This window comes from Xenorhabdus sp. SGI240 (assembly GCF_040081915.1).
In the GTDB taxonomy this organism is placed as follows: Bacteria; Pseudomonadota; Gammaproteobacteria; order Enterobacterales; family Enterobacteriaceae; genus Xenorhabdus; species Xenorhabdus bakwenae.
Genome location: NZ_JBEBMB010000028.1, coordinates 1 through 57,671, shown reverse-complemented (window position 1 = coordinate 57,671; position 57,671 = coordinate 1). Strand labels below are relative to the sequence as shown.

Here is a 57,671-nt window from a genome sequence, read left to right as displayed (position 1 = left end):
TAAAAAAGAAAAAATATTGATTAGACGAAGTATTCCGTTTTCTTTATATTTGTTGGTTGGATACCAGATATACTGTATACCATCAATTTTTTCTTCTTTAATTGTATTTTTTACATTAGGTTGCTTTGAGCGTACATGAGAGAATGAAGATGCTAATATAGCTGTTTTATGTCCATTTTTTAACCATTCCTTTGCTAAATAGTACGGCCTAAATTCCATTCCATAATAAGGATTTCCAGCATAATGGTTAATGTATAATATGTTCATAATATATTTATATCTCTCTGATTTTTTGCTGAATTACCAGTAAAAACACTTAGTTAATGTGAGTATCTTGTTAGTGCAGCACCAATACCTATAAGTGAATTGTCACCGACATTTTTCTTTTGGATGATTGAGATATTTAATTCAATCCATGAATTTTTTCCAATACTAGTTTATCCACTGATTTCTGGTCACGTATTCAACCCGTTGATAGTGGTGTATAATTCCCCTTTTTTCGGAGAAATTAAATGGCGATGGTTGAAGTAAAATGTCGATTTTGTCAACAAACAGCATTCGTCAAAAAACACGGTAAAGGCGATGCGGGACATCAACGCTATCGTTGTTTATCCCGCAAATGAACCTTTCAACTTGAGTACGCCTATCGAGCATGCACAGCAGGAATTAAAGAACAAGTCGTTGAACTTGCTATGAACAACTTTGGTATCCGTGATACTGCCCGTGCATTACATATCAGTATCAATGTTGTCATACGAGTTTTAAAAAACTCAAACCGCGAGGTGTAACAGCACTTCCATTGGAACATGTCAATGTTCAGCTCATTTGCGAAGTTGACGAAATGTGGTCATTTGTCGGGAATAAAAAGTACCAACGCTGGCTATGGTACGCCTGGGACCTCGGCTAAAGCGTATCATCGCTCACACGTTTGGAAGGCGGAACAAGAAAACGCTGAAAAAGCTTCTGAAAAAATTATCGCAATTCAATGTTGATTTTTGGTGTACAGATAAGTTTAAAGCTTACAATATTTTGCTTAAAAATGAACACCTCGTCGGGAAAAGTTTCACGCAACGCATCGAACGTGAAAATCTTACACTTCGTAACAGAATTAAACGATTGAACCGTAAAACACTCGGCTACTCAAAATCCTCTGAAATGCATGACAAAATCATCGGGACTTTTATTGAAAGAGAATATTATCTTTAAGATAAATCAACGGATTGAATACGTGACCAAAAGTTTTTAGAGGCTTCCTATAGTTATAGTATTTTTTTATGGGGAGTACCTTTATAGATAAAAATGAGGATAAATATAGGTAAGTAGAATATTAAACTAAATGGTAAAAATTTAAGGTGTAATGCCAAGCTTGTTGAGAATAGTAAAAAAATAATGATGTATCTTATATATGTTGATACTAATAAAATACTATTAAGCAAAGCAGCTAAAAAAATAAATAAAAATACTATGGATAAAAAGTAACCTTCTGATATATTGATAGTTAAAATATAAAGAATGATATTTAATGAAGCTAAAATAATGAAAATTTTTTTTGTATTTTTTAAATATTTTTCATAGCCTTTTATTGCTAAGTTTCGGCGTAATGCTATACCAAAAACTGCTGCTATTGGGTCATATAGTATAGAAAAGTATTTAATTGTCTTTTCTGGAAATTCATTAGACATGTAAAAGCCATTTGAAAGTATTTTAAAAATCATATTTTTAAATAAAAATAATGCTAATAAATAGTCAACTCCAGATAAAACATTAAAACTCATCCAATTAAATTTTGTTTTTTTTATTTGAAATGCTAATGCTATAGATTTTATATTAAAAATTATGATTAGCATAGTTGTCAATAACTCCCTAAAAATTATATTTAGGAGAAATTGTATATCTGTTATATGACCTGTAAAAAATAAGATTGCACATATAATTGAGCTACTTGTTGAAGATAAATTTTCCTTTAAAATAAAACTGTCTATATCTATTATTTCACCATAAACAGTTAATATAAGGCGAATTGGAAATAGCGAAAGACTAATTGATAGAATAAGTAAATTTATATTTGCATCAAAGTTAATTAAAGAATAAATGAATCCTAATGCAACAAAAATGAAAGACCATAATAAATATGAATATATGTCTTTTTTGTTTTTTATTATAGAAACTTTTAAAGGAAATAAAAGCATTCCATAAAAAAATTCAATCAATATTAAATATTGAAATTGTAAATTAATTAATTTTTCAGGCATCCAAAGAGCAAGTGCAGAACTGTAGACAGATACACTTATTGCTTTTGCAATAAAAAAGCTCCCATAAGTATATAAGAACTTTTTCATGGAATTAAGTTTTCACGAATAAAAGAGGTTATTTCTTCGTCTAAGAATGGTATATCCGGCATGTGTTTATTTTCGTATTCAGTTATATTCAAAATTTTCATTAAGTCTTCGTTTGTTTCATAAAAATCATCAACATACATTTTCCATTCTGTTTGCATTGCATAATTAGGATTTGATACGATATTTAATTTAAAATATAAATATTCCCATAATTTAACTGGTGCACATAATTTTGTATTTAAAGGTTCATTTTCATATTGTAGTAGACCAATATCTGCCTGATCATAAAAATAGTTTATTTGTTTTCTAGGTAATGGCCCTAAAAAAGATACGTTGCGCATGGAGTTGAAATGTTCATTGCTACAGTATTTATTATGACCAATCAAAATTAAATGATGGTTTTTTGATGTTGCTAGCTGTGAAGATATTTTTTCTAGGTTTCGACCTTTTTGTATGGAACCGGCATAAATAATTATTTTTTTATTATTCGATTTTAACATTTTAATAAGATTGATATGTTTCTCATTCGGAGTTTCTATCGAGAGTGAATTTGATTCTGGGTAATTATAAATAACTATAGATTTATATTTTATATAGCTTCTATTTCTATTTTTTAGATAAAAATTTAATCTATTTTGTGATGGAAATATTATTTTAAAAGCTTTTTTTTGTGTATGCCGATGCGCAAATGAGAAAGTTAAATTTCTTATTTTGTTTTTTAAATTGTTATTTGGCAATTGATATTCATACATTTCTAAAGAATAAAAAATTATCTTTTTATGGTTGATTTTTAATTTATATACACAATATAAAAAAGTTATAGGGTCATCTACAATTATCCAGCTAGCATTTTTATAATTATCATGAGATATATAAAAATGAAGAAACCAAGGATTTAATTTTCTTATTTGAATGTCTTGTTCATTATTGATTTTCTTTATAGCTGTAGTAAGAGCGACTAAAACAGGATGGGTGAATGGATTATTGCGAGTAATAAAACTAATCATGAGGTAATAGGTCTCAATTAATTAACAAAATTTTTAAGTAATATTTTGGCTATATTTTTACATGCTTCACCGTTCCCATATGGATTGTGAGATTTACTCATATTTAGATATAAACTATCATTATTTAATAGTTCAGTTACAGTGTTATAGATTTCATTTATTGACGTACCTACTAATTTAACAGTTCCTGCTGCTATTGCTTCTGGTCTTTCGGTAGAATTTCTCATTACTAAAACAGGTTTTCCTAATGATGGTGCTTCTTCTTGTATACCACCAGAATCCGTTAAGATAATATGCGATCTATTCATCAAATATACAAATGAATCATATGTCTGTGGTGATATTAAATAAATATTTTTTTGTCCAAAAAGGATTTTTTCTACAACATCTTTCACATTAGGATTTAGATGTACAGGATATATAAAACATATATCTTTATTCTTGTGTGCAAGTAATTTAATTGCATGGCAAATGTTTTGAAAACCTTGTCCAAAGTTTTCTCTCCGGTGCCCTGTAATTAAAATGGTTTTTTTGTATTTGTTCATGAAGCCAAATTCATAATCAAATTTGGTTTGTAAGACGGTATTTTCTGATATTATATTTTTCATCTCTAAAAGAGAATCAATTACTGTATTACCAGTAATAAAAATTGTATCAGAATTAATGTTTTCTGATATTAAATTATCTCTGGCTGTTACTGTTGGTGTAAAATGCAGACAAGCCAATGAAGAAACAAGTTTTCTATTTGCTTCCTCAGGCCATGGTGAGTTTATATTACCAGTTCTTAAACCAGCTTCGATATGTCCTACTTTGACTTTGTGATAAAATGCACTTAAGCTGGCTGCAAATGTTGTAGTTGTATCACCATGTACAAGTACCAAGTCGGGTTTTTCTTCGACAATGACAGATTTTAATTTGGTTAAAATATTACATGTTACCGATGTTAAATCCTGACTTGATTCCATAACGTTTAAATCTATATCAGGTACTATATTAAATAAATTTAAAACTTGATCTAACATATCACGGTGTTGCCCTGTTACACAAACTCGTACATTAAAGCTTGAATGTTTTTTTAATTCGTGAATGAGAGAAGCCATTTTTATTGCTTCAGGGCGAGTACCAAATACTAGTAAAATTTTCATAATTTATTATTTTTTCCTTCAATGATTTTTTTTAATTCGTCGACATCTTTGTAGGGTTGAGTATCACCGATAAAATAATTTTTATAAGGTAAATATAAATTTATAATATTATTATTTGCAGATAAACCATGTTTATAACTTATAACTACATATATTAAAATAAAAAAAACACTAAAAATTCTTAAATTTTTAGTTAATTTGTTAAGTATCATTATAATCATAATCGGTTCACAGATTCCAAACATCAATAAATATCTAGATGCTGTAAGTTGACTTATCATGAATATGGAATAAATAGAAAATGAAAATATTGAAATAATCCAGCATGTGTATGCATATGATTTTTTTTCTGTTATTTCTTTCTTATATAAGATATTAAATACAATTAATAAAAATATTTTCTTTATTAGTTGATATGAAATAAATATAGTTCCAAATCGTGTATAGTTGATTATTTTAGAAAGATAATGGCTTTGCGCTGCAAATTCTAGGAAGATTGGATTTTCTCTGTTAAAGATTAATATAAATCCAATAGATACTGACATGAATAGAAAAAGAAAGATGTTTCTTTTCATCAAAAATGGCAATATTATAGCTGCAATGAGGGAATTATGAAATAAAAAACCAATCCCTATGAAGCAGTAATATTTAAAAAAATTCCTATTATTTAAATATACAGTCGCTAAAAAGAAAAAAGAACAGGCTATTGCGAATCTTATTGAACCTAACTCTTGATATACTATAAAAGAGGAAAAGTATATTAAAAAATAATATCCATAGTTAATATCATAAAGATTTTTTCTCTTTATTTTATATAACGTATAGAACTTAATTAATATTGCTATAGATGATGCAGCAAAAAATACTGAAAATGGTTCAAATAGACAATATTTGAAAGCTACCATCATCCAATAGAATGCCACTTCAAAAACTGGATTTGGGTTTTCTAAGTTTATGTTATTAAATATTTTTACATATGAATTATAATCTCCTCTAGATATAGCACCGGATATTGTGATTATTAAAATAATTAATAAAATAAATCGAATAAGTAACTTATTTGTACGATTCTTCTGAAGTTGTTCTACTATTCCCAAGCAGAAAACACTTAAAAGTATTAAATAATATGGTAACATTACTTTTACTTCATTTTTAATGAGTATATTAAATGTTATATTTTTTATTTAAGATAACTAATTAATTTATCTGCAACATTTAATATTTGTTTTTCTGTTAAGTATGGATGCATAGGTAAACTAATAACTTCTTGTACGATTTGATCTCCAACAGGAAGAATTACATTACTAGCAACTGCAGGTTGTTTATTCAAAGGTAGGGGGTAATGAACCGCTGTAGGGATACCTTTTTCCTTTAATTTTGTTTGCAATTCATCGCGATCTTTAACACGAATAGTATATTGGGCATACGCAGATATATTATGCGATTCTATATAAGGAGTTGTCATAATCCCAATTTCGTTTAAAGCATTATCGTAGTTTTTGGCAACAACCTGTCGCAGTTCCATCTCTTCATCAAATATTTTGAGTTTTGGTAACAGAATAGCGGCTTGTAATGTATCTAAACGACTATTAACACCAACTCTTATATGATGATATCTTCTGTCTTGTCCATGACGAGCAATTTGACGAACAATTTTTGCTAATTCTTCATCGCTTGTAAAAATAGCACCACCATCACCGTAGCATCCTAGTGGTTTACTTGGAAAAAAGCTTGTACATGCAATGGTTGTTAAGTTACAAGAACGCTTACCTTTATATGTTGCTCCAAAACTTTGGGCTGCATCTTCTATAACGGTAATATTATGTTTTTCTGCTATTGCATTGATTTCGTCAAAATCAGCACATTGACCATATAAAGAAACAGGAATAATCGCTTTAGTTCTTGGAGTTATAGCTGCTTCTAATAGTGCAGGATCTAAATTATAAGTTGTTGGCTTTACATCAACATATACAGGAATACCGCCTAAAAGCGCAACTGTTTCAGCGGTGGCAATATAAGTAAACCCAGGAGTGATGACTTCATCACCGGGTTTGATGCCAATAGCCATTAAGGCAATTTGTAGAGCATCAGTTCCATTTGCACATGTGATACAATATTTTGCTCCAGTATATTCAACGAGTTTTTCTTCTAATTCTGAGACTTCTGGGCCTAGAATATATTTTCCATGCGCTAATACTTTTTGGATATTTTCGTTTATTTTATCTTTTATTTTCAGTTGTTGTGCTGCTAGATCTGTGAATTGCATTATATATTCTTCCTGTATTATTTGATTCTTTTTACACTGTTATCATCTAATTGATAGATATGCCCTGTATAAGGACATGTTGTAGTGGCTTTTCCATGCAATGGTAGATCTAACTGTTCACCAAATTCACTCATCCAACCTATTTGTTTTGCCGGGACTCCTACCATCAATGCATAATTAGGAACATCTTTATTGACAACAGCTCCTGCACCAATAAAAGCATAAGAACCAATTGTTGTTCCACAAACTATCGTACAGTTGGCTCCTAAGGTTGCCCCTTTTTTTACTAAAGTATTTTTATATTCATTCTTTCTTTCGATGAAAGAACGGGGATTATAGACATTAGTAAAAACCATACTTGGACCACAAAAAACACCATCTTCTAAATTAACATTATCATAGATAGAAACATTATTTTGTATTTTACAGTGATTTCCAATAATTACTTTGTTTCCGATAAATACATTTTGTCCCAAAGAACAACTTTCTCCGATTTTAGCTCCAGAACAAACATGTGTAAAATGCCAGACACGGCTGTTTTTGCCAATTCTGGCGCCATCATCAATAATTGCACTTGAATGGATCATGACATTTTCTATAGTTGACATAATAAATTGTCTTAATTAGTACACTAGAGGCAAAGATACTGTTTTGTTATCTCTGGCAGCAAGATAAGCAGCGATTAGTAATTCAAGAGATTTTAATCCTTCCCGCCCGTCAGTTATTGGTTCTGCTTCTCCTCTCATTACATCGATAACATTTTTATAATATAATGGATGTCCAAAACCGTATACCGAAGTTGTTTCGTAATTGGCATTTTTTACTTGTTGGTCGTAATCTTTTTCGTCAGCAAAATTCCACTCTTGAATTTCGTTAACGGCTAGACCTCCAACTCTAACACTTCCTTTTTCCCCTAATATAGTTATAGAGCCTTCTAGGTTTTTAGGATAAGTACACATAGTAACAGCCACTGAGCCTAATGCACCGTTTCGCCACCTAATATTTAGTACACCAGTATCTTCAGCTTCAATGTCTAAGTGTGTAGACATCATTGCTTGAATATCTTTGACTGGACCAATGAGCCATTCTAATAAATCAACATAATGGCTAGCCTGGTTCATGAATGCACCACCATCAAATTCCCATGTACCACGCCATGCTGCTTGATCGTAGTAATCTTGAGGGCGTGTCCAAAATACATTGAGATGAACCATATTGATTTGACCAAAACGCTTTTCTTCTACCGCACGTTTTAGCAGTTGAAGAGTTACATTTAAGCGATTTTGTTTGACTACAAACAAGCGCTTGCCAGCTTTATCGGCAGCTTTAACCATTTTCTCTCCATCAGAAAAACGAGTTGCCATGGGTTTTTCAGTAATCACATGGAAACCTTTCTCTAGGCAAGCAACGGCTTGTTCAGGATGGAGTCCCGAAGGTGTTGTTAGGATGATAATATCCGCTGAAATGTTATCTAGCATATTATGTAGATTATCAAATCCCTTAGCCCCTGTTTTTTCTATGGCTGTATTAAGAGCAACAGGATCTGTATCACAAACAGCAACTAATTCAGCATTATTTTTATGTACTTCTAAAGAGTTAAAATGATTTTTAGAGATTCTTCCACATCCAACTAATGCAAATTTTATTTTTCTATCTGTAATAGTATCAAACATATTTAATCCCAAATTAAGCTTTTGTTACATTATTATGTTCAGGAGAATATTTCCCACGAGTATCAACAATTAATTTTGCATTATTAATTATTAGGTTATAGTCAAACTTATCGTGGTCTGTTGCTAAGATAATACAATCGAATTCTTTTAAATTATTTTCAGTTATAGCTTGACTTGTTAAATCAAAGTGATGTTCACGCATTTTAGGAAAAGCAGGAACGTGTGGATCTGAATACTCTACTAATGCACCTAAGTCCCTTAATCTTTCCATTATATGGACTGATGGGCTTTCCCTCATATCATCAACATTTTTCTTATATGCAATTCCTAATACAAGTACACGACTTCCATTAATGGATTTGTTAGCTTTGTTCAGGGCTAAGACTGTTTTAGTGACAACATAATCTGGCATTGATGAATTAACTTCACCGGAAAGCTCAATAAAACGAGTATTGATACCGTACTCTCTGGCTTTCCATGTTAAATAGAAGGGATCGATAGGGATACAATGACCACCTAACCCTGGCCCTGGATAGTAAGGTACAAAGCCAAATGGTTTTGTTGCAGCCGCTCTGATGACTTCATGTATATCAATGCCCATTTTGTCTGCAACTAGTTTCATTTCATTGACGAGGCCTATATTAACGGCTCTATGTATATTCTCAAGCAGCTTAGTCATTTCAGCCGCTTTTGTGGAGCTAACGGGAACAACTCGGTCAATAGCAGGTTGATAAACGGCAATACCCGCTCTTAGGCAGTTTTCTGTGTGTCCACCAATGACTTTTGGGATTGTTCTAGTTTCGAAATCTGGATTACCCGGATCTTCGCGTTCTGGTGAATAGACGAGGAATATATCTTCACCAACTTTTAAACCATTTTCCTCTACTCTTGGTAATAGTTCTTCTTCAGTTGTTCCCGGATAAGTTGTACTTTCTAAAGAAAGTACCTGACCTTGCCTTAGGAATGGTTTCACCATATCTGTTGTATTTATGACGAAACTCATATCAGGCTCTCTGTATTTATTTAATGGTGTTGGTACACAGAGAATAATTGCATCGCATTCGGAAATTCTTGAAAAGTCTGTTGTTGCTTCAAAACCGGTTTCAATGGCCTTTTGAATTTTAGAAGAAGAAATATGCTCAATATAGCTTAGACCTTGGCTTAACTTATCCGTTTTGTTTTTATCTATATCAAAACCGATAACTTTAAAACCAATATCATTGTATCGCAGCATTAAAGGTAGTCCGACATACCCTAACCCAACAATAGCTATATTTGCATTTTTATTATTAAACTTGTTAATTAATTGATTCAGAAATGACATGTTATAGGCCTTTGATATACCATATAAAATTAAGCTAAAAAAATGTTCTTAGATTAAGAGCATTTTTTTAGTTCATATGAGAACTAATTTGAAAGAGATAACAGGAAAGTGGAGTGATGATTGAATTTTTGAACAAGATTAAAACTGCATCAAAGCTACCGCACTAGGTTACGGCTCCCAGAGTGCCTGTCATATGTAACAATTTGACTTATCCAATTAATATAAAAGGAATTTTCTGCTTAACAAAAATTAACATATCAACAATTTGTGTTAAGCAGCGACGAGATTAGTCCCTCGCCGCATTGAGGTCAAGTATAATAGCTTTTTTCTTTAACGGTTACATCTTGTAATTAGCTAAATTTCAAGGCGAAAGCCGCCTATCTTCCATGCAATGGCAGCCAAATCATCAACCGTAGTCCCCCCAATGGGCTATCTTCTGCTTTCACCCAGCCGCGATGCTGGCTGACTGCTGTTTCAACTATCGCCAACCCTAATCCGGTTCCACCGGACTCTCTATCCCGTGCTTCATCCGTTCGATAAAACGGGCGGAAGATATGTTCGCGGTCTTCTGGGCTGACTCCTGGCCCATCATCATCAACACTAATCGTCACGCCTTGGTTATCTGCCGTAAATGCAACGGCGATATGGTTGCTGGAGTAACGCAGTGCATTGCGGACGATGTTTTCCAGTGCGCTGCCGAGTGCGGCCGGGTTGCAGTAAATTATCCAGTTTCCGGGAGGTGATACGATATCCAGCGTCTTGCTCATCTGCTCGGCTTCAAATTTCGCATTTTCCAGGATGTCAGACCATATATCGTGGGCTTTGATATTCTCGCGCAGTAACTCGTTCTTATGTTGATTGCGGGAAAGTACTAGCAGGTCATTAATCATGCCATCTAAACGTTGGGTCTCTGTTTCGATACGCCCCAGCTCTTTGCTTTCACCGTGACGGCGGCGTAGTAAAGCCGTCGCTAATTGTAAGCGGGTAAGTGGCGTACGTAGTTCATGGGAGATATCGGAAATCAGCCGCTGTTGGGCGGTGACCATCCTTTCCAGTGCACTGATCATCTGGTTGAAACTACTGCCGGTCGCTAAAAACTCTTGTGGGCCGGATTCCAGCTCAGGGTGTTGCCGTAAGTTGCCTCTCGCAACGTCATCGGCGGCGTTTTTGAGTTTACGAGCGGGTTTTGCCAGGCTCCATGACAGCCACAAGAGTAATGGTGCGCTGATTAACATGGTGGCCGCAGGTAGTAAAAATGGTCGGTCAAACATCAAATTAATAAAATCTGATTGTGGGCTGCCTGCTGGTCTAATGATGTAAAGGTGGTAATGGTCTTCTCCATCACGGACAGAAAAAGGGCCGAGTATTTCCGAACGGCCATATTTTTTCTTTTTAGGGTGATCTGCATTATCGGATTGGCCGATAAAGTTGCGGATCACTTGTTGTTGGTGGGTCGGGGTATTGATGTCACTGATAAGCCCTTCACTGGAGACGAGGATCAGGCGCTGGCCTGGTGGAGTCCACAAGGCAATAGCGCGATCCAGACGTAGCCACCAGAATAGGTCATTCCCAGAGTCGTGTATTAATTCTTCTTCTACTTGTTTTGCCAGTTTTGTTCCCAATTGATATTCACTGTCCAAAAGAGGCGTTAACTGCCGTGAGTCCAGTTTGGGCGCCATTAAGGCGATCATCAGGACAAGTGCAAGCGTGAACCAAAAAATTGCGAATATACGGGCCGTCAAGCTATTGATCATTTTGAGGAAACCATTAAGTATCCACGGCCGCGTAATGTCTTAAACCATGGTAGTCCATCTGTTCTGTTTGGTAATTTACGGCGTAGATTCGAAATATGCATATCAATAGCCCGATCAAAAGGTGTTAAGCGTTTTCCCAATACTTCCTGGCTTAAATGTTCACGGGAAACAACTTGTCCCAAATGTTGTGCGAGTAAATAAAGCAGGGTGAATTCCGTGCCAGTGAGATCTAAAATCGTACCACCAAAACTGGCTTCCTGGCGTCCGGGGTTAAGTTGCAGTTTATCGATCTCCAGTATCGGTGTTCCAACGTCAGCTTGTTGTTCACTCCAGTTGGAACGGCGCAAAATGGCACGTATACGGGCGACCAGTTCACGATCGTTAAACGGTTTGGGGAGATAGTCATCCGCTCCCAGTTCTAATCCCAAAACGCGGTCTAAATCGCTGCCACGAGCCGTTAACATGATAACGGGGGTTTGATGGTATTGCCGTAGCTCTTTCAGCGTCTCAATGCCGTTCTTGCGCGGCATCATGATGTCCAGCAACAATAGGTCAATTGAAGAATCGATGTATTGTAAAGCCTGTTCGCCATCGTAGGCGATGACAACATTGAATCCTTCCATTTCGAGCAATTCTTTTAATAGCGATGTCAGCTCGCGGTCATCATCAACTAATAAGATTTTATGCATTAATTCTTCCTCCAAGAGCAAAATACGATAACAAACTTCGCTATTCCATGACTTTACGTTCTTTTACACGCTCTGACGCTAGTTTGCAGCCGTAGGGTTATAGTTATCCGCACTGAATCGAATGCTGCTGTTCGAGAAAGCGAGGAAATTTAATGCGTAACATAGCAATATTGGCTTTAGCGTCAATGGTTGTCGTCGGAACAACGGAAGCTTTAGCTAAAACTGCTGATACGGATCATATTCCTGAGGTTAGTTCCTACACTCCGCACCCATATTGTATGTCATATGGTTATAAGAGGAACTTTAATCATCACCGGGATGGTCAATATAACTATAGTTATATCTTCGGTGGAATAGCGTTAACTGAACAGCAACGTGAACAGATGTGGAATTTAGTCAAACAGCAGCATCAGTATGAGCAGCCGCTGATTGATATGCGAACTGAGCATCGTAAGTTGAATGCGCTTTTGACAGCAGAGGATTTTGATGAAGCTGAGGTTCGTTCGCAGCTTGAAAAAATAGCCGAAAAGAATGTTGCTCTGAATGTAGAAATTGCGCGTGTTAGTAATCAGGTTTATCAACTGTTAACACCCGAGCAGAAAGAGCTGCTAAAAGATCGTCTAAAAAAACGAATACGAATGTGACGCTCGAAAAGTGAACTGACTTTTTGTTACGCCGTAGCAGCAATAACGATTTTCCTTGCCATAGACACCATCCCTGTCTTTCAGCCCCCTTGAGGGGCTTTTTTTTGTCATAAATTACAGTTTACTTGCATAAACTGGCCTTTTTTTATCTAATCCGATGAATGATTTCTACTGACTGTTTTCTCATGAAAAAATTTGTTTTTGTTGCACCTGAATTTCATTCTATTCCCCCAAACTATGCCGCCGCAGTAGAGTGGTGGATTTATAACGTAGCCAAAATCAGTCAGGCTGATAATTTAATTATTTGTAAAGGGGAAAGAACAGAGGAAATAGTAGAGAAAATCAGTGAATATGCCACCATTCACAGAATACACACGAGTGCAATCTATAAACGCTTTTTTAGAAAGTGGTCTCGCTTAGATCCTTACCCTTATGCCAAAAGGGTGATAGATATTGTTATGCGTTATCACAGTCCAGATGATGAGAGGCCGATTCTGATCATTCAAAATTCTATTGCACTTTATAATTCTTTGAAGCAGTTTTACCCAGAAAAACTGATGGTACTTCATCTGCATAACAAACATAAAGTGGTTGATTTAGGGTCTGAAACAAAGCTCATTACGCCTAGTCATTTTTTAGCTGATTTTTTTCGTTCAGAAGCGAAGATTGAGAATATCAAAGTAGTTCCGAATGGTATTGATAAGGAATTTTATAAACAGGGAGTTAGCTGGAAAAGAGACCGTTTTGGACTAAGAAGTGACGAAACCGTCATCTTGTATGCTGGCCGATTAGATAAGGGTAAAGGTGTTATTGAACTCATGGATGCAGTCAATTTGCTGCACAAAAAAGATCAAAATATCAAGCTGCTTTTGATTGGTGATCATGCAACGGTTAAAAAAGGCGAACGCGAAGCTTATCGGAAAAAAGTGTTGGATAAAGCCGCAAAAATGGCTGATAGCTGTATTCTTGCAGGGAGTATACCGCCGGCAGAGATGCACCAAGTATATCCACTGGCTGATTTAACGGTGGTTCCCTCATTGGGAGAAGAAGCCTTTTGTATGGTCGCCCTGGAGTCAATGGCATGTGGTGTATCCGTTTTGGTCAGCCCCAGAGGAGGAATAAAAGAGTTTGTGATCCCCGAAAGTACGGGATTTTTACTGGAAGAACCCTTGTCTCCAGAAAGCATTGCCAAAGATATTTTGGATACGTTGTTGCAAGATAATTTAAACATGGTTGCTGAACATGCCAAAGAAACAGTAATAAGCCAATACGATTGGCGTAATGTCAGTGTGTCTTTATCAAAAGCGTTAGCTGAGTGGTTTTAACTATTTTAGCGTCATTTTGGGCTATCCAAAAAATTGAATAGCCCTCAGGGCAGTTAAGCTTTATTCCATCTTTTTGAGCACAATGCGGCCAGTAAGCCAAGGTAAATCCCCAAAATGTTCAAATGAACACTTTCAAAGTTCCCTCTGACAATAAAATATCCAAAGAAAGAGATAAGCAAGATTAGCCCAGCTTGCTTATTGCAGCTGGTGCTTGTGTTCCACTCTTGAGCCGATTGTTTCAGATAAAAGAAGATTAAAAATAAAAAGGCGCCTATCCCCAATAGGCCGGCAGAAAACCAAATTGTCAGGAAAATATTATGAGGCCCAAGGGAAGTTTGATATGTCCAATCAGGGTAATTTTTAGCGCTCTCATTATAAAGCTGGTCATAGATCTTGTTGCCAGCACCATAGCCTTTGATAGGATTTTCCAGAATTAAGGTAAGTGCTGAACCTTGTGTGCCATTGCTATATCGGTGACTGCTATCAGTTTGCTCCAGCTTGTAAGTCAAAGCAGAACCCTTACCAAGGTAATCAGATTTGATAGCCAATATGGCGGCGCAGATAAAAACAATGCTGGCAATGAACGTTTTCCAATTTTTATTCATGATTATCATCATGAAAAACATCACAAAAACGGCTAGCCATGCCCCTCTGGAAAGCGTTCCCAGTAACACAAAGAGTACGGATAAGATAAGTAACGTTGTCAGTACCAAGCGAACATAATTTTGGGGTTTTTGAAAATGCCAAAGAGCCACTAGTGCGGGAAAGAAGAAGACAATGCCATCCGACACACTGCGGTGGTTATAGTTGGTGAATGGCATGATATTGTTCTGATAATCCAGATAAAACAGGTACATTTCTTTCAGCGTAATGAATGACAACCCAAGCAGAAATGAACCCATAATCATTTTCTGGATTTTAAGTGTATCCGTATGACTTAATGCTAATGTAATGATGATACCGGAGAGAACGACATCTCTGAAAAAAGGTGTTTTTATTTCACTGAAACTGAGTCTGGGATCAGGTGAAATAACAATCGAATAGAGATAAGCCAAAGTTAATATTCCCAAAGCCAGTACGATATTGTTCTTCAACGCAGAGAGGCAGCCTTTGGGGTTTTTAATAAGAAAATAGAGTGCGGTTAATGCTATCAATGCAAAAAAGAGGTTTTTATAACGCGTGATGCCTGTTACATAAACAAGTGCGATGTAACCACCGACGAAAAAAGTACCCCAAGACAAGTGATTTTTGATAGTTTCTTTAAACATAGCCTTACCAGAATGGAAAATGGATTTCTGGCTGGTATTTTGTACCATTTTCACCAGACAGGCACGAATAAAAACACGATGTTACCTGTTGTTATTTTGACCAGTCTTGATTGTGTTACGTCCGATTATTCCGTTGTTTAAAAAATCTTATCACTGTCACTTCATATAAAAGGGATCAAAATACCCAATATGGATATTACAGGAGTTAGTGCTATGACAGATATCGATCATGATCTGATGCTATTGCTGGGAGGGATATTTGGGATATTAGTTATCGCCAGTGTGATTGGTGGTATTTTGGCCTTGTGGTATTCGGGGGGAAAAAGCAATGCCACTATCGATAACCTGAATGCCCGGATTCGTGGCTGGTGGATGATGTGTATCATCTGTGTCCTGGCTATTGTAATTGGGCCAATAGGTTCGATTATTTTGTTTGCAGTGATGTCATTTTTTGCCTTGCGTGAATTTATTACCCTAATGCCGACTCGCCGCAGTGATCATAAGGCGCTGTTTTGGTGTTTCTTTGTTTTTATCCCCGTGCAGTATGTTTTGGTTGGTATGCAATGGTATGGGTTATTTTCGGTTTTTATTCCCGTGTATGTCTGCCTGTTTTTGCCTGCCCGAACAGCTTTGGTTGGGGATACCACCCATTTTCTGGAACGAACCGCCAAAATCCAGTGGGGGATGTTGGTGACGGTATTTGCCATCAGCCATGCGCCCGCGTTGTTGATGCTGGATATCCCGGAATATGAGAATCAAAATATCAACTTATTGTTGTTCCTGATGATCGTGGTACAAATGTCCGATGTTTTGCAGTACGTATTCGGGAAATTATTGGGCAAACGCCCGATTGTACCGAAACTCAGTCCCAATAAGACGGTTGAGGGATTTGTTGGCGGAATTTTAGTGTCTGTACTGTTGGGAATGTCGTTGTTCTGGGTAACGCCTTTTTCCCCTTGGGAGGCGGGACTGATGTCGTTGGCAATCACCCTGCTGGGATTTATGGGGGGATTATGTATGTCGGCGATTAAACGAGACAGTGGAGTGAAGGATTTTGGTGGAATAATTGCAGGTCACGGTGGAGTGTTGGATAGAATCGACTCACTTTGCTTTGCCGCCCCTATATTTTTCTATCTGACGCGCTATTTTTATACCTAAGACAGAATAACCGAAAGGTGGTAGTCATGAGTATAAATTATGGGCGATGGGTCAGTTCCGCTGCGTTGGCGGCAACGGTACTGGCGAGTGTATTGTTGATCGTGAAAATTTTTGCCTGGTGGTTGACGGGATCGGTGAGTTTATTGGCGGCGCTGGTGGATTCATTGGTTGATCTGGCTGCGTCTTTGACGAATTTTTTTGTTGTGCGCTATTCACTTCAACCTGCTGATGACGAACACACTTTTGGGCATGGTAAGGCTGAATCACTGGCGGCTTTGGCGCAAAGTATGTTTATTTCCGGTTCGGCAATTTTTTTGTTTTTGACGGGCTTCCAGCATCTGTATTCCCCCCAGCCACTGGAACATGCGGCGATGGGCATATGGGTCATTGTCATTGCTCTGATTTCCACGTTATGTTTAGTCACTTTCCAGAAATGGGTGATCAGTAAAACGCAAAGTCAGGCGATCCGTGCGGATATGTTGCATTATAAGTCCGATCTATTGATGAATGGGGCAATTTTGCTGGCGTTGCTTTTGAGCCTGTATGGTTTTAAACGTGCGGATGCAATCTTTGCCTTGGGTATTGGAGTCACTATCCTCTATAGTGCGTTACGGATGGGCTATGATGCTGTACAGTCTTTACTTGATCGCGCCTTGCCAGATGAAGAGCGACAGGAGATTATTGATATCATCCAAAATTATCCAGGTATAGCGGGTGGGCATGATCTGCGAACCCGTCAATCTGGCCCGACGCGTTTCATCCAGTTCCATCTGGAGATAGCTGATAATTTGCCACTAGTGCAAGCGCATGCTTTGGCCGAAGGGATTGAAAATAAATTGCGGAGTAGATTTCCCGGTGCCGATATTATTATTCACCAAGATCCTTGCTCTGTCGTGTCTGAAGAGCATAAAAACCGCTGGGATTGAAGGGGAATTTATTCATAATCAAAAGAACATCAAAAAACAGGCATAATCTTGATGCAGACTGGGTGTTTTTCCGTATTATAGTTAGAGTTGAATCAATTCAGCTAATGCAGTGACAATCAGGTTTTTCAAATATTATATCTACAAGTCAGAGGTCATCATGATCAACAAGATTAAAAGAATCGGAGTCTTAACGAGTGGCGGTGATGCGCCTGGCATGAACGCCGCTATTCGTGGTGTTGTTCGTGCCGCTTTAACCGAAGGGTTGGAAGTTTATGGCATTTATGATGGCTATCTGGGGTTGTATGAAAACCGCATGAAGAAGCTTGATCGCTTTAGTGTTTCCGACATGATTAACCGTGGTGGTACGTTCTTGGGTTCAGCCCGCTTCCCAGAGTTTAGGGATGATAAGGTGCGGGAAATTGCTATTGAAAACATGCACAAAAATGGGATTGATGCGTTGGTGGTGATTGGGGGAGACGGCTCTTATTTAGGCGCGAAAAAGCTGACCGAAGCGGGTTTCCCTTGTATCGGTTTGCCTGGAACCATTGACAACGATGTTGCGGGCACAGATTACACCATTGGTTATTTCACCGCGCTGGAAACGGTGGTTGAAGCGATTGACCGCTTGCGCGATACGTCAACTTCCCATAAACGAATTTCGATTGTTGAAGTGATGGGGCGTTATTGTGGTGATTTGACCTTATCAGCGGCAATCGCGGGGGGATGTGAATTTATTGTTCTGCCTGAAAATGAAGTCCCATTTGATCGTGAGGAATTGCTGGCTGAAATTCAGGCTGGGATTGAAAAAGGCAAGCGTCACGCGATTGTTGCTATCACTGAGCATGTCTGTGATGTCGCTGAACTGGCGAAATATATTGAGACAGAAACCCACCATGAAACCCGTGCGACGGTATTAGGGCATATCCAGCGTGGCGGTGCGCCTGTTGCTTATGACCGCATTCTGGCTTCCCGTATGGGGGCGTATTCTGTTCAACTCCTGCTGGAAGGACACGGCGGTCGTTGTGTTGGTATCCAGAACGAGAAACTTGTTCATCACGATATTATTGATGCGGTGCAAAATATGCAGCGTGTCTTTAAGAAAGAGTGGCTGGAAACCGCGAAGAAGCTCTACTAATCCTTTCCTACCTGTAAGATCCTCTTTTGGAGACAGCCATATGATTTGGCTGTCTTGTTCCTCATATTCTTCTTATGCATAAGCAGGAATTTAAAATTATTTCTGCGTTATAACGCTTTCTGTCAGTTTTTATGGAGAAATCATAATAACTTAGAGGAAATATTATCGTGGATGCAAGGGGTATAAATAGAGGCTCCAAATGGGCAATGATAAAAGAGTATGTGGCATCGGCGTTAGTCTTGGGGGCGTTGGCGATGACACTGATGACTAACAGTGCATGGGCAAAAGAGCGGCAATTATTGAACGTCTCGTATGATCCAACGCGTGAATTTTACCAGCAATATGATGAGGCATTCCGCGAATACTGGCATAACAAAACGGGGGATGATGTAAAAATCCGTCAATCACATGGCGGCTCCGGTAAGCAGGCAACTTCCGTTATTAATGGTCTTCAGGCGGATGTTGTGACGCTGGCCTTGGCTTATGATGTCAATGCCATTGCAGAGCATGGACGCATTGATAAGAATTGGATTCAGCGTCTACCGGATAATTCAGCACCTTATACATCAACCATTGTCTTTTTAGTGAGAAAAGGAAATCCTAAACAGATTAAGGATTGGTCGGATTTGATTCGCCCGGATGTTGCAGTGGTTACGCCGAATCCAAAAACCTCCGGTGGAGCACGTTGGAATTATCTGGCTGCCTGGGGATATGGCCTGGCGCATAACAATCAGGATCAGACTAAAGCCAAAGAATTCGTGAAAGCACTTTATAAAAATGTTGAAGTGCTGGATTCCGGCGCACGCGGTGCAACGAATACGTTTGTGGAGCGCGGCATTGGCGATGTATTGATTGCCTGGGAAAATGAAGCCTTATTGGCAATTAATGCGTTGGACAAAGGTAAGTTTGAAATTGTGACGCCCAGCATTTCTATTCTGGCAGAGCCAACGGTTTCCGTTGTCGATAAGGTGGTTGATAAACGAGGAACACGCGAACTGGCAACCGAATATCTGAAATATCTTTATTCTCCGGTTGGGCAGGAGATTGCCGCCAGGAACTATTATCGTCCTCGTGATAAAGCAATCGCAGAAAAATACCGCGCGCTTTTTCCTGATTTGACGCTTTTTACGATTGATGAGGTCTTTGGTGGCTGGGATAACGCCCAGAAAGCGCATTTTGCCACAGGCGGAACTTTTGACGACATTATCCGACGTTAATTATTGAGCCGATTGGGGATGAATTGAATAGTCAGAATTAAGTGAGAAACAACCGCCACAAGTAGAGCTTTGTGGCGGTTAACTTATTAAAAAATTAAGCTTTTTTCGCTTCTGCGGCGGCTTTCACGATAACCGCAAACGCATCGGCTTTCAGTGATGCACCACCGACCAAAGCGCCGTCGATATCCGGCTGGGTGAACAGCTCTGCTGCATTGCTGGCGTTAACCGAGCCACCATATTGAATAATGACCTGTTCAGCGATAGCGGCATCTTGTTTTGCAATATGGTCGCGGATAAATTTATGCACGGCTTGAGCCTGGGCAGGCGTTGCAGATTTGCCGGTGCCGATTGCCCAAACTGGCTCATAAGCAATAACCGTCTCTTTGAATGCTTCGGCACCCAGCGTGTTCAGAACGGCATCGATTTGGCGTGCGCAGACGGATTCAGTCTGACCGGCTTCATTCTCTTGCTCAGTTTCGCCAATGCACAGAACAGGTATCAGGCCTTGCTCTTTCAGAATAGCGAATTTCTTCGCGATGAATTCGTCGCTCTCTTTGTGGTAAGTACGGCGCTCAGAATGACCGATAATGATATATTTGGCCCCGACGTCTTTTAGCATTTCTGCGGATGTTTCGCCAGTGAAGGCACCAGAAAGATTGACACCAACATTTTGCGCGCCCAGGGCGATACGGCTACCCGCCAGGGCATTTTTTGCCAGAGAAACATAAACTGTTGGTGGTGCAATAGCGACGCCACAGCCGTCAACGTTGCTCAGTTCTTTACGCAGGCCTGCAATCAGGTCGTTAACCATGTGGGTACTGCCATTTAATTTCCAGTTACCCATAACTAATGGATGTCGCATATTTTTCCCTCCAACCAGAAAATAATCAAATTGCGAAATGAATGAATACTCGTTCTTTGGATGACATTATGGTGATGTCATTCCCCTGTAAGCGGAATCCCGACAGTATAAAGATCATCAACGCGAATAGCTCTGCGCTGTGTCACTAATTTTCATTTGCTGCTGTGTCAGATAACGATAGCTTAATCGGTTCAATTGCGAAGGTCATTATATTTTCGCGGCTGTTTACGATGATATAGCGCATTGCTCCCATTTTTTGACTGAAAGCCGGGCGGTTTTCTGCTGCCCGCAACAGCCTTTCCAATTGGAACCGAGATTGTTCAGCGGAAAGCGTCGGTTCGAATTGGCTGATCAGGGCCGTGATATATTGCTTTGCCAGTATATGGTTTCGTTCATTTTGTTGTTCACTTTGTGATGGCAGCAAGGTAAGTTGCAGGCTTTTAATCTTTTCGCTGCCTCGTTCCAGTACCGCGGAAGAGTAAATATTGTCATTGATTTTACTGGCGGCGCGGATAAAAGGCTGAGAAATATCTTTGCTTGCAATCACTCGATATTCGTACAAGGGAATGTCGGGGTGTCTTTTGTTATATTTTTCCCGAAAGGCAGGGATGGTTTCTTCGAAAGTCGGGGAATCCGGCAGCAGGTAGACTAACGGTGAGTTTATTTCTGGTGTGACAGAAAGCTTATCGGCAGAGGCTGATAATGGCAAACCGATGCCAAAAACGATTAATATGGCCATCAGAAATTTATTCATGCCTGTTTTCATCTTATTACTCACTGAGTTAAATCCTGGAAAAACAGCATCCACAATTGGAAAAGAGTACATGACATTACAACAATGGGGATTTTCATTCAAAGGCCGAATTGGACGACGAGAGTTTTGGATCGGTATCGGAATTTGTTTCGCCTTGATCTTTATACTCCTGACACTGCATGGAATGAATGTTCTCCCCATGAATTATGCAGCGGTTGGGGTTGCTTTGCTATGGTATCCGACCACGGCGATTTTTTCGAAACGCCTGCATGACCGGAATAAACGTGGTGGCTGGGTGTTGTTAATTGCACTGGCCTGGGTATTGCTGTCGCTGGACTGGAGTGCAATGGCACCAATATGGCAGTGGGGAATTGGTCGTTTTGTCCCGACACTGATTTTTGTCATGATGATATTAGATTGTGGTGTATTCCGTGGTACGGAAGGCACCAATCGTTTTGGTGAGATGGCAGAAACGGTTGATTATATTTCTGCCAAGGAAAACTGATTACCAGTATTGCTCGCTGGTGATATGGCCGGGTTTACGGCGCAGATGTTTTGCCATATTACGCTGCTCTTTTAATAGTTGTTGGGTATCCCTGACCATCTGGGGATTCCCGCACAGCATGACATGGCTGTTTTCTGCCTGAATGGGTAAGCCGACAGCCGATTCCAATTCGCCATTTTCAATTAATGCCGGAATTCTGCCCATGCATGAATCAGGCCATTTTTCCCGGCTGACGATGGTCTGTATTCGCAGTTTACCCTGAAATTTTTTCTCTAATTCCTGCATCATAGGTAAATAACTTAAATCCGTTCCCCATCTGGCGGCATGAACCAAAACGATATTTTCGAATCGTTCCAGATCCGTTCCTTGCTGGAGAATGGAAAGATAAGGCCCAATGGCGGTTCCGGTGGAAAGCATCCAGAGAGTTTGGCAGTCGGGGATTTCATCAAGAACAAAAAAACCCGCCGCTTGCTCTGTTACCAGCAATTCATCACCGGTTTTTAGTGCAGCTAATTGGGAGCTGAGTTTTCCTTCAGGCACGGATACCAAATAAAATTCCAGATTATTGTCATCGGGAGCGTTGACGTAAGAGTAAGCCCGCTGGATGCGCTCTCCTTCAACTTCCAGTGCGAGTTTTGCAAATTGCCCGGCGGTGAATTTTTCTATTGGTGCATGAACGTTGATGCTGAAAAGCGAATCTGTCCAGTTGGTTATGTCAGTAACTTTTCCTGTAACCCAATTTGCCATTACGATTAACCTCTCTACACGAATTGATGATTTTTTGTAACGATTCTACGTGATTACTTGAGATAGCATTATCGATTACGTGTTACAGTTCGATTAACTGGATTTTTGCCAATTTTATGGTTTGATATGTACATTTTTATTGACATATCCAGATAATATATCTGTAATTTTTTCTTCGTGTAAAATTGTATACTGCAAAGAAAAAATATAGATTTACCAAGAGGATCATATCTAATGAAGTCAATTCATCAGGTTCTTTATTAAGAGCTTGGGGGTTCACTACGGCTGTTTGCAATGAGTGATTGCTTTATGGGTTATTGTTTTCAATGGGTGATTGAATAAAGCGCGATGAGAAAAATAGAACACTTTAATTTATTGTTGATGTTAATTGCCCTGGCCGCTGTAGGGCAGATGACGCAAACAATCTACGTGCCAGTTATTGCTGATATGGCAAGTGATCTTAATAAGCCTGCGGGAGAAGTTCAGCAGGTAATGGCGGCATACCTGTTTTCTTACGGGTTTTCACAACTTTTTTATGGGCCACTATCTGACAAAGTGGGACGCCGTCCTGTGATTTTGGTGGGCATGTCGATTTATTTGGTGGCGACAATATGTGCTTTTTTTGCTCCAAACTTGTTGGTACTGGTGATTGCGAGTGCATTACAGGGATTGGGCACCGGGGTCGCCGGTGTGATGGTGCGTACCATGCCGCGAGATTTATATACTGGACTGACGTTGCGTTATGCCAATAGCTTGCTGAATATGGCTATATTGGTTAGCCCTCTGGTCGCTCCCATGATTGGTGGGATGGTTGCCTACTATTTTGGTTGGCGCTCCTGCTACTTGTTTCTATTGATGCTAGGGGCTGTTGTTACCTTCTTACTGGTCCGGCATTTACCGGAGACGCGTCCCACAGGGACTGCACATAGTACGATGCTGGTCTCTTTCCACCAATTACTCTCGCAGGGTTCTTTTGTCTCTTACCTGATCATGTTGGTGGGAGGGTTGGCAGGGATTGCCGTTTTTGAAGCCAGTAGCGGTGTGTTGATGGGCGCTGTTTTGGGATTGGATAGCCTAACAGTCAGTATTTTGTTTATTCTGCCAATTCCGGCGGCGTTTTTTGGGGCATGGTATGCGGGGCGTGAAGGGAAAACATTTTATCGGCTGATGTGGCGCTCTGTGAGCTGTTGCTTGCTGGCGGGGATCTTGATGTGGTTGCCCGGTTGGTTTGGCATCATGAATATCTGGACTTTGTTGATACCGGCCGCATTATTCTTTTTTGGTGCAGGTATGTTGTTCCCACTGGCGACGACGGGAGCGATGGAACCCTTCCCTTATCTGGCAGGAGCCGCAGGTGCTTTGGTCGGGGGATTGCAAAATGTAGGTTCAGGTATGGCAACGTGGCTGTCGGCGATGCTACCGCAAAATAGCCAATTTAGTGTTGGGATGTTGATGTTTTCCATGTCATTGCTGATCCTATTTTGTTGGCTGCCCGTTTCCCAGCAGTTCCAGAGTCAGAAACATACGATTTTGTAAAATGGATAAACCACGGTGTTTTAAAAGGCCCTGGCAAAGTACATAAAATGTCAGAATGCCGGGGCCTTTAATTGGCTATATTTCGCGGTTAGGCGCGATCTTCCCACTCTTGGGCACGGGCGACGGCTTTTTTCCAGCCATTGTATTTATGGTTGCGTTCAGTCGTTTCGATACTTGGACGGAATTCTTTTTCGACAACAGCTTTACTTTTCACTTCATCCAGATCCCGCCAGAAGCCGACGGCTAAACCTGCAAGGAAAGCCGCGCCTAACGCTGTGCTCTCACGTATTTCAGGACGTTCCACACGCGTACCGAGAATATCGGACTGGAACTGCATCAGGAAGTTGTTGGCGACAGCACCGCCATCGACGCGCAGGGCTTGCAGACGTGAACCCGCATCAGCCTGCATAGCGTCCAATACATCGCGGGTTTGGTAAGCGATGGATTCCAATGTAGCACGAATAATATGGTTGCTATTGGCACCACGGGTCAGGCCAAAAATAGCGCCACGGGCGTAAGGGTCCCAATATGGTGCGCCAAGGCCAGTAAAGGCGGGCACAACGTAAACACCATTGCTGTCTTTGACTTTGGTTGCGAAGTATTCTGAATCTGTGGCATCCGCAATGAGTTTCAGTTCATCACGCAGCCATTGAATGGATGCTCCTCCAACAAATACTGCGCCTTCCAGTGCATAATTGACTTCACCGCGTGGACCACAGCAAATAGTTGTCAACAGGCCATGATTGGAACGGACGGCGTCTTTGCCTGTGTTCATCAGTAAGAAGCAGCCAGTGCCGTAAGTATTTTTTGCCATTCCAGCGTGTACACACAATTGCCCATACAAAGCGGCTTGTTGGTCGCCTGCGATACCCGCAATAGGAATGCGGGTGCCGCCTTTACCGCCGATATTGGTTTGGCCATAGATCTCCGAGGACGCAGCCACTTTAGGCAGCATAACGCGAGGTATGCCCAACTCTTCAAGGATTTTTTGATCCCATTCCAGATTATGGATATTAAACAGCATGGTACGGGAGGCATTGGTGTAATCGGTCACATGTACACGTCCCTGAGTCATTTTCCAGACCAGCCATGTATCGACTGTACCGAATAAAAGTTCACCATTTTCAGCGCGTTGACGGGCACCTTCGATATTGTCCAAAATCCATTTTATTTTCGTACCGGAGAAGTAAGGGTCAATCACCAAACCGGTATTGTGGCGGATATATTCTTCCAGACCCTCTTTCTGTTTCAGTTTGGTACAAATATCTGCTGTCCGGCGGCATTGCCATACGATCGCGTTATAAATGGGTTTACCGGTTTCTTTTTCCCAGACAATGGTTGTTTCTCGTTGGTTTGTAATACCAATGCTGGCAATTTGATCAGAGCGAATATCGGCTTTTGCCAGTACTTCCACTAAGGTAGAGCTTTGGCTTGCCCAGATTTCCATTGGATCATGCTCTACCCAGCCTGGCTTGGGGTAGATTTGTGGGAATTCACGCTGTGAGATGCAGACAATATTGGCATCGTGATCAAGTACAACGGCGCGTGAACTGGTCGTGCCCTGATCCAGAGCAACAATATATTTTTTTTCTGTAGTATTTTCTGTTGTCATAACTATAACCTGGTTTTATGTATTTAAATCTCGCGTGGTAAATGGCGAGTAATCAGCTGGCGGTAGCCAAAAGCACCTAAAATCGCGCCAACGATAGGCGCCACCAATGGAACAAGGCAATAAGGAATATCTCGGCCCCCAGTGAGGGCAATGTCTCCCCAGCCAGTCAAGTAAGCAACTAATTTGGGACCGAAATCACGGGCTGGATTCAGGGCAAATCCGGTCAGTGGGCCAAACGCGCCACCGATAACTGCAATAAGGATCCCAATTAACAAAGGGGCCAAAGGTCCTCGTGGGATACCATTGCCATCATCGGTCAGGGACAGGATCAGGCATAACAGAACGGCGGCGATGATAACTTCAACGATAAATGCATGAAATACGGAGAGCTGGGCCGCTGGATAAGTGGAGAAAACTCCTGCAGTAAAGAGACTTTCCTGCGAGCCGCGCACGATGTTATGAACTTGCTCATAATCGAGGAAAAGGTTGTAATACATCATGTAGATGATGAGTGCTGCGACAAAGCCACCGAGCATTTGGGCAATGAGGTAAGGCAGCACTTTTTTTCTGTCAAAGTTGGCAAACAGGCATAATGCAATGGTCACTGCGGGGTTAAGATGTGCGCCTGAAATTCCGGCAGTGAGATAAACTGCCAGCGCGACGCCAAAGCCCCAGATAATGCTGATTTCCCATAAGCCCAGTTGTGCTCCGGCGATTCGGGCAGCAGCAACGCAGCCTAAGCCAAAAAAAACGAGCAACGCAGTACCGAGAAATTCGGAAATGCATTGACCTGATAATGTTGGAGTTGTGGTCTGGCTCATTTCTATATCCTATATCCAATAACAAAGTACAGGGGGAGAGTGATTAATTATGAGTCCTTTCTTATGTATTAAGAGAAAGGTGCCTGTGAATTTATCGTTAATGCGCGTAAACGAGAAATAGCGAAATTGAAATCTGCGTGTTGCGTCAACAAAATGAGCGAATTCGCATTTATTTGCAGTTTTATTGAGCCTGGAAATGTGATCTTACAGACATTTGGGTTTGGTCGTTATATTTCGCGTTATGCCGCACATTGCAAGGATGAAACTAGACAGACGTCAATAGGCTAAATACAATCAATAACATTGCTTACAAGAGGGGCCCCAGAATGTCATTTGAAGTTTTTGAGAAGCTAGAATCTAAAGTTCAGCAGGCGATTGATACCATCACTTTGCTGCAAATGGAACTTGAAGAATTAAAAGAAAAGAATGCAGTCTTATCTCAGGATGTCCAGAATATGGCAGATAGCCGTGATGCTCTGGTACGTGAAAATGAGCAGCTCAAACAAGAACAATCGGCATGGCAAGAACGCTTACGCACTCTGTTGGGTAAGATGGAAGATGTACAATAAGGTATCCAATGGATTAGCTGAAAAAGGGCGATAATTGCGCCCTTTTTATATACCCTTTAACTTAGCTCTTCATCAATCTCCAGAGGGAAATCTGATAAGACAATGCCGGTATTATCGGCGTAGAGATAGTCACCAGAGAAGAATGTGACGCCACCAAAATTCACCCTGATATCACTTTCTCCCCCCCCTTCGCTATTGGAGCCAGCAGGAATAGCAGCCATTGCCTGAATTCCAATATCAAGTTCTGCGAGATAATCGACTTGACGCACTGCGCCATAGACGACAATGCCTTCCCACTCATTATTGACGGCGAGTTGAGCCAGTTCTGCATCAACGAGTGCCTTGCGTACTGATCCACCACCATCAACGAGCAAAATGCGGCCATGGCCGTTTTCTTCAAGTAAATCATAAAGGAGGCCATTGTCCTCAAAACATTTCACTGTGATGATCTGACCACCAAATGAAGTCCGCCCACCAAAGTTGGTGAAGATTGGCTCTACCACATTTATATCTTCTTGATAGATATCACAAAGTTCGGAAGTATCATATTTCATGGGATTTACGTCTGGTTTATGCAAGGAACGAACAGTATATCCTTTTAAAGCCAGTGTTGGCAAAACCATCAATCTTGAAACCTATGGGTAAAATCGATGCTTACCCGCTTAATTAAGTACCAATCCAATGGAAAACAGAATATTGGTCAATAATGCTGCTTTGACCATTTGTACCAATCTGGGACGCATACCTTCAGCGGTTGGATCACGCAGCACTTGTATCATATGTTTTAACAGCAGAGGAAAAGCGAGCAGGAATAACCAATTAAACCAATTATTCAGGTATAGAAGCGTGAAGGTGATAAGGCAGAGCATAGCCGTTAGCAGAACGGCTGCATGGTAATAGCGAGCCTTTTTTCCGCCTAACCGGACAGCCAGCGTATTTTTGCCGTTTTGGCGGTCATTTTCGATATCGCGTAGGTTATTAATGTTCAAGACGGCCACGGAAAGTAAGCCACTGGCAGTTGCGGGCAAAACGGTGCTTATGGAAAAAGTACCGGATTGCAGATAGTAAGTGCCAAGAATGCTCAAGTAACCAAAAAAAATCAGGACAGAAATGTCTCCCAGCCCCAGATAACCATAAGGACGCGTACCCACTGTATAAGTGATAGCAGCGATAATCGCCAGTAATCCCAGGATCAAGAATCCGATAATGTCGTTTGGGTTATTGCAAGCTACAGCAATCAAGGAACTTCCTGATAAACAAGAGAGTAGTACAGTGAGCTTCAATGCACTTTTCATCTGCTTTGCGGTAATCAGGCCTTTTTGCATACCGCGACTTGGACCAATGCGATTTTCTGTGTCACTGCCTTTGGTGACGTCACCATAATCGTTGGCGAGGTTAGAAAGAATTTGCAGCAGGGCCGCAGTGAATAAAGCCAGTAACGCGACAGGCCATTTGAAATGTCCTGTCCATGATGCAAGGGCTGAACCCGTTATGACGGCAGCAACGGCCAGTGGGAGCGTTTTAGGGCGTAAACTTTCCAGCCATGCCTGCATCTGACTGATAGACGTTGTTAAGCTCATATTGTCACTGTTTGTCATTATGATTGATGTAATAAATTTTATACCATCGAAAATCGCAAAATGGGAGGCTAAAAGCCTCCCATTTTGCATAAGTCCGGCGAATTATTGGCGCTAATCAAACCAATAATATGACTGATTATAAAATAAACCGACTCAAATCTTCATCTGCAACCAGTTCATCCAGATGCTCTTTGACGTAACCGGCATTGATTTCGACGGATTGTCCTTGACGTTCGCTGGCGTTGAAAGAGATGTCTTCCATCATACGTTCAAGCACGGTGTGCAAACGACGGGCACCGATGTTTTCAGTGGTTTCATTGACTTGCCATGCTGCTTCCGCAATTTTACGGATACCGTCAGCCGTGAATTCAATGCCCATGCCTTCCGTTGCCATCAGGGCCTTGTACTGTTCAGTGAGCGAAGCATTAGGCTCAGTCAGAATACGCTCAAAGTCTTCGGTGGTCAGAGCTTGCAACTCAACACGGATTGGTAAGCGGCCCTGAAGCTCTGGGATCAGATCAGAAGGGCTGGCAACCTGAAATGCGCCGGAAGCGATAAACAGGATGTGATCCGTTTTGACCATGCCGTGTTTAGTGGAAACGGTGCAACCTTCGACAAGTGGCAGCAGATCGCGCTGAACACCTTCACGGGAAACATCCGGGCCAGAAGTTTGACCACGTTTACAAATTTTATCGATCTCATCAATAAAAACGATGCCATGTTGTTCAACTGCATCAATGGCCTGTTGTTTCAATTCTTCAGGGTTGACCAGTTTCGCGGCTTCTTCTTCGATCAGCAGTTTGAATGCGTCTTTGATTTTCATCTTACGATTTTTTTGACGCTGGCCTGCCAGATTTTGGAACATGGATTGTAACTGATTCGTCATCTCTTCCATACCCGGCGGGGCCATGATTTCAACACCAACCGGAGCGGCTGAAACTTCGATTTCAACTTCTTTATCGTCTAACTGGCCTTCACGTAATTTTTTGCGGAAGGTCTGACGGGTTGAAGACGGTTCAGCCTGAGTTTCAGTCTGTCCCCAGTTATTTTTGGCCGGAGGCAGCAGGACATCCAGAATGCGCTCTTCGGCTAATTCTTCTGCACGATAGCGGTTTTTCTCAATGGATTGCAGGCGCACCATTTTGACAGCCGCGTCAGTGAGATCACGAATGATTGAGTCGACTTCTTTACCGACATAACCCACTTCAGTGAACTTAGTTGCTTCAACTTTGATAAAGGGAGCGTTGGCCAGTTTTGCCAGACGACGGGCAATCTCGGTCTTACCGACACCGGTCGGGCCTATCATCAAAATATTTTTTGGTGTGACTTCATAACGCAGTGATTCATCTAACTGCATGCGACGCCAGCGGTTACGCAGGGCAATAGCAACGGCACGTTTTGCTTTGTCCTGACCGATAATATGATTATTTAATTCGCTGACAATTTCGCGAGGAGTCATTTCAGACATACTATCTATCCTTACGCTTTCGAAGGCAGTTCTTCGAAGTTGTGATTATGGTTGGTGTAGATGCAGATATCGCCAGCGATAGTTAAAGCGCGTTCTGCGATTTCTCTGGCGCCGAGTTCGGTTGTTTCCAGCATCGCGCGGGCAGCCGCCTGTGCGTATGATCCACCGGAACCAATGGCGATAAGGTCATTCTCTGGCTGAATCACATCACCATTGCCTGTAATGATCAGAGAAGCATTTTCATCTGCGACAGCAAGCAGGGCTTCCAGCTTACGTAGCATGCGATCGGTTCGCCAATCTTTGGCGAGTTCAACGGCTGCTTTGGTCAGGTGCCCTTGATGCATTTCGAGTTTCCGTTCAAACAGCTCGAACAGCGTGAAAGCATCGGCAGTACCGCCGGCAAAACCCGCGATGACTTTGTCATGGTAAAGGCGGCGTACTTTGCGGACATTGCCTTTCATAACGGTATGACCCATTGTTGCTTGTCCATCACCACCGATGACAACTTTGCCATTCCGGCGGACACTTACGATTGTAGTCACGAGTTAGCCCCTGGTTACAAAATAGAAAAGGGTACACACGGAGCATTAATTTGTTATCCCACAATTGCTTGCGCACTGCTGATAAAATCACCATGTGTATATTATTAGAGATTAAGATGGGGGGGCTTTCTACTTTTTCAACCCCCGGTAGGGCGGAGAATACAGCCAGGTACGCCAGCACCTGCGACCCGTTCGCGCATTTTCTCAGCGCTGGCTTTATTCTTATAAGGGCCAAGTACAACACGGTTCCAGTTGTCTTTCGTGGTAATCTGACTCTCAATGCCGGCGAATGCAAGGCTGGCACGGACGGATTCTGCCTGTTCCATTGTGCGGAAAGAGCCGCATTGTAGCATCAATTTCGCCTCTTTTACCTCAGACTGTGTACTGGTTTGGGAAGACGAAGACGTTGAAGGCTTTTTTTCCGGCACGGCGGCCGACTTTTGTTCTGGCGAATATTGTTCAGTATGCTGCTGCGCCGGAGGGGTGATCAACACACGTGAACGTGGAACAGGTTCACTGTTATAAGGCACCTCTTTCAATGAAATAGGCGGTTGGCGCATATCTGCTTGTATTTGTTCGAGGAGCTGTTTTTGTTCAGACGTTAATTGAGGCGGTTGGTTTAGCGGTTTATTTACTGTTGCATCGCCTTCCTGGATGGACGATTCATTAACAGGGCGATTTTCCAATTCTTTGATGTAACTCCAGCGCTCTTCTGGTTTTGGTGGCAGGCCGTGCCCTTTGGTTTGATGATGAGCCTGTGAGGCATTTTGTGCACTTCCTTCCTGCTTATTTTCTTCCTGTTTATTGTGTGCGATGAAATAAAGCCCACCAATAAACATGACCACTAAGGCCACGGCAACGGCTAATGTAGTTTTGGGTAATCCTTGAGCCTGATTTTTTTTCTTACCAGTACTTTTCTGACGGGGATTGCTGCGCCCGCGACTCACATAATCTCGTTGTGCCACTGTTTAATTCACTGAGTTATTTAAAAAATTAAAGGATAGGTAACTAATGTTACTTAAGCTGTCGTTATTTGCCTAGCTTTTAGGCGAACAAGTACTCGCACGAATGATCAATTCTGCCTCCAATAATTTTGAACCTTTAAAAACCAAACGACCTTGAAGCTGTTCCAGCAATAACAGAGTGGAATGATATCCAATCTCATAACGGGGATGTTCCACCGTGGTTAGGGCGGGTTCGCAGTATTGAGCCAGGTTTAAATTATCGAAACCGACAACAGAGAGATCTTCTGGTAATTTTAATCCCATTTTTTTAGCTTGCCACATTGCGCCCAGTGCCATGACATCACTATGGCAAAAAATAGCGCTTGGAGGCTCTGGCAGGTTAAGCAAGGTTTCTGCCAATGTCGCTCCGTTTTCATGAGTGAAATCACCACGGATAATATATTCTTCGCGAATTTCTTCTCCTGTGCGCCGCAATGCCTGGATGTAACCTTGTAAACGGTAGTGGCACAATGGCATGGTTTCCGGCCCGGTAATGCAGGCAATGCGTTTGTGCCCCAGTTTTTGCAAATGATGAGTGGCATTGAAGGCGGCTGTCAGGTTGTCAATATGGACAGTGGGTAGTTCCAGTTCTGGCGTGAATTCATTGGCCATAACCATGGGAGGCAGGTTTTTCTGTTCTTCTTTGGAAACATCGAAAGGAATGTTGGAACCCAGTAGCACCATACCATCAATGCGTTTGGTGATCAGAAGATTGATAAACGCATGTTCTTGTTGCTGTTGATGCTTGCAATCACCAATCAGAACCAGGTAACCCTGTTCAGTGGCGGCTTCTTCAATGCCCCGAATAACCTCAGTAAAGAAAGGATCACTGATATTAGGCACAATAACCAGGATGGTTCTGGATACATTACGCCGTAAATTTTTGACCAGTTTGTGGGGATAATAACCCACTTCCAACACCGCATTCTCGACTTTCTGGCGTGTACGGGTAGAAACCTTGTCAGGATTCATTAATGTTCTTGATACCGTTGCAGTAGAAACACCAGCCACTTTGGCAACATCTTTCATGGTTACCAGTGCGCACTTCCTTTTTTCCATAGTCCACTCCTCGCTCTCCACAGGCGGCGAAACGATTGCTATCCGGCTGTTAAAAAACGCCAGTCTTGCCTGAGAAGGGCGTGCTGGCGCATTGTTTTCTACAATTATATTAATAATTTCATTTTAAGCTGATTAACCGATCAATCTGTTACTTTGTTTGCATAAAAAGTGTGATATGAATCATTTCTTAGAGGTGCTTCGCAAATTAAAGAAATAATTATCAACTTTCGCTGGGATCAACATCAATGTTCCATTTCACTTTACGTGCTTGTGGCAGTGTCGTGATTTGGGGATAGACCCCGGCCATCATTTTCTGGAGAAAAATGCGGGAAGGGTGCTGAATCATCAACTGCCAACGATAACGACCGCTCCGTTTGGCCTGTAATGCGGGTACAGGTCCCATGATCCATAAATGATTATCAGACTGTGCATGATGTTCAAACAATTGACGCATGTGTTGCAAAAATGCGGGGGCTTGCTGATTGTCGTGATCTTCTGCGCGGAGCAGGATATGGCTTACAAACGGTGGCAGGTGAACTTGCTGACGCTCTTCCATTGCCTGCTGGGCAAAGGCATCGTAGCCTTTCTCCAACAATATTTGCAAAAGTGGATGCTCAGGATGGTGGGTTTGCAGGACGACTTCTCCCCGCTTTCCTGCTCGTCCTGCCCGACCGGAAACCTGGGTATAGAGTTGGGCAAAACGTTCTGCGGCTCGAAAATCAGCAGAAAACAGGGCACCATCGACATCCAGTAAGGCGACCAGTGTAACATCGGGGAAATGGTGACCTTTCGCCAGCATTTGTGTACCAATTAAGATACGGGCACCACCTTGATGGACTTCGGCCAGTTGCTGTTCCAGTGCGCCTTTGCGGCTGGTGGTATCACGGTCGATACGGGTAACGGGAGTGTTGGGGAACAATGTTGTAATACCATCTTCAAGTTGTTCAGTGCCTAAACCAACGGGAATTAAGTTAGTGGTGCCACATTGCGGGCATTGACGTGGGATTGGGCGCTGGCTGTCACAGTGATGGCAACGCAGGTGGCGATGATTTTGGTGCAGGGTGTAATAGTGATCACAGCGTTGGCATTCTGCTATCCAGCCGCATTCGTGACAGAGCACGGCGGGGGAATAACCACGACGGTTTAGAAATAGGATGACCTGATTATCCGCCTTGAGATGTTCACCCATGCGATTGATGAGCGGCTGGGATAACCCAACCGTCAATGGCAATCCTTTCAGATCTAATAAATGCTGAGTGGCGGGTTGGGCGTGGCCTGCCCGTTGAGTCAAAGTTAGTTGGCGATATTTCCCCTGTTGCACATTATACAGTGTTTCCAGTGCGGGGGTGGCAGAACCCATAATGATCGGAATCCCCTCTTTTTTCGCACGGAATACCGCCAGATCGCGGGCATGATAGCGCCAGCCTTCTTGCTGTTTGTAAGAGCTGTCATGTTCTTCATCGATAATAATGACACCCAGATGGGCAAAGGGAGTAAACAAAGCCGATCGTGTACCGATAACGATGGCATTTTCCCCTCTTTTCGCCCTCAGCCAAACTGTCAGCCGTTCGCTGTCATTCAAGGCGGAGTGCAGAACATCAACAGGCGCGTTGAAACGTTCCCGGAACCGACGGATAGTCTGTGGGGTCAAGCCAATTTCCGGCACTAAAATAAGAGCCTGTTTGCCTTGTGCAAGAATGTTCTCCAGTACACTGAGATACACTTCCGTTTTACCCGAACCCGTGATTCCCGCCAATAGCCACGGAGAAAAGGTTTGATCTTCTGCACGGATGGCGCCTATCGCAGTAGCTTGTTCTGTATTGAGCTTTAACCGTTCGCCAATAGTTGTAAAATCCTCACACCAATTTTCCGCTTCTGGTTGGATGGGATGCAGGGCAATCAGTGATTTCTTTTTCAATGATTGCAGTGCGCTTTCACTTAATTCCAATTCAGAGACTTGGTGACGATAAACAGGGCGTTGGCGCAAAACAGCTAATGCCTTTTGCTGTTTGGCGGAGCGCTTGAGTTGAGCAAGTGGAAGTTCACGGCCGGCTTCGGTGACTTGCCATTGCCAGAGTGGGGAAAATTCTGCCGGTTTTCCCTGCCGTAGCAAGACAGGTAAGGCATGGAACAACACTTCGCCCAGCGGATAGTGATAGTAGCTGACGGCCCACTGAAGCAATTGCCAGAGATTGTTAGGAAAAAGGGGGGAGATATCAAGAATGGTGGCAATAGACTTGAGCTGCTCAGAAGGAAATTCGCTGCTGTCTGCGATACCCGTGACGATACCTATCGCATTACGCTTACCAAAAGGCACGCGCACTCGAACACCAATAGCGGGTAAAGGTAACCCTGTAGGTAATAGATAATCAAACGAGCGGGTTAGGGGAACAGGCAATGCAACCTGGACAACTGTCATAAGGTGATTTCCAGATAATTAATGACCAGATGAAAGAACGTATAAAAGAACATATGGCGATCAGGGTATCATAGCAAATCGGCAGATTTCATTGCGCAATAAACAGATATTCTGTATGATCCGCCGCCTTTGGTATAGAAATTACCGATACATATTTTTTATCAACACGACGTGTGGTGTCTGGCAGCAAAACAAGGCTGGATAGCGACACGGCCTGAACAGAGGTTTCCCATGAAACAAGGTATCCATCCTAAATACGAAGCAATTACTGCAAATTGTTCTTGCGGTAATGTCATCAAAATCAATTCTACTGTAGCTCACGATCTGAACCTGGACGTCTGTGGTGCATGTCACCCGTTCTACACTGGTAAGCAGCGTGATGTTGCAACTGGTGGTCGTGTTGATCGCTTTAACAAACGTTTCAGCGTTCCAGGTGCTAAGAAGTAATGATTTTCTCCTGCCTGTCATCAATACAGGCGGGTCAGAACAAAAAAATGCCCGATGTTTTGCATCGGGCATTTTTTTTTTGTTATCAATATTCCCATGTATCAGGATCAATGCCTTTCTCACGCATCATGACCTTCGCTGCTTCTGGGATTTCATCATGGCGTTCTTTGCGTAAATCGTTATCGTCAGGCAGAGGCTGTCCGGTGAACGCATGGAGAAAAGCTTCACACAGCAATTCACTGTTTGTTGCATGACGCAAATTGTTTACCTGACGGCGGGTGCGCTCATCAGTCAGGATTTTCAATACCTTTAGCGGGATTGAAACTGTAATTTTTTTGACCTGTTCACTTTTTTTGCCATGTTCAGCATAAGGGCTGACATACTCACCATTCCACTCAGCCATGAGATACCTTAAATAATTTTTGAATCAAGTAATTGAGATCAGAAATTGGAAGGAATTTCTGATCTGTTTTCATGTCGATAATTCAGTAGTCTAACATAATTAGCCTGTCGACTATATCGCCCCACCCGCACTAATTTATAAAATATAACCAGAAGACATATAAAGTGTAATGACAGCCATAGAATTGTGGTATTAAACCGCAAAATAATTTGGATGTCTAGATGTATTGACGTCCATCTTTCCAGTCGTTATTCTTGCGGGACGCTAATAATAACGACGATGGGGAAAGGTTATGGGATGTAAGCAAGCGACAATTGCGGTTCACAGTGGTTTAAATGTTGATGAACAATATGGTTGTGTTGTTCCGCCTATCTATCTTTCCAGTACATACAACTTTACCGGTTTCAATGAACCCAGAGAGCATGATTACTCACGCCGTGGCAACCCTGGCCGTGATGTTGTCCAACAGGTTTTGGCCGAGCTGGAAGGCGGAGTGGGCGCAGTCATGACCAGCAGTGGCATGTCAGCGATTCATCTGCTCTGTACCGTATTCCTGAAACCGGGAGATTTATTGGTGGCGCCCCATGATTGTTATGGCGGGAGTTACCGGTTGTTTGACAGTCTGAGCAAACGTGGTGCATACAATGTGATTTTTGTTGATCAGTCAGATGAACAGGCGTTGAAACAGGCGTTGGCCCAAAAGCCCAAACTGGTGCTCATTGAAACGCCGAGTAATCCTTTGTTGCGGATCGTAGATATTCAATACATTTGTGGATTGGCTCATGAAATTGGGGCATTGGCTGTCGTCGATAACACGTTCTTAAGTCCTGTACTGCAAAAGCCGTTGGATTTGGGGGCAGATTTAGTGGTGCATTCCTGCACGAAATATTTGAATGGGCACTCTGATCTGATCGCAGGCGCCATTATCGCTAAGGAGCCATCCATCGCGGAAGAGTTGGCATGGTGGGCGAACAATATTGGTGTGACGGCTGCGGCGTTTGATAGCTATCTGCTGCTGCGTGGCATTCGTACATTATCTGCCCGTGTGCTGCTCCAGCAAAACAATGCTGTTGCCATTGTGGATTATTTGCAACAGCAGCCCCAAGTGAAAAGGCTCTTCTATCCTGCGTTGAAGAACCATCCGGGGCATGAAATTGCTGTTAAGCAACAGCAAGGTTTTGGGGCGATGCTCAGTTTCGAACTGGAGGGTGATGAACAGGCCATGCGTCGTTTCTTATCTGCGTTAAAATTATTTACCTTGGCTGAATCTCTCGGTGGTGTGGAATCGTTGATTTCTCATACTGCAACCATGACACACGCGGGAATGTCGGCAGAAGCAAGGACTCAGGCAGGGATTACGGATTTACTTCTTCGTGTCTCTGTAGGAATTGAAGATAGTCAGGATTTAATTGCTGATCTGGACAATGCCTTTCAGGCAGCGGTAACGAGGTAATCATTAATCATGAGTATACTGGCAACAGCGGGGGCGGAATCTGGCCGTCAGTTACATAAATTTGGTGGCAGCAGCCTGGCTGATGTGAAATGCTATCAGCGGGTGGCTGAAATTATGGCGAACTACAGCCAGCCGGGTGATTTGATGGTGGTATCGGCTGCGGGGAGTACGACCAACCAGTTGATTGATTGGCTTAAATTGAGTCAGAATGACCGGATATCAGCCCATCAAATACAGCAGTCTTTGCGGCGTTACCAGCAAGAATTGATCCGTGGCTTGTTGCCCGAAACCGTTGCAGAAGAACTGAACGCAGCCTTTATCGCTGATCTGGAAAGATTGAGCGTATTGTTGGATAAACCCGTCACCGATATCACATATGCCGAAGTTGTCGGTCATGGGGAAATCTGGTCTGCCCGTTTAATGGCGGCGGTGCTGGAAAATCAGGGTATCCCCAGTGCATGGCTGGATGCGCGTCAGTTCCTGCGGGCAGAGCGCATTGCTCAACCGCAAGTTGACGTCAGCTTATCTCAACCGCTACTGAGCCAATTACTGATCCAAAACTCCAATAAGCGTTTAGTGGTTACCGGTTTTATTTCCAGTAATCAGAAGGGGGAGACGGTATTGTTGGGACGCAATGGCAGCGACTATTCTGCTACCCAAGTTGGGGCTTTGGCGGGAGCCAAAAAAGTCACAATTTGGAGTGATGTGGCGGGGGTTTACAGTGCCGATCCGCGTAAAGTCAACGATGCCTGCCTGTTGCCGTTGCTGCGTTTGGATGAAGCCAGTGAACTGGCACGTTTAGCCGCACCCGTTCTCCATACCCGTACATTGCAGCCAGTTTCTCTCAGCGATATTGATCTGCAATTGCGTTGCAGTTACCAACCTGAACAGGGTTCCACCCAGATTGAACGGGTGCTGGCAACCGGGACAGGGGCAAAAATTGTCACCAGCCATGATGATGTTTGCCTGATTGAATTGCATGTTTCTCCAGCCCACGATTTCAAGCAAGTCTATAAAGACATTGATTCTTTGTTGAAACGCGCCCAAATCCGGCCATTGGCAACAGGGTTACATGCAGATTGCAACCTGATCCAACTCTGTTATACCTCTGAGATTGTGAATAGCGCCCTGGATGTTTTGCAGGATGCCCCCTTACCCGGCAAACTTTCTTTGCGTGAAGGTTTAGCGCTGGTGGCATTAGTGGGGGCGGGGGTATGCAAGAATCCGCTGCATAGCCATCGTTTTTATCAACAATTAAAAGATCAGCCCGTTGAATTTATCTGGCATGCAGAAGATGACATTAGTCTGGTTGCTGTACTGCGTTCGAATCAGACATCACATTTGATTCAGGGATTGCACCAAAGCCTGTTCAGGGCAGAAAAACGCATCGGTTTAGTGCTGTTTGGCAAAGGGAATATTGGTTCTCGTTGGCTGGAGCTGTTTGCCCGTGAACAGAAGAACATTTCTGCTCGCAGTGGATTTGAATTTATCCTGGCGGGGATCGTCGATAGTCGCCGGAGTTTGCTGAATTATCAGGGCATTGATGCCAGTCGTGCGTTGGCCTTTTTTGATGATGAAGCAACTGAACATGAAGAAGATGCCCTGTTTTTATGGATACGGGCACATCCTTATGATGATTTGGTTGTACTGGATGTCACGGCAAGTGAAGAACTGGCTAAAGAGTATATCTACTTTGCCAGCTATGGATTTCACGTTATCAGTGCCAACAAAGTTGCCGGTTCTTCCGACAGCAATACATATCGTATGATCCGAGATGCCTTTACAAAAACGGGGCGTCATTGGTTATACAACGCCACAGTGGGGGCAGGGCTGCCGATTAACCACTCTGTCAGGGATCTGCGGGAGAGCGGTGATACCATTTTGTCCATCAGTGGCGTTTTTTCTGGCACATTATCCTGGCTGTTCTTGCAGTTTGATGGTTCTGTGCCTTTCAGTGATTTAGTAGAACAAGCCTGGCAACAAGGGTTGACGGAACCTGATCCGCGTATTGACCTTTCTGGTCAGGATGTGATGCGTAAGCTGGTTATTCTGGCACGCGAAGCGGGTTATGAGATAGAGCCTAATCATGTGCGTGTTGAGTCTTTAGTACCGAAAGAGGCTCGGAACGGTTCTATCGAAGAGTTCTTTGAAAACAGTGCTGCCATTAATGAGCAAATGCGGCAACGGTTGCAAGCGGCACAGGAAATGGGCATGGTACTACGGTATGTCGCACGTTTTGATGCCAGTGGTAAGGCGAAAGTGGGTGTGGAAGCGGTGCGTAGCGATCATCCATTGGCTTCATTGCTGCCGGCAGATAATGTCTTTGCGATAGAAAGCCGCTGGTATCGTGATAATCCGTTAGTGATCCGTGGGCCAGGAGCGGGGCGAGATGTTACTGCGGGGGCAATCCAATCGGATTTAAATCGTCTGTCACAACTTCTGTAACCTAATCTCTTTGTCGGAGAGATATTGAGCAATCAGGCTTTAAAATTCGCCCAAGTGGTTTGTTTTCTGATATGAATAGAGCGTTAGAGATAAACAGAAGAACACGCTCTACAGTAAAACATGACACATTTAGACAGAAAATAGGGTAAGCCAATCCATTGGTGAAATAGGTGACATACAGCAACACAAGGCCAGGAACCACATGAATCAACAATATTCCGCAATGCGAAGTAATGTCAGTATGCTCGGTAAGTTGCTGGGCGATACAATTAAGGAAGCTTTAGGAGAAGATATTCTTGATAAAGTTGAAACGATCAGGAAGTTATCTAAATCATCCCGTGCAGGTAATGAGGCTCACCGTCAGCAGCTTTTATCAACGCTGGAAAATTTATCCAATGATGAATTATTGCCTGTTGCCCGTGCGTTTAACCAGTTTTTAAATCTGACTAACGTTGCCGAACAATATCACAGTATTTCTCCACACGGCGAAGCAGCAAGTAATCCGGTCGCGCTGGCCGCGCTGTTCAACCGGCTCAAAGACAAACAATTCAGCAATGACGATTTGATTAAGGCAGTCAATGAACTGGCGATTGAATTAGTTCTGACCGCTCATCCGACAGAAATTGCCCGCCGTACTCTGATTCATAAGTTGGTTGAAGTTAATGGCTGTCTGGCACAGCTTGATCATGACGATTTGGCCGATTATGAACGCAATAACATCATGCGCCGATTGCGGCAGTTGATTGCCCAATCATGGCATACTGATGAGATCCGTAAGAACCGTCCCACCCCAATTGATGAAGCAAAATGGGGTTTTGCTGTGGTTGAAAACAGCTTATGGGAAGGTGTGCCGGCCTTCCTGCGTGAATTCAATGAACAACTGGAAGGATCTATTGGTCATAGCTTGCCAGTGGAAGCCGTGCCAATACGTTTCACCTCCTGGATGGGGGGGGATCGCGATGGTAATCCTAACGTTACCGCTGAAATTACCCGTCATGTTTTACTGTTGAGCCGTTGGAAGGCCGCCGATCTGTTCCTGAAAGATATTCAGGTTTTAGTCTCTGAACTCTCCATGTCGGAATGTACACCTGAACTGCGTCAAATGGCGGGAGGTGAGCAGGTTTTAGAGCCTTACCGTGAAATTGCCAAACAATTGCGCACGCAATTAAATAATACACTGGCTTATCTGGAAAAACGCCTGAAAGGCGAGCAAGTTCTGCCACCTGCGGATCTGCTCCTGCATAACGAACAGTTATGGCAACCGCTATATGCCTGCTATCAATCCCTGAAGGATTGCGGTATGGAGATTATCGCCAACGGGCAATTGCTGGATACCTTGCGTCGCATCCGTTGCTTTGGTCTGTCTTTGGTGCGTATTGATATCCGCCAGGAAAGTACCCGCCATACCGATGCGATTGCTGAACTGACGCAATATCTGGCAATGGGTGATTATGCGAGCTGGCCTGAAACCGAAAAACAGGCGTTCCTGTTACGCGAGTTGCAATCAAAACGCCCTCTGACCCCGCGTGATTGGCAGCCAAGCGCAGAAACGCAAGAAGTTTTCGCTACCTGCAAGGTGATTGCTGAATCACCCCAAGATTCGATTGCGGCTTATGTTATTTCTATGGCGAAAGTCCCTTCTGATGTCTTGGCGGTAAAATTGTTGTTGAAAGAAGCGGGATGCCCATTGTCATTGCCTGTCGCGCCCTTGTTCGAAACCCTTGATGACCTGAACAATGCAGAAGGTGTTATCCGGCAACTATTGGGCGTTGAGTGGTATCGCGATCTGATTAAGGATAAGCAGATGGTGATGATTGGTTACTCCGATTCAGCCAAAGATGCAGGGGTGATGGCGGCGTCGTGGGCACAATACCGGGCACAGGATGCGTTGATCAAATTGTGTGAACAAGAAGGTGTAACATTAACCTTGTTCCACGGACGCGGCGGCACGATTGGTCGTGGTGGTGCGCCAGCACATTCAGCTTTGCTCTCTCAGCCACCGGGCAGTCTGAAAGGCGGGTTTCGGGTAACGGAACAGGGGGAAATGATCCGTTTTAAATTTGGTTTGCCGCAGGTAACGATCAGCAGTTTGGCCTTGTACGCCAGTGCGATTCTGGAAGCCAACTTATTGCCGCCACCAGAGCCGAAACCGGAATGGCAGCAGATTATGGATACGCTCTCCGATGTTTCCTGTGACATGTATCGTGATTATGTCCGTGAGCAACCGGAATTTGTGCCTTATTTCCGGACAGCAACACCGGAACAAGAGTTGGCAAAACTGCCTTTGGGTTCGCGGCCGGCTAAACGACGCCCGACAGGAGGCGTTGAAAGTTTGCGAGCGATCCCGTGGATATTTGCCTGGACGCAAAACCGCTTGATGTTGCCGGCATGGTTAGGCGCGGGTGCAGCGCTGCAACGGGTGATCGATGCTGGTAATTTGTCCGTTTTAACGGAGATGTGTCGCGCCTGGCCATTTTTCAATACGCGTATTGCCATGTTGGAGATGGTATTTGCCAAAGCAGATTTGTGGTTAGCGGAATATTACGATCAGCGTTTGGTCGAACCGAAACTGTGGTCATTAGGGGTCAAATTGCGTAACCAACTTGCAGAGGATATCGAAACGGTATTGACCATTGCACAGGATGAGCAATTGATGGCGGATTTGCCGTGGATCGCCGAATCTATTGCTTTGCGTAACGTGTATACCGATCCGTTGAACGTACTCCAGGCCGAATTATTACAGCGCTCCCGTCAGCAGGAAAATCCTGATCCGCATCTTGAACAGGCGCTGATGGTGACGATTGCCGGCGTTGCGGCAGGCATGCGTAATACAGGATAGTTTACATATTTTTTAATCATAGAAGCCGAATAGGGAAACTGTTCGGCTTTTTGGGTTTTAACAAGGACGTACTCCCAATGTATGGCAGATGGCATAACTCAATTCTGCCCGATTCAGGGTATAAAAATGAAAATCTTTCACACCTTCACGACTGAGAATTTTCACCATATCCATCGCAATCGAGGCGCCGACTAAGTTGCGACTTTCTGGATCATCATCTAACCCGTCAAACATTCTGGTCATCCAGCTGGGAATACGGACATTGGTCAGCGTGGCAAATCGTTGTAACTGACGGAAGTTCGAGACCGGTAAGATCCCTGGTACAATTTCCACGTCAATCCCTGTTGCGACGCAACGATCACGAAAACGCAGGTAGCTTTCCACATCAAAAAAGAATTGGGTAATGGCACGATTAGCGCCGGCATCAATTTTACGTTTTAAATTGATCAAGTCTGCCTGTGCACTTTTCGCTTCTGGATGCACTTCTGGATAAGCGGCAACGGAGATATCAAAATCCGCTTCTTTTTTTAATAGCTCAACTAAATCAGCACCGTACATTTCGGGCTTGCAACCGTGAGTCGGTAAATCACCACGTAATGCCACAATATGACGAATGCCGTTTTGCCAATAATCATGGGCAATGCTGCTCAGTTCTTCACGGTTGGCATCAATACAAGTCAGGTGTGGGGCTGCATCAAGGCCGGTTTTTTCTTTAATGCCCTTGATAATGCTATGGGTGCGATCACGTTCACCAGAGTTAGCACCATAGGTGACAGAAACAAATTTAGGTTTCAGCTTGCTCAAGCGATCAATGGATTTCCACAGAGTTTGTTCCATCTCAGCCGTTCTGGGTGGAAAGAATTCAAAGGAAACACGAATTTGCCCTTCAAGTTCAGCCAGATTCTGGTTCAGCGCTTCTCGCTGATTCGCGTGAAAAAAACTCATACCCTGTGCCCTCATGAATCTATTTTTAGATGTTTAAGTGTTTAAATGTCTATCCGTTTAGATGTCTAAATAGAATGGGCGAAGCGGGATTTTTAGTCAATCGGGAAATAGCTTATTTCCAGTGAGGAATATTCAAAGCGATCAGGAAAGAAATTCATGTTGGGGAGGCAGTATGAAACCCCGATGTACTCATCGGGGTGACAGGCAGTGAAAATTAACCCGCATTCAAGCAAAAATGCGCCACAAGTTGTGAAAGTAGCGTTCTTGTTGGCTCAATAAATGCCATATCTAAAAATTCATCAGGCTGGTGCGCTTGTTCAATTGATCCCGGCCCCAAGACCAATGTCGGGCACAACTCCTGAATAAAAGGTGCTTCTGTACAGTAGTTGACGGTATCCGCTTTCGTTCCCAGCAGTTTTTCAATTACACCCACCAATTTATGGTCTGTTGGGCATTCATAACCCGGAATCGGGGGATGGAGTTCCGTTACGTTCAGGCGACCAGGCCAGCGCTGTTTGACCGGTTCCAGAGCGTCATTCAGCAATTCATGCAAATCCTGCAAAGTCAATCCGGGAAGCGGGCGGATATCCATATGCAGCTCGCAGCAGGCACAAATACGATTTGCAGCATCACCGCCATGAATATGGCCGAAATTCATGGTTGGATAGGGAATGATGAAGGCCGGATTGTGATAGCGTTCTTGTAAGGTGTGGCGTAGTTTTATGAGCTGGGTAATGGATTCGTGCATCAGATCAATGGCATTGACACCTCGTGCTGGATCACTGGAATGCCCTGATTTTCCTTCAATGCGGATAGTCTGGGCTATATGCCCTTTATGGGCGCGGATTGGCTGTAATGATGTGGGTTCGCCAATGATGGCAAAATCAGGCCGAATATGGGCATTGGCAGCAAAGTAACGTGCACCTGCCATTGATGTTTCTTCGTCAGCGGTGGCCAGAATATAAAGGGGATGTGATAGTTTACTGACATCGATATCCCGTAACGCATCAACGATAAAGGCAAAAAAACCTTTCATATCAGCCGTTCCAAGCCCATATAACTTGCCATTGCGTTCGGTCAGTGTGAAGGGATCTTGTGTCCAGCGCCCAGCATCAAAAGGAACGGTATCCGTATGACCACACAGTAGTAACCCTCCCGAACCACTGCCCAATGTTGCCAGCAGATTGAATTTACCTCGCGTTTCAGGAACGCCTTGAATTTCAATGGCAAACCCGATCTCTTTTAGCCATTCCGCCAGCAGATTGATAACAACTTCATTGCTTTGATCGAGTTCAGCATCAGTTGCACTGATAGAAGGTGCCGCAATGAGCTGATGATATAATTTAATAAAAGACGGTAATTTAAGATTCACTGTTGACAGCCCTTACTCATAATAGTATCAATATTAATGCAGATTTATTGCATATAAATTCAGTAAAGTCATTGAATTAATATTATTGGGTTAATACTATAAGGTGAATAAATCCCATGTTGAATACGCTGATAGTTGGTGCCAGTGGTTATACCGGAGCTGAGTTAGCAGCATATCTGCAACGTCATCCCTATGTCCATCTCTCCGGCTTGATGGTTTCTTCTCAAAGTTTAGATGCAGGGAAATGTTTTTCAGAACTTCATCCACAATATCAGGGTATTGTGGATTTGTCCTTACAGCCGCTGACTGATGTGAGTGAAGCGGCAAAAGGGATTGATGTGGTCTTTCTCGCCACAGCCCATGAAGTCAGCCATGATATTGCCCCGATATTTCTGGCAGCAGGTTGTATCGTGTTTGATTTATCGGGAGCCTATCGTGTACAAAATACACAGTTCTATAAAAAATACTACGGGTTTGAACATAAAAATACGCTGTGGTTGGAGCAAGCGGTATATGGATTAGCCGAATGGCAAGCAGAAAAAATCAGGCAAGCGCAATTGATTGCTGTTCCCGGTTGTTACCCTACTGTTTCCCAACTTTCCTTGAAACCGTTGCTTGAACAAAATTTATTAGATACAGAACATTGGCCTGTTATCAATGCGATCAGTGGTGTCAGTGGTGCTGGCCGGAAAGCATCGATCACCAATAGTTTCTGTGAAGTGAGTTTGCAACCGTATGGGATTTTTAACCATCGTCATCAACCTGAAATCACCGCCCATTTAGGTACAGAGGTGATTTTTACCCCCCATTTGGGCAATTTCTCACGCGGTATTCTTGCCACAATTACCTGTAAATTGAAATCTGGTGTGACAGAAGCACAAATCAGGGAAGCTTATCAACAGGCCTATCATGATAAGCCGTTGGTGCGGTTATATAGCAAAGGAGTTCCCGCGTTGAAAGCTGTTGTTGGTTTGCCATTCTGCGATATTGGTTTTGCTGTTCAGGGGCAACACCTGATCATCGTAGGGGCTGAGGATAATTTGTTGAAAGGGGCAGCGGCACAAGCAGTACAGTGCATGAATATTCGTTTTGGGTATGAAGAAACTCAGGCACTACTTTAATTTCTAACCTACAGAGATGAATACCGACAGAGGATAAATCCGATGGAGCCGTTAGTTATCAAGTTGGGTGGTGTGTTATTAGACAGTGAAGAGGCGCTGGAACGGTTATTTACTACATTACAGTTATACCGAAAAAACCATAAACGTCCACTGGTCATTGTACACGGCGGTGGTTGCTTGGTTGATGAGTTGATGCAGCGATTACAGATGCCGATTTTGAAGAAACAAGGTCTGCGGGTGACGCCAGAGGATCAAATCGACATTATTACAGGGACGTTAGCCGGCACTGCCAACAAGAAATTGCTGGCGTCGGCAACAAAATATCGTTTGCCTGCGATCGGATTATGTCTGGGTGATGGGGGAATGGTTAAAGTTTCTCAACTTGATGAAGAGCTTGGTCACACTGGAAAGGCTCAACCAGGAACGCCTGATCTCCTGAAAATTTTGCTGGATGTGGGCTATATGCCGGTTATCAGCTCAATTGGTATCACTGGGCAGGGTGAATTGATGAATGTGAATGCCGATCAAGCGGCGACAGCCATCGCACAGGTGCTGAATGCAGATTTGATCTTGTTGTCCGATGTCAGCGGTATTCTGGATGGGAAAGGGAAAAAGATCCCAGAAGCCACGGCAGAGCAGATCGGGCAGCTTATCGATCAAGGCATTATCACTGATGGCATGATAGTGAAAGTGAATGCGGCGCTGGAAGCGGCAAAAACACTCGGACAACCCGTGGATATAGCGAGTTGGCGTCATGCAGATCAATTGATTGCATTATTTAATGGCATACCGATTGGCACACGAATTTTGGCATAAACAAAAATTAAAAAGGTTACCCCTATGACTAAAAGCATTAAGAAAATCGTTTTGGCATATTCAGGTGGTTTGGATACATCCGCCATTATTCCGTGGTTGAAAGAACATTATGGCAATTGTGAAGTGATTGCGTTTGTCGCTGATGTTGGCCAAAGTCGTGAAGATCTGGACGGTGTGGAGCAGAAAGCATTACGTTCCGGTGCTTCCGAATGCCATGTCGTTGATCTGCGCGAAGTGTTTATCAAAGAGTATGTTTATCCTGTGCTGAAAACCGGCGCTCTGTATGAGGGAAGCTATCTGCTTGGTACGTCAATGGCTCGTCCAATTATTGCTAAGGCGCAGGTGGAGCTGGCACTGAAAGTAGGCGCGGATGCCGTCGCCCACGGTGCAACAGGTAAAGGCAATGATCAGGTTCGGTTTGAAAGTACTTATACCGCGTTGGCACCATATCTGAAAGTTGTCGCTCCGTGGCGGGAATGGGATCTGCGTTCCCGTGAAGCGCTGCTGGATTATTTGAAGGTTCGTGATATCCCGACAACCGCAACGCGGGAGAAAATTTATAGCCGTGATGAAAACGCCTGGCACATTTCAACCGAAGGTGGGGTTCTGGAAAGTACGTGGAATGCTGCTGATAAAGATTGTTGGGTGTGGACAGCCGAACCAGAAGAGGCACCGAATGAACCGGAATATATCACGGTGACGATTGAAAGGGGTGAGGTGGTTGGCGTGAATGGTCAGGCGCTTTCACCTTATCAATGCCTTGCTGAGTTAAATAAGTTGGGAGCCAGGCACGGCATTGGCCGGATCGATATCGTAGAAAACCGTTTAGTCGGCATGAAATCCCGCGGTTGTTATGAAACACCGGGGGGAACCATCATGATGGAAGCACTGCGCGGCATCGAACAACTGGTTTTAGATCGCGATAGTTTCAAATGGCGTCAACAACTGGGGCTGGAAATGTCTTATGTGGTTTATGACGGCCGTTGGTTTGCGCCATTGCGTCAATCAATTCAAGCGGCAGCTGAAATTTTAGCGGCCAGTGTCAGCGGTGAAGTTGTCCTGAAACTTTATAAAGGGCAGGTAACAGCAGTGCAGAAAAAGTCAGCCAATAGCCTCTATTCTGAAGAGTTCGCCACTTTTGGCGAGGATGAAGTTTACGATCATCGCCATGCAGAAGGGTTTATCCGCCTCTATTCGCTTTCTTCACGTATTCGTGCACTGAGCAGCAAAAAGTAATTTTAGGGTTATTAATTCTTGGTAATCAGCAAGTAGAAAAAACAGGAACGATATTATGGCACTTTGGGGTGGACGTTTCAGTCAGGAAGCCGATCAGCGGTTCAAGCAATTCAATGATTCACTGTGTTTTGATTATCGTTTGGCGGAGCAGGATATTATTGGCTCGGTTGCATGGTCAAAAGCGTTGGTGACGGTGGGGGTGTTAACTGCCGAAGAGCAGCAAAAGCTGGAGCTGGCTTTAAATGCGTTACTGGATGAAGTGCGAACCAACCCCAAGGCCATTTTGCAAAGCGATGCGGAAGATATTCATAGTTGGGTAGAAGGGCAACTTATCACGAAAGTGGGCGATTTGGGGAAGAAACTCCATACGGGACGCAGCCGTAATGATCAGGTCGCAACTGACCTGAAGTTATGGTGTAAAGATCAGATCGTCCACATTCTGAAAGCATTAGATGAGTTGCAACAAGCGTTGGTATTCACTGCTGAAAATAATCAGGATGCAGTCATGCCAGGTTATACCCATTTACAGCGGGCGCAACCTGTCACTTTTGCCCATTGGTGTCTGGCTTATGTGGAAATGCTGAGTCGTGATGAAAGCCGATTGCAGGATGCATTAAAGCGGTTGGATATCAGTCCATTGGGATGCGGGGCGCTGGCAGGAACGGCTTATGATATTGATCGTGAGCAACTGGCGTCATGGCTCGGTTTTGCTTCAGCGACACGCAATAGTCTGGATAGTGTTTCGGATCGTGATCATGTTTTGGAGCTACTGTCAGATGCGGGCATTAGTATGATCCATCTTTCGCGTTTTGCTGAGGATTTAATTTTCTTTAATAGCGGAGAGGCCGGCTTTGTTGAATTGTCGGATCGGGTAACTTCCGGCTCTTCCTTGATGCCACAAAAGAAAAACCCGGATGCGTTGGAACTTATCCGTGGCAAGTGTGGACGGGTGCAAGGGGCATTGACGGGGATGATGATGACGTTAAAAGGGCTTCCTCTCGCCTACAATAAAGATATGCAGGAAGATAAGGAAGGCTTGTTTGATGCACTGGATACCTGGCTGGATTGTTTGCATATGGCGATACTGGTGTTAAATGGCATTCAGATAAAACGCCCCCGTTGCGAGGAAGCCGCAAAGCAAGGATATGCTAATGCGACTGAGCTGGCTGATTATCTGGTCGCAAAAGGTGTTCCGTTCCGCGAGGCACACCACATTGTTGGTGAAGTTGTTGTTGCGGCAATTGACAGAGGTAAGGCGCTGGAAGAGCTTTCTCTATTTGAATTGCAAAAATTCAGCAACGTCATTGCGGTGGATGTCTATGATGTTTTATCGTTGCAATCGTGTTTGGACAAGCGACGGGCAAAAGGGGGGGTAGCGCAAGAACAAGTGAAGCTAGCGATTGCTCAGGCCAGGCAGCGAGTTAGCTAAAAACATCAATAATCACACGCAGTTGATAGTTTTTTCCCCTCGTGGATATAATGATTTATTGGTCAATACTATCATTGATATCAAATGCTGAGGTTGGGAATGAATATCCGCGATCTAGAATACCTTGTAGCACTTGCAGAATACCGGCATTTTCGCCGAGCCGCTGATGCTTGTCATGTCAGCCAACCGACACTGAGCGGGCAAATCCGCAAACTGGAAGATGAGCTTGGCGTGATGCTGCTGGAACGCACTAGCCGCAAGGTATTGTTTACCCAACAGGGAATGTTGCTAGTGGAACAGGCCAAAACCGTTTTGAGGGAAGTGAAGGTTTTGCAGGAAATGGCCTCCCTTCAAGGTGAAAGTATGTCTGGGCCGTTGCATATCGGTCTTATTCCAACAATCGCTCCCTATCTCCTGCCGCTGATTATTCCTGAACTGCATAAATTGTTCCCCAAATTGGAAATGTACCTGCATGAGGCACAAACCCTAAACTTGTTGGCTCAACTTGATAGTGGAAAGCTTGACTGCGCTATTTTGGCGTTGGTGAAAGAAACCGAAGCATTTATCGAAGTGCCGTTGTTTGAAGAACCCATGAAGCTGGCGGTATATGAGGAGCATAAATGGGCCGGGCGGGACAAAATTAAGATGGGTGAGCTATCCGGCGAGAAGTTATTGATGCTGGAAGATGGGCACTGTTTACGTGATCAGGCGATGGGATTTTGTTTTCAGGCGGGAGCCAAAGAAGATACCCATTTTAGGGCGACCAGTCTGGAAACCCTGCGTAATATGGTCGCAGCGGGCAGCGGCATTACATTATTACCTGATTTGTCAGTGCCGAATGAGAGAAGGCGGGATGGGGTTTGCTATCTGGCGTGTTATGAACCGGAACCTAAGCGGACCGTCATATTGGTTTATCGTCCCGGCTCACCTCTGCGTGGTCGCTATGAGCAATTGGCAGAGGCGATCCGGACTAAAATGGGCAATTATTTTGAAATACCCGGAAAAACATCAAAATAATCGGTTTAGCCCATTGAGTGCCGCAACACGGTAGGCTTCCGCCATTGTTGGATAATTGAAGGTAGTATTAACGAAATATTCGATATTATTGCCTTCACCTTTTTGTTCCATAATGGCCTGACCAATATGAATGATCTCTGCGGCACGTTCGCCAAAACAGTGGATGCCTAAAATCTGTTTTGTCTCACGGTGGAACAGGATTTTGATGCTGCCAACATTCATACCGGCAATTTGCGCTCTTGCCAGATGCTTGAATTGGGCGCGACCCACCTCATAAGGGATTTTCATGGCGGTTAATTGCTGCTCGGTTTTGCCCACCGAACTAATTTCAGGAATGGTATAAATCCCGGTCGGGATATCTTCCACCAGATGCAGATTAGCATTGCCTGTGGTCATCGCTCTTGCAGCGATGCGTCCCTGATCATAGGCCGCAGAAGCCAAACTTGGATAGCCAATAACATCACCCACTGCATAGATGTTTTCATTGTTGGTCTGGTAGACGCGATTGACTTTCAGTAACCCGCGGTTGTCTGTTTCCAGTCCGACATTTTCTAAACCTAGCGTGTCTGTATTACCTGTTCTGCCATTGGCATACAACAGGCAATCCGCTTTGACTTTCTTGCCAGATTTCAGGTGAACAATAACACCATCATCAAGGCCTTCAATTTTTTCATATTCTTCGTTATGACGGATGACCGTACCACTATTCCAAAAATGGTAGGAAAGGGCATCAGACATTTCTTGATCAAGAAAGGACAGAAGATAATCACGGGTATTGATCAAATCCACCTTAACACCCAATCCACGGAAAATGGAGGCATATTCACAACCAATCACGCCGGCACCATAAATAATGACATGGCGAGGTTCGTGATCCAGCTGCAATATGGTATCGCTGTTATAAATACGGGAGTGGGTGAAATCGACGTCAGGAGGACAGTAAGGACGGGAACCGGTGGCAATGATAATGTTGTCTGCGTTCAAGACATCAACACTATCATCGGTATAACGCACACTTACCCGATGTTCATCAATGAAAGTGGCTTCTCCTGCAAACATTCGACAGCGGTTACGTTCATAAAACCCCTGGCGCATTTTAGTTTGCTGGTTAATCACGACGTCAGCATGGCGCAGAATTTCTGAAAACGAGGAACGAAGAATGCGGGAGTTATCACTGTAGAGAGGATTTTGATTAAATTCGATAATACGACTAACAGCATGGCGGAGCGCTTTCGAGGGGATTGTACCCCAGTGAGTACATCCACCGCCGACATTATTATAACGTTCTATAACAGCAACGTTTTTGCCTTGTTTTACTAACCCCATTGCTGCTCCTTCCCCACCGGGACCAGAGCCAATAACAATGGCATCAAAATGAGTATGTTGCATAGAGGAAAGACCTGTTTTTACACAAAATAACAACGCTATCTTAACATTACTCGACGCAATAACCCAATGAGCATGAGGTTTTTATCTCACTGTTTAGAAATAGATCGGGAAAACATCGAATAATATCTTTAAGAGAACAATCACAGCAAACTTAGCAGAATCTGTTATATTTGCCCGATTAAAGTCGAGATAGATCAGGATTGTTGTGAGTAACGTAACCGGCGTTAGAGCAAAACAGAAAGAAAAAACCCGCCGCTCCCTGATTGAGGCGGCATTTCGCCAACTCAGTGCTGAACGCAGTTTTACCAGCCTTAGCCTACGGGAAGTGGCTCGGGAGGCGGGTATTGCACCAACTTCTTTTTATCGACATTTTCGTGATGTGGATGAACTGGGGCTGACGATGGTCGATGAAAGTGGTTTGATGTTGCGTCAGTTAATGCGTCAGGCACGTCAGCGCATCGCCAAAGGCGGCAGTGTCATCCGTACTTCGGTTTCAACCTTCATGGAGTTTATTGGCAACAATCCTAATGCGTTCCGGCTGTTGCTGCGTGAACGCTCCGGTACATCGGCTGAATTTCGTGCTGCTGTAGCACGGGAAATCCAACATTTTATTGCTGAATTGGCAGACTACCTTGAGCAAGCCAGCCATATGCCCCGCCATTTCACTGAAATACAAGCCGAGGCGATGGTGACAATCGTGTTCAGTGCAGGTGCAGAAGCGCTGGATATTGATGAAGAAAAAAGGCGTCGTCTCGAAGAGCGTTTGGTTTTGCAACTCCGCATGATTTCCAAAGGCGCTTATTATTGGTATCGTCGTGAGCAAGAAAAAAACACTGTCCCTAAAGCGATCCCTAAATCCTCTGAATAATAATGAAAGGAGAATAATACGATGGAACAATACCGCCAAGATAAAAGCACCATGTTGCTGGCTCTTATCGTTGGAATGGCAACACACGGAACTTTCTCAATATTTTTTAATTCATTTGTCCCTTTTTCTATTTTCCCTCTTATTGCCCTGGCACTTTCTTTGTATTGTCTCCACCAACGTTATTTGAATTATCCGATGGCAGACGGATTACCCAAGCTGGCTGTGGGATGCTTCTTTTTAGGTATGTTTGTGTATAACGCCTTTATTCGGATGGAATATCCAGCAATTGGCTCTAATTTCTTGCCTGTCGTTATTGGTACTGTCTTGGTGTTTTGGATCTACCTAAAGATGAAAAAACGCAAGCAGCAAGTAGCGCTCACTTCAGAAAGCCAAAGGTAATCGCTTTTATCGAGAACGATTCAATAAAAAACGCCACAAAGTCAATTGGGTGGCGTTTTGATTTTTAATGACGACTATGTTCTTTTTTCCAGTAGGACACCGCACTCCATATGGTGGGTATAAGGGAATTGGTCAAAGAGTGCCAGTTGGCTGATTTTGTGGGTTTGTGTCAGCGTCTCCAGATTTTGGCAGAGTGTTTCTGGATTGCAGGAAATATAAAGAATACGTGGATACGCTTGAACCATTTTTAGCGTTTCTTCATCCAGTCCGCTGCGCGGTGGATCAACAAAAATGGTTTCACATTGATAACGGCTTAAATCAATGCCTTGCAATCGGTTAAACTCACGCACTCCGTTCATCGCCTGGGTAAATTCTTCCGCTGACATGCGGATAATCTGTACGTTATCAATTTTGTTCGCTGCGATATTAAATTGTGCCGCAGCTACGGAAGGCTTGGCAATTTCTGTCGCTAATACCCGTTCAAAATTCTGCGCCAGCGCCAGGGAGAAATTACCATTGCCACAATACAGCTCAAGCAAGTCACCTTTCGAGCCTTTAGTAATATCAATAGCCCATTCCAACATATGAACATTGATACTGGCATTCGGTTGTGTGAAGCTATTTTCGACCTGACGGTAAATCATCGTCTTACCGGCAACAGACAACGCTTCATCTATATAGTCATGGTCAAGCATGATCTTGGTTTTTGCAGCGCGTCCAATAAGTTGCACATCAAACCCTGCGGCGATGAGTTGAGTACGCAGAGCGGTTGCATGTTCACGCCATTCATCCCCCAGTTTTTTGTGGTAAAGCAGGGAGACAATAATTTTGTTACTGCGGGTAGAAAGGTAATCCACCTGAAACAGTTTATGGCGTAATACGGGATTGTCTTTTACGCCAGCCATGATGGCTTGCATCATTTTATTGATGAGCTGATTGGCCACTGGAAATTGATCAATGCGGATACGCTGTTTGGTCTGCTGATCAAACATAATGTGGTAGAGGTCATCTTCCTCATGCCAGATACGGAATTCTGCGCGCATTCTGTAATGTGATGCCGGGGAACGGAAAACTTCAGGTTCGGGTGCGCTAAAGGGGAGCATCATTCCTTTTAGACGATAAACTTTCTCCGTCAATTGATTTTCATAATTTTCCGTTGGCAAGGCATTCTGCATTATCGGGTTCTCGTATGGTTGCGTTAAGAAAAATTTCCGTGCGGCATTGTAGGGCAAGTGCAAAGGATGTCCAGTTTTCTAGTTTATCCGCGCTTTTTTTGATAGAGGGGCATTCTGGACACGCTAAAGCCTTCATCGTAGCATGACGCTTTATAGTTAATATAGATAGCCAGATACCACACTCATTCTCATCACAAATCTTATGGCAAATAAAAAACAGATTTTTCTATCTGCTGCGTCCGTGGCGATATTTTCTGGTTGGAACCATTTTGCAGTGGCTGACAATCCAGATACGTTGGTGGTTACAGCTAATCGCTTTAAGCAGCCGATTTCTTCAGTGTTGGCGCCAACGACGGTAGTGACTCGTGAAGAGTTAGATCGTTGGCAATCCAGCAGCCTGATGGATGTTTTCCGCCGGTTGCCGGGTATTGATATTGCGCAGAATGGGGGGATTGGGCAGCACTCTTCTTTATTTGTTCGTGGTACGAACTCAAATCATACACTGGTGCTGGTGGATGGGATCCGTTTGAATCAGGCAGGCATTACCGGAGCCGCCGATTTTAGCCAGATCCCAATCTCCATGGTGCAAAGAATAGAATATATCCGTGGCGCACGTTCTGCTGTATATGGTTCTGATGCCATTGGTGGCGTGATCAATATCATCACAAAACGGGAACAACGCGGGGTAACACTGAATGCGGGTATCGGCTCAAACGGATACCAGAACTATAATGGTTCAACACAGCAAAAACTCGGTGAGAATACTTTATTCACTACAGCCGCAGGCTATACCTACACCAAAGGGTTTGATGTGATAGTTGATGGTAAAACGGGGGGATATCGTCAGCCAGATCGTGATGGCTTTATGAGTAAAATGCTGTGGTTGGAAATAGATCATAAAATAAGTGAGCAAATAAGCGGATTTGTCCGAGCCTATGGATTGAATAATCGGACGGCTTATGACGCATGGAACATCGGCGAAGCAGACACTCGCGAACTGTTCAATCGTTCCTATGATGCGGGTATTCAATTTAATCAAGGCCGTTATTCTTCTCAATTCATTGTCAGTTACGGTCATGTCAAAGATTACGATTATGTTCCTAAGCATGGGCGTTATGGCAATAACGCCAGTCTGAGTGATTCCAAACAGTACAATGTGCAATGGGGAAATACGTGGCAGGTTGGTCATGGGGCAATCAGTAGTGGGATTGATTGGAAAAGAGAAGGGGTTGCCGCAGGCTCTAATAACATTCCTGTACAAAAGCATGTTGATAATACGGGACTCTATTTAACTGCACAGCAAAAGGTGCAGAATGTCATTTTAGAAGGTGCTGTACGTTCAGATCACCATTCTGATTATAACTGGAATACGACAGGGCAAATCGGCATCGGCTGGGAATTTGTTGATGGTTATCGTTTTATCACTTCGTATGGAACGGCATTCAAAGCACCAACTTTGAATCAGCTTTATAGCAAATGGGGAAATGAAAACCTTACAGCAGAAAAAAGCAAGCAATGGGAAATTGGAATTGAAGGATTGACCAGGTCACTTAATTGGCGTCTATCTGCTTATCGTAACGATATTGAACAGTTGATAGATTTTGCCAATAATCGCTATGAGAACGGTGATAAGGCAAAAATAAAAGGTATTGAGTGGACGGGAACAATGGAGACTAGCTTATTCCAACATCAACTCACATTACAGTTCACTGACCCGCGTGATGGCCGTGGGCAGCAATTAACTCGCAGAGCTAAACAGCAAGTTAAATATCAATTGGATTGGGACGCTTTTAATGTCGATTGGGGAATAACCTATCAATATATTGGTCGGCGTTATGACCAAGACTATAATGTATATCCTGCGAAAACAGTAAAATTAGCGGGCGTAAGTCTGTGGGATATCAGCGCCGCATATTCGATCACTGACCACCTGACAATCCATGCTAGAATAGCCAATCTGTTTGATAAGCATTATGAGACAGCCTATGGCTATCGCACCCCAGGAAGAGAATACTACCTCACTGGAAGCTACAACTTCTGATTTAAACAAGACCGCCCGTCCAACGATCCTGGTTTTTGATTCTGGAGTGGGTGGTTTATCTGTCTATCAAGAGATTCGGCAACTCTTGCCAGATCTCCACTATATATATGCTTTCGATAATGAAGCATTCCCTTACGGCGAGAAAACGGCGGAAGTCATTGTAGAAAGGGTTGTTCAGATTGTTGATACGATCCAGAAAAAACACCCTTTGGCAGTTGTCGTGATTGCTTGCAATACTGCTAGTACGGTCAGTTTGCCCGCCTTGCGTGAACGTTTTTCTTTTCCTGTGGTTGGTGTTGTGCCTGCGATCAAACCTGCGGCGAAGCTAACCTGTAACCGTGTTGTGGGACTATTGGCGACAAGTGCCACAGTGAAGCGCGACTATACCAAAGAATTAATCGCAAGGTTTGCTACGGATTGCCAGATGTATGCAATTGGCTCTGCTGAATTGGTTGAGTTAGCTGAACGAAAATTACATGGTAAGGACGTTCCTCTAAAAGAGTTAGAGAAAATACTGAAACCGTGGCTAAGAATGAAAGAGCCACCAGATACAGTTATTTTAGGATGTACACACTTTCCTCTGATAGCAGAAGAAATTGCTCAAGTTTTACCGGATGGAACAAGATTGATTGATTCGGGAGCGGCAATCGCTCGCAGAACTGCATGGCTTGTCAAAAATCGGGAAGATTTGTTTTTAACAACAGCGGATAACTTAGCCTACTGCACAAAGATCGAGCCAGAGAGTGAAACATTACATCCCGTTTTACGCGAATTAGGCTTCTTAACGCTGGAAAAACTACCAATTTAAGTGCAATTTGGTGTAATAATCACCGCTTGGTAGTTTTTTTCAAAAAAACTATTGTCAGCGCCGAAAAACACCCTATAATGCGCCCCACTGACCGACGCTGAGCTGAAACAGGCCGCGAAG

General features: G+C 43.3%; 51 protein-coding genes and 1 pseudogene (1 of these 52 running past the window's edge). 23 read left to right on the top strand and 29 right to left on the bottom strand.

Annotated features, from left to right (window positions below; all coding sequences use genetic code 11):
* A protein-coding gene (locus ABLA76_RS07310) for a glycosyltransferase family 4 protein (RefSeq protein ID WP_348987423.1) crosses the window boundary here: on the bottom strand, nucleotides 1-267 show its beginning. 969 nt of this gene lie to the left of the window's left edge; only the first 267 of its 1,236 coding nucleotides appear in the window; its start codon is at nucleotides 265-267; its stop codon lies off the left edge, out of view.
* A 245-nt stretch (nucleotides 268-512) separates the two neighbouring features.
* On the opposite strand from ABLA76_RS07310, the pseudogene ABLA76_RS07305 reads away from it, so the two are divergent.
* Nucleotides 513-1,206 (top strand): annotated as a pseudogene (locus ABLA76_RS07305) (IS1 family transposase).
* Nucleotides 1,207-1,259: 53 nt separating this feature from the next.
* Here the strand turns inward: ABLA76_RS07305 and ABLA76_RS07300 are convergent.
* The 10 genes from ABLA76_RS07300 to cpxR all read right to left on the bottom strand — a co-directional run bounded on the left by ABLA76_RS07300 (nucleotide 1,260) and on the right by cpxR (nucleotide 12,197).
* Nucleotides 1,260-2,339 (bottom strand): hypothetical protein, encoded by a 1,080-nt coding sequence (locus tag ABLA76_RS07300; protein ID WP_348987422.1) that lies wholly within the window; start codon nucleotides 2,337-2,339, stop codon nucleotides 1,260-1,262.
* The gene (locus ABLA76_RS07295) at nucleotides 2,336-3,346 is read right to left on the bottom strand and encodes a hypothetical protein (protein ID WP_348987421.1); all 1,011 of its coding nucleotides are present in this window, start codon (nucleotides 3,344-3,346) and stop codon (nucleotides 2,336-2,338) included. Before ABLA76_RS07295 ends, ABLA76_RS07300 begins: the two co-directional genes overlap by 4 nt.
* Nucleotides 3,347-3,363: 17 nt before the next feature.
* Nucleotides 3,364-4,491: a UDP-N-acetylglucosamine 2-epimerase (non-hydrolyzing) gene (gene wecB, locus ABLA76_RS07290; protein ID WP_348987420.1), complete on the bottom strand. Its 1,128-nt coding sequence runs from the start codon at nucleotides 4,489-4,491 to the stop codon at nucleotides 3,364-3,366.
* On the bottom strand, nucleotides 4,488-5,627 hold the full coding sequence (locus ABLA76_RS07285) for an EpsG family protein (protein ID WP_348987419.1): 1,140 nt from the start codon (nucleotides 5,625-5,627) through the stop codon (nucleotides 4,488-4,490). The genes wecB and ABLA76_RS07285 overlap by 4 nt, the downstream gene beginning before the upstream one ends.
* A gap of 44 nt (nucleotides 5,628-5,671) precedes the next feature.
* On the bottom strand, nucleotides 5,672-6,757 hold the full coding sequence (locus ABLA76_RS07280) for a DegT/DnrJ/EryC1/StrS family aminotransferase (RefSeq protein WP_348987418.1): 1,086 nt from the start codon (nucleotides 6,755-6,757) through the stop codon (nucleotides 5,672-5,674).
* 17 nt (nucleotides 6,758-6,774) lie between these two features.
* A complete protein-coding gene (locus tag ABLA76_RS07275) occupies nucleotides 6,775-7,365 on the bottom strand; it encodes an acyltransferase (protein ID WP_348987417.1) in 591 nt (196 codons plus the stop codon).
* 15 nt (nucleotides 7,366-7,380) lie between these two features.
* The gene (locus tag ABLA76_RS07270; protein ID WP_348987416.1) at nucleotides 7,381-8,430 is read right to left on the bottom strand and encodes a Gfo/Idh/MocA family oxidoreductase; all 1,050 of its coding nucleotides are present in this window, start codon (nucleotides 8,428-8,430) and stop codon (nucleotides 7,381-7,383) included.
* Nucleotides 8,431-8,443: 13 nt separating this feature from the next.
* Nucleotides 8,444-9,754: a nucleotide sugar dehydrogenase gene (locus ABLA76_RS07265; protein ID WP_348987415.1), complete on the bottom strand. Its 1,311-nt coding sequence runs from the start codon at nucleotides 9,752-9,754 to the stop codon at nucleotides 8,444-8,446.
* A gap of 377 nt (nucleotides 9,755-10,131) precedes the next feature.
* Nucleotides 10,132-11,508: an envelope stress sensor histidine kinase CpxA gene (cpxA, locus tag ABLA76_RS07260; RefSeq protein WP_348987414.1), complete on the bottom strand. Its 1,377-nt coding sequence runs from the start codon at nucleotides 11,506-11,508 to the stop codon at nucleotides 10,132-10,134.
* The gene (gene cpxR / locus ABLA76_RS07255) at nucleotides 11,505-12,197 is read right to left on the bottom strand and encodes an envelope stress response regulator transcription factor CpxR (protein WP_047768645.1); all 693 of its coding nucleotides are present in this window, start codon (nucleotides 12,195-12,197) and stop codon (nucleotides 11,505-11,507) included. Before cpxR ends, cpxA begins: the two co-directional genes overlap by 4 nt.
* 152 nt (nucleotides 12,198-12,349) lie before the next feature.
* Between cpxR and ABLA76_RS07250 the strand changes: the two genes are divergently transcribed.
* Together ABLA76_RS07250 and ABLA76_RS07245 are read left to right on the top strand one after the other, a co-directional pair.
* Entirely contained in the window at nucleotides 12,350-12,841 is a 492-nt protein-coding gene (locus ABLA76_RS07250; RefSeq protein WP_348987413.1) for a Spy/CpxP family protein refolding chaperone, read from the top strand.
* Between the two features lie 185 nt (nucleotides 12,842-13,026).
* The gene (locus tag ABLA76_RS07245; RefSeq protein WP_348987412.1) at nucleotides 13,027-14,166 is read left to right on the top strand and encodes a glycosyltransferase; all 1,140 of its coding nucleotides are present in this window, start codon (nucleotides 13,027-13,029) and stop codon (nucleotides 14,164-14,166) included.
* Between the two features lie 53 nt (nucleotides 14,167-14,219).
* Here the strand turns inward: ABLA76_RS07245 and rfaL are convergent, their stop codons facing one another.
* Nucleotides 14,220-15,434, bottom strand: a complete 1,215-nt coding sequence (gene rfaL / locus ABLA76_RS07240; protein ID WP_348987411.1) for an O-antigen ligase RfaL — start codon at nucleotides 15,432-15,434, stop codon at nucleotides 14,220-14,222.
* Nucleotides 15,435-15,647: 213 nt separating this feature from the next.
* On the opposite strand from rfaL, the gene ABLA76_RS07235 reads away from it, so the two are divergent.
* The 4 genes from ABLA76_RS07235 to ABLA76_RS07220 all read left to right on the top strand — a co-directional run bounded on the left by ABLA76_RS07235 (nucleotide 15,648) and on the right by ABLA76_RS07220 (nucleotide 19,870).
* A complete protein-coding gene (locus ABLA76_RS07235) occupies nucleotides 15,648-16,592 on the top strand; it encodes a phosphatidate cytidylyltransferase (protein WP_348987410.1) in 945 nt (314 codons plus the stop codon).
* A 26-nt stretch (nucleotides 16,593-16,618) separates the two neighbouring features.
* On the top strand, nucleotides 16,619-17,518 hold the full coding sequence (gene fieF / locus ABLA76_RS07230; RefSeq protein WP_348987409.1) for a CDF family cation-efflux transporter FieF: 900 nt from the start codon (nucleotides 16,619-16,621) through the stop codon (nucleotides 17,516-17,518).
* Between the two features lie 157 nt (nucleotides 17,519-17,675).
* A complete protein-coding gene (gene pfkA, locus ABLA76_RS07225; RefSeq protein ID WP_285808899.1) occupies nucleotides 17,676-18,653 on the top strand; it encodes a 6-phosphofructokinase in 978 nt (325 codons plus the stop codon).
* A 206-nt stretch (nucleotides 18,654-18,859) separates the two neighbouring features.
* Nucleotides 18,860-19,870, top strand: a complete 1,011-nt coding sequence (locus ABLA76_RS07220) for a sulfate ABC transporter substrate-binding protein (RefSeq protein ID WP_348987473.1) — start codon at nucleotides 18,860-18,862, stop codon at nucleotides 19,868-19,870.
* A gap of 94 nt (nucleotides 19,871-19,964) precedes the next feature.
* Here the strand turns inward: ABLA76_RS07220 and tpiA are convergent, their stop codons facing one another.
* Both tpiA and ABLA76_RS07210 read right to left on the bottom strand, forming a co-directional pair.
* Entirely contained in the window at nucleotides 19,965-20,732 is a 768-nt protein-coding gene (tpiA, locus tag ABLA76_RS07215; RefSeq protein ID WP_348987408.1) for a triose-phosphate isomerase, read from the bottom strand.
* A 145-nt stretch (nucleotides 20,733-20,877) separates the two neighbouring features.
* Nucleotides 20,878-21,510, bottom strand: coding sequence for a DUF1454 family protein (locus ABLA76_RS07210; protein WP_348987407.1), 633 nt, complete (start codon nucleotides 21,508-21,510; stop codon nucleotides 20,878-20,880).
* Nucleotides 21,511-21,556: 46 nt separating this feature from the next.
* Between ABLA76_RS07210 and ABLA76_RS07205 the strand changes: the two genes are divergently transcribed.
* Nucleotides 21,557-21,991 carry a DUF805 domain-containing protein gene (locus ABLA76_RS07205; protein ID WP_047768631.1) on the top strand — a complete coding sequence of 145 codons (435 nt, stop codon included), beginning with the start codon at nucleotides 21,557-21,559 and terminating at the stop codon, nucleotides 21,989-21,991.
* Here ABLA76_RS07205 and fpr read toward each other — a convergent pair whose 3' ends face one another.
* The gene (fpr, locus tag ABLA76_RS07200) at nucleotides 21,992-22,738 is read right to left on the bottom strand and encodes a ferredoxin--NADP(+) reductase (RefSeq protein WP_348987406.1); all 747 of its coding nucleotides are present in this window, start codon (nucleotides 22,736-22,738) and stop codon (nucleotides 21,992-21,994) included.
* Between the two features lie 348 nt (nucleotides 22,739-23,086).
* On the opposite strand from fpr, the gene emrD reads away from it, so the two are divergent.
* A complete protein-coding gene (gene emrD / locus ABLA76_RS07195; protein WP_348987405.1) occupies nucleotides 23,087-24,274 on the top strand; it encodes a multidrug efflux MFS transporter EmrD in 1,188 nt (395 codons plus the stop codon).
* Nucleotides 24,275-24,362: 88 nt separating this feature from the next.
* On the opposite strand, the gene glpK is transcribed toward emrD, so the two are convergent.
* Both glpK and ABLA76_RS07185 read right to left on the bottom strand, forming a co-directional pair.
* Nucleotides 24,363-25,886, bottom strand: a complete 1,524-nt coding sequence (gene glpK, locus ABLA76_RS07190; RefSeq protein WP_047768627.1) for a glycerol kinase GlpK — start codon at nucleotides 25,884-25,886, stop codon at nucleotides 24,363-24,365.
* A gap of 23 nt (nucleotides 25,887-25,909) precedes the next feature.
* A complete protein-coding gene (locus ABLA76_RS07185; protein ID WP_047768625.1) occupies nucleotides 25,910-26,707 on the bottom strand; it encodes an MIP/aquaporin family protein in 798 nt (265 codons plus the stop codon).
* A 326-nt stretch (nucleotides 26,708-27,033) separates the two neighbouring features.
* On the opposite strand from ABLA76_RS07185, the gene zapB reads away from it, so the two are divergent.
* Entirely contained in the window at nucleotides 27,034-27,276 is a 243-nt protein-coding gene (zapB, locus tag ABLA76_RS07180; RefSeq protein WP_348987404.1) for a cell division protein ZapB, read from the top strand.
* A gap of 56 nt (nucleotides 27,277-27,332) precedes the next feature.
* Here zapB and rraA read toward each other — a convergent pair whose 3' ends face one another.
* The 7 genes from rraA to priA all read right to left on the bottom strand — a co-directional run bounded on the left by rraA (nucleotide 27,333) and on the right by priA (nucleotide 35,348).
* On the bottom strand, nucleotides 27,333-27,830 hold the full coding sequence (rraA, locus tag ABLA76_RS07175) for a ribonuclease E activity regulator RraA (protein WP_047768685.1): 498 nt from the start codon (nucleotides 27,828-27,830) through the stop codon (nucleotides 27,333-27,335).
* A gap of 108 nt (nucleotides 27,831-27,938) precedes the next feature.
* Entirely contained in the window at nucleotides 27,939-28,856 is a 918-nt protein-coding gene (locus tag ABLA76_RS07170) for a 1,4-dihydroxy-2-naphthoate polyprenyltransferase (RefSeq protein ID WP_348987403.1), read from the bottom strand.
* Nucleotides 28,857-28,992: 136 nt separating this feature from the next.
* Nucleotides 28,993-30,324: an HslU--HslV peptidase ATPase subunit gene (gene hslU / locus ABLA76_RS07165; protein WP_047768621.1), complete on the bottom strand. Its 1,332-nt coding sequence runs from the start codon at nucleotides 30,322-30,324 to the stop codon at nucleotides 28,993-28,995.
* 11 nt (nucleotides 30,325-30,335) lie between these two features.
* Nucleotides 30,336-30,866: an ATP-dependent protease subunit HslV gene (hslV, locus tag ABLA76_RS07160; protein ID WP_047768620.1), complete on the bottom strand. Its 531-nt coding sequence runs from the start codon at nucleotides 30,864-30,866 to the stop codon at nucleotides 30,336-30,338.
* 137 nt (nucleotides 30,867-31,003) lie between these two features.
* Nucleotides 31,004-31,831, bottom strand: coding sequence for a cell division protein FtsN (gene ftsN / locus ABLA76_RS07155; RefSeq protein WP_285808890.1), 828 nt, complete (start codon nucleotides 31,829-31,831; stop codon nucleotides 31,004-31,006).
* A gap of 72 nt (nucleotides 31,832-31,903) precedes the next feature.
* A complete protein-coding gene (cytR, locus tag ABLA76_RS07150) occupies nucleotides 31,904-32,929 on the bottom strand; it encodes a DNA-binding transcriptional regulator CytR (protein ID WP_348987402.1) in 1,026 nt (341 codons plus the stop codon).
* A gap of 220 nt (nucleotides 32,930-33,149) precedes the next feature.
* Nucleotides 33,150-35,348, bottom strand: a complete 2,199-nt coding sequence (gene priA / locus ABLA76_RS07145) for a primosomal protein N' (RefSeq protein WP_348987401.1) — start codon at nucleotides 35,346-35,348, stop codon at nucleotides 33,150-33,152.
* 231 nt (nucleotides 35,349-35,579) lie between these two features.
* Between priA and rpmE the strand changes: the two genes are divergently transcribed.
* Nucleotides 35,580-35,795: a 50S ribosomal protein L31 gene (gene rpmE / locus ABLA76_RS07140; RefSeq protein WP_047768612.1), complete on the top strand. Its 216-nt coding sequence runs from the start codon at nucleotides 35,580-35,582 to the stop codon at nucleotides 35,793-35,795.
* An 85-nt stretch (nucleotides 35,796-35,880) separates the two neighbouring features.
* Here rpmE and metJ read toward each other — a convergent pair whose 3' ends face one another.
* Nucleotides 35,881-36,198 carry a met regulon transcriptional regulator MetJ gene (gene metJ, locus ABLA76_RS07135; protein ID WP_047768609.1) on the bottom strand — a complete coding sequence of 106 codons (318 nt, stop codon included), beginning with the start codon at nucleotides 36,196-36,198 and terminating at the stop codon, nucleotides 35,881-35,883.
* A 292-nt stretch (nucleotides 36,199-36,490) separates the two neighbouring features.
* Between metJ and metB the strand changes: the two genes are divergently transcribed.
* The 3 genes from metB to ppc all read left to right on the top strand — a co-directional run bounded on the left by metB (nucleotide 36,491) and on the right by ppc (nucleotide 42,935).
* Nucleotides 36,491-37,651, top strand: a complete 1,161-nt coding sequence (metB, locus tag ABLA76_RS07130) for a cystathionine gamma-synthase (RefSeq protein ID WP_348987400.1) — start codon at nucleotides 36,491-36,493, stop codon at nucleotides 37,649-37,651.
* A gap of 9 nt (nucleotides 37,652-37,660) precedes the next feature.
* Nucleotides 37,661-40,096 carry a bifunctional aspartate kinase/homoserine dehydrogenase II gene (locus ABLA76_RS07125; protein WP_348987399.1) on the top strand — a complete coding sequence of 812 codons (2,436 nt, stop codon included), beginning with the start codon at nucleotides 37,661-37,663 and terminating at the stop codon, nucleotides 40,094-40,096.
* 202 nt (nucleotides 40,097-40,298) lie between these two features.
* Entirely contained in the window at nucleotides 40,299-42,935 is a 2,637-nt protein-coding gene (ppc, locus tag ABLA76_RS07120) for a phosphoenolpyruvate carboxylase (protein ID WP_348987398.1), read from the top strand.
* A gap of 57 nt (nucleotides 42,936-42,992) precedes the next feature.
* Here the strand turns inward: ppc and metF are convergent, their stop codons facing one another.
* Nucleotides 42,993-43,880 carry a methylenetetrahydrofolate reductase gene (gene metF / locus ABLA76_RS07115; RefSeq protein WP_348987397.1) on the bottom strand — a complete coding sequence of 296 codons (888 nt, stop codon included), beginning with the start codon at nucleotides 43,878-43,880 and terminating at the stop codon, nucleotides 42,993-42,995.
* 214 nt (nucleotides 43,881-44,094) lie between these two features.
* On the bottom strand, nucleotides 44,095-45,252 hold the full coding sequence (gene argE / locus ABLA76_RS07110) for an acetylornithine deacetylase (protein WP_348987396.1): 1,158 nt from the start codon (nucleotides 45,250-45,252) through the stop codon (nucleotides 44,095-44,097).
* Nucleotides 45,253-45,368: 116 nt separating this feature from the next.
* Between argE and argC the strand changes: the two genes are divergently transcribed.
* The 5 genes from argC to oxyR all read left to right on the top strand — a co-directional run bounded on the left by argC (nucleotide 45,369) and on the right by oxyR (nucleotide 50,871).
* Nucleotides 45,369-46,373 (top strand): N-acetyl-gamma-glutamyl-phosphate reductase, encoded by a 1,005-nt coding sequence (gene argC / locus ABLA76_RS07105; RefSeq protein ID WP_285808880.1) that lies wholly within the window; start codon nucleotides 45,369-45,371, stop codon nucleotides 46,371-46,373.
* A gap of 42 nt (nucleotides 46,374-46,415) precedes the next feature.
* The gene (argB, locus tag ABLA76_RS07100) at nucleotides 46,416-47,189 is read left to right on the top strand and encodes an acetylglutamate kinase (protein ID WP_047768595.1); all 774 of its coding nucleotides are present in this window, start codon (nucleotides 46,416-46,418) and stop codon (nucleotides 47,187-47,189) included.
* A 24-nt stretch (nucleotides 47,190-47,213) separates the two neighbouring features.
* On the top strand, nucleotides 47,214-48,425 hold the full coding sequence (locus tag ABLA76_RS07095) for an argininosuccinate synthase (RefSeq protein WP_348987395.1): 1,212 nt from the start codon (nucleotides 47,214-47,216) through the stop codon (nucleotides 48,423-48,425).
* 55 nt (nucleotides 48,426-48,480) lie between these two features.
* Nucleotides 48,481-49,854 carry an argininosuccinate lyase gene (argH, locus tag ABLA76_RS07090; RefSeq protein WP_348987394.1) on the top strand — a complete coding sequence of 458 codons (1,374 nt, stop codon included), beginning with the start codon at nucleotides 48,481-48,483 and terminating at the stop codon, nucleotides 49,852-49,854.
* A 99-nt stretch (nucleotides 49,855-49,953) separates the two neighbouring features.
* Nucleotides 49,954-50,871, top strand: a complete 918-nt coding sequence (gene oxyR / locus ABLA76_RS07085; RefSeq protein WP_348987393.1) for a DNA-binding transcriptional regulator OxyR — start codon at nucleotides 49,954-49,956, stop codon at nucleotides 50,869-50,871.
* Here the strand turns inward: oxyR and sthA are convergent.
* Nucleotides 50,863-52,260, bottom strand: a complete 1,398-nt coding sequence (gene sthA / locus ABLA76_RS07080; RefSeq protein ID WP_348987392.1) for a Si-specific NAD(P)(+) transhydrogenase — start codon at nucleotides 52,258-52,260, stop codon at nucleotides 50,863-50,865. The two genes, oxyR and sthA, sit on opposite strands and share 9 nt — an antisense overlap.
* 205 nt (nucleotides 52,261-52,465) lie before the next feature.
* On the opposite strand from sthA, the gene fabR reads away from it, so the two are divergent.
* Both fabR and ABLA76_RS07070 read left to right on the top strand, forming a co-directional pair.
* Nucleotides 52,466-53,128 (top strand): HTH-type transcriptional repressor FabR, encoded by a 663-nt coding sequence (fabR, locus tag ABLA76_RS07075; protein ID WP_348987391.1) that lies wholly within the window; start codon nucleotides 52,466-52,468, stop codon nucleotides 53,126-53,128.
* A 21-nt stretch (nucleotides 53,129-53,149) separates the two neighbouring features.
* Nucleotides 53,150-53,527 carry a YijD family membrane protein gene (locus ABLA76_RS07070; protein WP_348987390.1) on the top strand — a complete coding sequence of 126 codons (378 nt, stop codon included), beginning with the start codon at nucleotides 53,150-53,152 and terminating at the stop codon, nucleotides 53,525-53,527.
* Nucleotides 53,528-53,601: 74 nt separating this feature from the next.
* Here ABLA76_RS07070 and trmA read toward each other — a convergent pair whose 3' ends face one another.
* Nucleotides 53,602-54,702 (bottom strand): tRNA (uridine(54)-C5)-methyltransferase TrmA, encoded by a 1,101-nt coding sequence (trmA, locus tag ABLA76_RS07065; RefSeq protein WP_047768582.1) that lies wholly within the window; start codon nucleotides 54,700-54,702, stop codon nucleotides 53,602-53,604.
* A gap of 202 nt (nucleotides 54,703-54,904) precedes the next feature.
* Here trmA and btuB point away from each other — a divergent pair, with 202 nt between their 5' ends.
* Nucleotides 54,905-56,743, top strand: a complete 1,839-nt coding sequence (gene btuB / locus ABLA76_RS07060) for a TonB-dependent vitamin B12 receptor BtuB (protein WP_348987389.1) — start codon at nucleotides 54,905-54,907, stop codon at nucleotides 56,741-56,743.
* Nucleotides 56,688-57,551, top strand: a complete 864-nt coding sequence (gene murI, locus ABLA76_RS07055) for a glutamate racemase (protein ID WP_285808871.1) — start codon at nucleotides 56,688-56,690, stop codon at nucleotides 57,549-57,551. Before btuB ends, murI begins: the two co-directional genes overlap by 56 nt.
* Nucleotides 57,552-57,671: the final 120 nt, after the last annotated feature.

What these genes read in the sequence shown, in the direction of transcription:
- metB (WP_348987400.1), top strand. Translation starts at nt 36,491, where the DNA reads ATGGGATGTAAGCAAGCGACAATTGCGGTTCACAGTGGTTTAAATGTT.
- ABLA76_RS07220 (WP_348987473.1), top strand. Translation starts at nt 18,860, where the DNA reads ATGATAAAAGAGTATGTGGCATCGGCGTTAGTCTTGGGGGCGTTGGCG.
- ABLA76_RS07270 (WP_348987416.1), bottom strand. Translation starts at nt 8,430, where the DNA reads ATGTTTGATACTATTACAGATAGAAAAATAAAATTTGCATTAGTTGGA.
- murI (WP_285808871.1), top strand. Translation starts at nt 56,688, where the DNA reads ATGGCTATCGCACCCCAGGAAGAGAATACTACCTCACTGGAAGCTACA.
- fieF (WP_348987409.1), top strand. Translation starts at nt 16,619, where the DNA reads ATGAGTATAAATTATGGGCGATGGGTCAGTTCCGCTGCGTTGGCGGCA.
- ABLA76_RS07265 (WP_348987415.1), bottom strand. Translation starts at nt 9,754, where the DNA reads ATGTCATTTCTGAATCAATTAATTAACAAGTTTAATAATAAAAATGCA.
- tpiA (WP_348987408.1), bottom strand. Translation starts at nt 20,732, where the DNA reads ATGCGACATCCATTAGTTATGGGTAACTGGAAATTAAATGGCAGTACC.
- rraA (WP_047768685.1), bottom strand. Translation starts at nt 27,830, where the DNA reads ATGAAATATGATACTTCCGAACTTTGTGATATCTATCAAGAAGATATA.
- ABLA76_RS07170 (WP_348987403.1), bottom strand. Translation starts at nt 28,856, where the DNA reads ATGAGCTTAACAACGTCTATCAGTCAGATGCAGGCATGGCTGGAAAGT.
- ABLA76_RS07070 (WP_348987390.1), top strand. Translation starts at nt 53,150, where the DNA reads ATGGAACAATACCGCCAAGATAAAAGCACCATGTTGCTGGCTCTTATC.
- cytR (WP_348987402.1), bottom strand. Translation starts at nt 32,929, where the DNA reads ATGGAAAAAAGGAAGTGCGCACTGGTAACCATGAAAGATGTTGCCAAA.
- emrD (WP_348987405.1), top strand. Translation starts at nt 23,087, where the DNA reads ATGAGAAAAATAGAACACTTTAATTTATTGTTGATGTTAATTGCCCTG.
- zapB (WP_348987404.1), top strand. Translation starts at nt 27,034, where the DNA reads ATGTCATTTGAAGTTTTTGAGAAGCTAGAATCTAAAGTTCAGCAGGCG.
- ABLA76_RS07125 (WP_348987399.1), top strand. Translation starts at nt 37,661, where the DNA reads ATGAGTATACTGGCAACAGCGGGGGCGGAATCTGGCCGTCAGTTACAT.
- pfkA (WP_285808899.1), top strand. Translation starts at nt 17,676, where the DNA reads ATGATCAACAAGATTAAAAGAATCGGAGTCTTAACGAGTGGCGGTGAT.
- metF (WP_348987397.1), bottom strand. Translation starts at nt 43,880, where the DNA reads ATGAGTTTTTTTCACGCGAATCAGCGAGAAGCGCTGAACCAGAATCTG.
- argB (WP_047768595.1), top strand. Translation starts at nt 46,416, where the DNA reads ATGGAGCCGTTAGTTATCAAGTTGGGTGGTGTGTTATTAGACAGTGAA.
- metJ (WP_047768609.1), bottom strand. Translation starts at nt 36,198, where the DNA reads ATGGCTGAGTGGAATGGTGAGTATGTCAGCCCTTATGCTGAACATGGC.
- ABLA76_RS07300 (WP_348987422.1), bottom strand. Translation starts at nt 2,339, where the DNA reads ATGAAAAAGTTCTTATATACTTATGGGAGCTTTTTTATTGCAAAAGCA.
- glpK (WP_047768627.1), bottom strand. Translation starts at nt 25,886, where the DNA reads ATGACAACAGAAAATACTACAGAAAAAAAATATATTGTTGCTCTGGAT.
- argC (WP_285808880.1), top strand. Translation starts at nt 45,369, where the DNA reads ATGTTGAATACGCTGATAGTTGGTGCCAGTGGTTATACCGGAGCTGAG.
- oxyR (WP_348987393.1), top strand. Translation starts at nt 49,954, where the DNA reads ATGAATATCCGCGATCTAGAATACCTTGTAGCACTTGCAGAATACCGG.
- rfaL (WP_348987411.1), bottom strand. Translation starts at nt 15,434, where the DNA reads ATGTTTAAAGAAACTATCAAAAATCACTTGTCTTGGGGTACTTTTTTC.
- ABLA76_RS07250 (WP_348987413.1), top strand. Translation starts at nt 12,350, where the DNA reads ATGCGTAACATAGCAATATTGGCTTTAGCGTCAATGGTTGTCGTCGGA.
- ABLA76_RS07285 (WP_348987419.1), bottom strand. Translation starts at nt 5,627, where the DNA reads ATGTTACCATATTATTTAATACTTTTAAGTGTTTTCTGCTTGGGAATA.
- argH (WP_348987394.1), top strand. Translation starts at nt 48,481, where the DNA reads ATGGCACTTTGGGGTGGACGTTTCAGTCAGGAAGCCGATCAGCGGTTC.
- sthA (WP_348987392.1), bottom strand. Translation starts at nt 52,260, where the DNA reads ATGCAACATACTCATTTTGATGCCATTGTTATTGGCTCTGGTCCCGGT.
- hslU (WP_047768621.1), bottom strand. Translation starts at nt 30,324, where the DNA reads ATGTCTGAAATGACTCCTCGCGAAATTGTCAGCGAATTAAATAATCAT.
- trmA (WP_047768582.1), bottom strand. Translation starts at nt 54,702, where the DNA reads ATGCAGAATGCCTTGCCAACGGAAAATTATGAAAATCAATTGACGGAG.
- rpmE (WP_047768612.1), top strand. Translation starts at nt 35,580, where the DNA reads ATGAAACAAGGTATCCATCCTAAATACGAAGCAATTACTGCAAATTGT.
- fpr (WP_348987406.1), bottom strand. Translation starts at nt 22,738, where the DNA reads ATGGCAAATTGGGTTACAGGAAAAGTTACTGACATAACCAACTGGACA.
- cpxR (WP_047768645.1), bottom strand. Translation starts at nt 12,197, where the DNA reads ATGCATAAAATCTTATTAGTTGATGATGACCGCGAGCTGACATCGCTA.
- ABLA76_RS07235 (WP_348987410.1), top strand. Translation starts at nt 15,648, where the DNA reads ATGACAGATATCGATCATGATCTGATGCTATTGCTGGGAGGGATATTT.
- ABLA76_RS07275 (WP_348987417.1), bottom strand. Translation starts at nt 7,365, where the DNA reads ATGTCAACTATAGAAAATGTCATGATCCATTCAAGTGCAATTATTGAT.
- ABLA76_RS07205 (WP_047768631.1), top strand. Translation starts at nt 21,557, where the DNA reads ATGACATTACAACAATGGGGATTTTCATTCAAAGGCCGAATTGGACGA.
- priA (WP_348987401.1), bottom strand. Translation starts at nt 35,348, where the DNA reads ATGACAGTTGTCCAGGTTGCATTGCCTGTTCCCCTAACCCGCTCGTTT.
- ABLA76_RS07095 (WP_348987395.1), top strand. Translation starts at nt 47,214, where the DNA reads ATGACTAAAAGCATTAAGAAAATCGTTTTGGCATATTCAGGTGGTTTG.
- cpxA (WP_348987414.1), bottom strand. Translation starts at nt 11,508, where the DNA reads ATGATCAATAGCTTGACGGCCCGTATATTCGCAATTTTTTGGTTCACG.
- btuB (WP_348987389.1), top strand. Translation starts at nt 54,905, where the DNA reads ATGGCAAATAAAAAACAGATTTTTCTATCTGCTGCGTCCGTGGCGATA.
- ppc (WP_348987398.1), top strand. Translation starts at nt 40,299, where the DNA reads ATGAATCAACAATATTCCGCAATGCGAAGTAATGTCAGTATGCTCGGT.
- ABLA76_RS07280 (WP_348987418.1), bottom strand. Translation starts at nt 6,757, where the DNA reads ATGCAATTCACAGATCTAGCAGCACAACAACTGAAAATAAAAGATAAA.
- ABLA76_RS07295 (WP_348987421.1), bottom strand. Translation starts at nt 3,346, where the DNA reads ATGATTAGTTTTATTACTCGCAATAATCCATTCACCCATCCTGTTTTA.
- ABLA76_RS07245 (WP_348987412.1), top strand. Translation starts at nt 13,027, where the DNA reads ATGAAAAAATTTGTTTTTGTTGCACCTGAATTTCATTCTATTCCCCCA.
- wecB (WP_348987420.1), bottom strand. Translation starts at nt 4,491, where the DNA reads ATGAAAATTTTACTAGTATTTGGTACTCGCCCTGAAGCAATAAAAATG.
- ABLA76_RS07185 (WP_047768625.1), bottom strand. Translation starts at nt 26,707, where the DNA reads ATGAGCCAGACCACAACTCCAACATTATCAGGTCAATGCATTTCCGAA.